55 protein-coding genes (2 of these 55 cut by a window edge) are annotated in these 55,993 nt (G+C 70.1%); 17 read left to right on the top strand and 38 right to left on the bottom strand.

Features of this window, described 5'->3' with window-relative positions:
* The 9 genes from ABD331_RS30010 to ABD331_RS30050 form a co-directional block, all read right to left on the bottom strand.
* Positions 1-511: the 5' end (the start) of a hypothetical protein gene (locus ABD331_RS30010; RefSeq protein ID WP_344481690.1), read on the bottom strand. The gene continues 797 nt to the left of window position 1, outside the view; 511 of the gene's 1,308 nt are visible here — the first part of the coding sequence; it begins with the start codon at positions 509-511; its stop codon lies off the left edge, out of view.
* A 17-nt stretch (positions 512-528) separates the two neighbouring features.
* Complete coding sequence (locus tag ABD331_RS30015; RefSeq protein WP_344481693.1) at positions 529-993, bottom strand: hypothetical protein; 465 nt, start codon at positions 991-993, stop codon at positions 529-531.
* A 10-nt stretch (positions 994-1,003) separates the two neighbouring features.
* The gene (locus ABD331_RS30020) at positions 1,004-2,425 is read right to left on the bottom strand and encodes a hypothetical protein (RefSeq protein WP_344481695.1); all 1,422 of its coding nucleotides are present in this window, start codon (positions 2,423-2,425) and stop codon (positions 1,004-1,006) included.
* 12 nt (positions 2,426-2,437) lie between these two features.
* Positions 2,438-2,848, bottom strand: coding sequence for a hypothetical protein (locus tag ABD331_RS30025; protein ID WP_344481697.1), 411 nt, complete (start codon positions 2,846-2,848; stop codon positions 2,438-2,440).
* 68 nt (positions 2,849-2,916) lie between these two features.
* Positions 2,917-3,231 carry a WXG100 family type VII secretion target gene (locus tag ABD331_RS30030; RefSeq protein WP_344481700.1) on the bottom strand — a complete coding sequence of 105 codons (315 nt, stop codon included), beginning with the start codon at positions 3,229-3,231 and terminating at the stop codon, positions 2,917-2,919.
* A 12-nt stretch (positions 3,232-3,243) separates the two neighbouring features.
* Positions 3,244-3,567, bottom strand: a complete 324-nt coding sequence (locus tag ABD331_RS30035; RefSeq protein WP_344481702.1) for a WXG100 family type VII secretion target — start codon at positions 3,565-3,567, stop codon at positions 3,244-3,246.
* A 127-nt stretch (positions 3,568-3,694) separates the two neighbouring features.
* Positions 3,695-4,138 carry a YbaB/EbfC family nucleoid-associated protein gene (locus ABD331_RS30040; protein WP_344481705.1) on the bottom strand — a complete coding sequence of 148 codons (444 nt, stop codon included), beginning with the start codon at positions 4,136-4,138 and terminating at the stop codon, positions 3,695-3,697.
* A gap of 28 nt (positions 4,139-4,166) precedes the next feature.
* Entirely contained in the window at positions 4,167-5,015 is an 849-nt protein-coding gene (locus ABD331_RS30045) for a WXG100 family type VII secretion target (protein ID WP_344481707.1), read from the bottom strand.
* Positions 5,012-5,326, bottom strand: coding sequence for a hypothetical protein (locus ABD331_RS30050; RefSeq protein ID WP_148438562.1), 315 nt, complete (start codon positions 5,324-5,326; stop codon positions 5,012-5,014). Before ABD331_RS30050 ends, ABD331_RS30045 begins: the two co-directional genes overlap by 4 nt.
* A 124-nt stretch (positions 5,327-5,450) precedes the next feature.
* Between ABD331_RS30050 and ABD331_RS30055 the strand changes: the two genes are divergently transcribed.
* On the top strand, positions 5,451-5,882 hold the full coding sequence (locus ABD331_RS30055; protein WP_344481712.1) for a YbaB/EbfC family nucleoid-associated protein: 432 nt from the start codon (positions 5,451-5,453) through the stop codon (positions 5,880-5,882).
* A 5-nt stretch (positions 5,883-5,887) separates the two neighbouring features.
* On the opposite strand, the gene eccD is transcribed toward ABD331_RS30055, so the two are convergent.
* A complete protein-coding gene (gene eccD, locus ABD331_RS30060; protein WP_344481714.1) occupies positions 5,888-7,321 on the bottom strand; it encodes a type VII secretion integral membrane protein EccD in 1,434 nt (477 codons plus the stop codon).
* 102 nt (positions 7,322-7,423) lie between these two features.
* Between eccD and eccCa the strand changes: the two genes are divergently transcribed.
* Genes eccCa through ABD331_RS30075 form a run of 3 tightly spaced genes read left to right on the top strand, consistent with a single transcriptional unit; the run spans position 7,424 to position 12,775 of the window.
* Positions 7,424-11,407 carry a type VII secretion protein EccCa gene (gene eccCa / locus ABD331_RS30065; RefSeq protein ID WP_344481717.1) on the top strand — a complete coding sequence of 1,328 codons (3,984 nt, stop codon included), beginning with the start codon at positions 7,424-7,426 and terminating at the stop codon, positions 11,405-11,407.
* 7 nt (positions 11,408-11,414) lie between these two features.
* Positions 11,415-11,696, top strand: coding sequence for a hypothetical protein (locus ABD331_RS30070; RefSeq protein WP_344481720.1), 282 nt, complete (start codon positions 11,415-11,417; stop codon positions 11,694-11,696).
* Positions 11,693-12,775: a WXG100 family type VII secretion target gene (locus tag ABD331_RS30075; RefSeq protein ID WP_344481722.1), complete on the top strand. Its 1,083-nt coding sequence runs from the start codon at positions 11,693-11,695 to the stop codon at positions 12,773-12,775. Before ABD331_RS30070 ends, ABD331_RS30075 begins: the two co-directional genes overlap by 4 nt.
* Positions 12,776-12,829: 54 nt before the next feature.
* On the opposite strand, the gene ABD331_RS30080 is transcribed toward ABD331_RS30075, so the two are convergent.
* The 3 genes from ABD331_RS30080 to ABD331_RS30090 form a co-directional block, all read right to left on the bottom strand.
* Complete coding sequence (locus ABD331_RS30080) at positions 12,830-15,196, bottom strand: serine/threonine protein kinase (RefSeq protein WP_344481724.1); 2,367 nt, start codon at positions 15,194-15,196, stop codon at positions 12,830-12,832.
* Positions 15,197-15,294: 98 nt separating this feature from the next.
* Positions 15,295-16,461 carry a S8 family serine peptidase gene (locus ABD331_RS30085; protein WP_344481727.1) on the bottom strand — a complete coding sequence of 389 codons (1,167 nt, stop codon included), beginning with the start codon at positions 16,459-16,461 and terminating at the stop codon, positions 15,295-15,297.
* Between the two features lie 95 nt (positions 16,462-16,556).
* Positions 16,557-16,829 (bottom strand): WXG100 family type VII secretion target, encoded by a 273-nt coding sequence (locus ABD331_RS30090; protein ID WP_187414691.1) that lies wholly within the window; start codon positions 16,827-16,829, stop codon positions 16,557-16,559.
* A 120-nt stretch (positions 16,830-16,949) separates the two neighbouring features.
* Between ABD331_RS30090 and ABD331_RS30095 the strand changes: the two genes are divergently transcribed.
* The 3 genes from ABD331_RS30095 (at position 16,950) to ABD331_RS30105 (ending at position 20,978) form a co-directional block, all read left to right on the top strand.
* Positions 16,950-17,669 (top strand): SDR family NAD(P)-dependent oxidoreductase, encoded by a 720-nt coding sequence (locus ABD331_RS30095; RefSeq protein WP_344481731.1) that lies wholly within the window; start codon positions 16,950-16,952, stop codon positions 17,667-17,669.
* A gap of 20 nt (positions 17,670-17,689) precedes the next feature.
* A complete protein-coding gene (locus tag ABD331_RS30100) occupies positions 17,690-19,438 on the top strand; it encodes an acetyl/propionyl/methylcrotonyl-CoA carboxylase subunit alpha (RefSeq protein ID WP_344481734.1) in 1,749 nt (582 codons plus the stop codon).
* A gap of 157 nt (positions 19,439-19,595) precedes the next feature.
* Positions 19,596-20,978: a hypothetical protein gene (locus ABD331_RS30105; RefSeq protein WP_344481737.1), complete on the top strand. Its 1,383-nt coding sequence runs from the start codon at positions 19,596-19,598 to the stop codon at positions 20,976-20,978.
* Positions 20,979-21,195: 217 nt separating this feature from the next.
* On the opposite strand, the gene ABD331_RS30110 is transcribed toward ABD331_RS30105, so the two are convergent.
* Entirely contained in the window at positions 21,196-22,026 is an 831-nt protein-coding gene (locus ABD331_RS30110; protein ID WP_344481739.1) for a DNA-processing protein DprA, read from the bottom strand.
* A 114-nt stretch (positions 22,027-22,140) separates the two neighbouring features.
* Positions 22,141-23,145 (bottom strand): XRE family transcriptional regulator, encoded by a 1,005-nt coding sequence (locus ABD331_RS30115; protein WP_344481741.1) that lies wholly within the window; start codon positions 23,143-23,145, stop codon positions 22,141-22,143.
* A gap of 560 nt (positions 23,146-23,705) precedes the next feature.
* On the opposite strand from ABD331_RS30115, the gene ABD331_RS30120 reads away from it, so the two are divergent.
* The 3 genes from ABD331_RS30120 (at position 23,706) to ABD331_RS30130 (ending at position 25,045) form a co-directional block, all read left to right on the top strand.
* Positions 23,706-23,993, top strand: coding sequence for a hypothetical protein (locus ABD331_RS30120; protein ID WP_344481743.1), 288 nt, complete (start codon positions 23,706-23,708; stop codon positions 23,991-23,993).
* A gap of 262 nt (positions 23,994-24,255) precedes the next feature.
* Positions 24,256-24,564, top strand: coding sequence for a hypothetical protein (locus tag ABD331_RS30125; RefSeq protein ID WP_344481746.1), 309 nt, complete (start codon positions 24,256-24,258; stop codon positions 24,562-24,564).
* A 94-nt stretch (positions 24,565-24,658) separates the two neighbouring features.
* Positions 24,659-25,045, top strand: a complete 387-nt coding sequence (locus tag ABD331_RS30130; protein ID WP_344481748.1) for a DoxX family protein — start codon at positions 24,659-24,661, stop codon at positions 25,043-25,045.
* Here the strand turns inward: ABD331_RS30130 and ABD331_RS30135 are convergent.
* Positions 25,033-25,542: a P-loop nucleotide/nucleoside kinase family protein gene (locus tag ABD331_RS30135; RefSeq protein ID WP_344481750.1), complete on the bottom strand. Its 510-nt coding sequence runs from the start codon at positions 25,540-25,542 to the stop codon at positions 25,033-25,035. The two genes, ABD331_RS30130 and ABD331_RS30135, sit on opposite strands and share 13 nt — an antisense overlap.
* Before the next feature lie 210 nt (positions 25,543-25,752).
* On the opposite strand from ABD331_RS30135, the gene ABD331_RS30140 reads away from it, so the two are divergent.
* Both ABD331_RS30140 and ABD331_RS30145 read left to right on the top strand, forming a co-directional pair.
* Positions 25,753-26,322: a GNAT family N-acetyltransferase gene (locus ABD331_RS30140; RefSeq protein ID WP_344481753.1), complete on the top strand. Its 570-nt coding sequence runs from the start codon at positions 25,753-25,755 to the stop codon at positions 26,320-26,322.
* Positions 26,319-26,822 carry an NUDIX hydrolase gene (locus ABD331_RS30145; RefSeq protein WP_344481756.1) on the top strand — a complete coding sequence of 168 codons (504 nt, stop codon included), beginning with the start codon at positions 26,319-26,321 and terminating at the stop codon, positions 26,820-26,822. The genes ABD331_RS30140 and ABD331_RS30145 overlap by 4 nt, the downstream gene beginning before the upstream one ends.
* Before the next feature lie 61 nt (positions 26,823-26,883).
* On the opposite strand, the gene ABD331_RS30150 is transcribed toward ABD331_RS30145, so the two are convergent.
* Together ABD331_RS30150 and ABD331_RS30155 are read right to left on the bottom strand one after the other, a co-directional pair.
* Positions 26,884-28,053, bottom strand: coding sequence for a CU044_5270 family protein (locus ABD331_RS30150; RefSeq protein WP_344481759.1), 1,170 nt, complete (start codon positions 28,051-28,053; stop codon positions 26,884-26,886).
* Positions 28,043-28,639: an RNA polymerase sigma factor gene (locus tag ABD331_RS30155; protein WP_344481762.1), complete on the bottom strand. Its 597-nt coding sequence runs from the start codon at positions 28,637-28,639 to the stop codon at positions 28,043-28,045. The genes ABD331_RS30150 and ABD331_RS30155 overlap by 11 nt, the downstream gene beginning before the upstream one ends.
* Positions 28,640-28,733: 94 nt before the next feature.
* On the opposite strand from ABD331_RS30155, the gene ABD331_RS30160 reads away from it, so the two are divergent.
* A complete protein-coding gene (locus ABD331_RS30160; RefSeq protein ID WP_344481764.1) occupies positions 28,734-29,291 on the top strand; it encodes a putative glycolipid-binding domain-containing protein in 558 nt (185 codons plus the stop codon).
* Between the two features lie 33 nt (positions 29,292-29,324).
* On the opposite strand, the gene ABD331_RS30165 is transcribed toward ABD331_RS30160, so the two are convergent.
* From ABD331_RS30165 to ABD331_RS30215, 11 genes are all read right to left on the bottom strand, one after another.
* The gene (locus ABD331_RS30165; protein ID WP_344481767.1) at positions 29,325-29,636 is read right to left on the bottom strand and encodes a gas vesicle protein K; all 312 of its coding nucleotides are present in this window, start codon (positions 29,634-29,636) and stop codon (positions 29,325-29,327) included.
* Complete coding sequence (locus ABD331_RS30170; RefSeq protein WP_222871570.1) at positions 29,637-29,831, bottom strand: gas vesicle protein; 195 nt, start codon at positions 29,829-29,831, stop codon at positions 29,637-29,639.
* Entirely contained in the window at positions 29,828-30,832 is a 1,005-nt protein-coding gene (locus ABD331_RS30175) for a GvpL/GvpF family gas vesicle protein (RefSeq protein ID WP_344481771.1), read from the bottom strand. Before ABD331_RS30175 ends, ABD331_RS30170 begins: the two co-directional genes overlap by 4 nt.
* Entirely contained in the window at positions 30,825-31,169 is a 345-nt protein-coding gene (locus ABD331_RS30180; protein WP_425566075.1) for a gas vesicle protein, read from the bottom strand. The genes ABD331_RS30175 and ABD331_RS30180 overlap by 8 nt, the downstream gene beginning before the upstream one ends.
* A gap of 1 nt (position 31,170) precedes the next feature.
* A complete protein-coding gene (gene gvpO, locus ABD331_RS30185) occupies positions 31,171-31,587 on the bottom strand; it encodes a gas vesicle protein GvpO (protein ID WP_344481773.1) in 417 nt (138 codons plus the stop codon).
* A 2-nt stretch (positions 31,588-31,589) separates the two neighbouring features.
* The gene (locus tag ABD331_RS30190) at positions 31,590-31,814 is read right to left on the bottom strand and encodes a gas vesicle protein GvpG (RefSeq protein WP_148438584.1); all 225 of its coding nucleotides are present in this window, start codon (positions 31,812-31,814) and stop codon (positions 31,590-31,592) included.
* A gap of 14 nt (positions 31,815-31,828) precedes the next feature.
* Positions 31,829-32,632 (bottom strand): GvpL/GvpF family gas vesicle protein, encoded by an 804-nt coding sequence (locus ABD331_RS30195; protein WP_344481776.1) that lies wholly within the window; start codon positions 32,630-32,632, stop codon positions 31,829-31,831.
* A gap of 4 nt (positions 32,633-32,636) precedes the next feature.
* Complete coding sequence (gene gvpJ / locus ABD331_RS61040) at positions 32,637-33,107, bottom strand: gas vesicle protein GvpJ (RefSeq protein ID WP_425566076.1); 471 nt, start codon at positions 33,105-33,107, stop codon at positions 32,637-32,639.
* Positions 33,108-33,313: 206 nt separating this feature from the next.
* A complete protein-coding gene (locus tag ABD331_RS30205) occupies positions 33,314-34,318 on the bottom strand; it encodes a LacI family DNA-binding transcriptional regulator (RefSeq protein ID WP_148438587.1) in 1,005 nt (334 codons plus the stop codon).
* A complete protein-coding gene (locus ABD331_RS30210) occupies positions 34,315-37,086 on the bottom strand; it encodes a glycoside hydrolase family 3 C-terminal domain-containing protein (RefSeq protein WP_344481780.1) in 2,772 nt (923 codons plus the stop codon). The genes ABD331_RS30205 and ABD331_RS30210 overlap by 4 nt, the downstream gene beginning before the upstream one ends.
* Before the next feature lie 98 nt (positions 37,087-37,184).
* Complete coding sequence (locus ABD331_RS30215) at positions 37,185-38,396, bottom strand: ROK family protein (protein ID WP_344481783.1); 1,212 nt, start codon at positions 38,394-38,396, stop codon at positions 37,185-37,187.
* A 181-nt stretch (positions 38,397-38,577) separates the two neighbouring features.
* On the opposite strand from ABD331_RS30215, the gene ABD331_RS30220 reads away from it, so the two are divergent.
* The 3 genes from ABD331_RS30220 to ABD331_RS30230 all read left to right on the top strand — a co-directional run bounded on the left by ABD331_RS30220 (position 38,578) and on the right by ABD331_RS30230 (position 42,149).
* The gene (locus ABD331_RS30220) at positions 38,578-40,212 is read left to right on the top strand and encodes an extracellular solute-binding protein (protein ID WP_344481785.1); all 1,635 of its coding nucleotides are present in this window, start codon (positions 38,578-38,580) and stop codon (positions 40,210-40,212) included.
* 33 nt (positions 40,213-40,245) lie between these two features.
* Positions 40,246-41,232 carry an ABC transporter permease gene (locus tag ABD331_RS30225; RefSeq protein ID WP_425566077.1) on the top strand — a complete coding sequence of 329 codons (987 nt, stop codon included), beginning with the start codon at positions 40,246-40,248 and terminating at the stop codon, positions 41,230-41,232.
* A 116-nt stretch (positions 41,233-41,348) separates the two neighbouring features.
* Positions 41,349-42,149, top strand: a complete 801-nt coding sequence (locus ABD331_RS30230; protein ID WP_344481790.1) for a carbohydrate ABC transporter permease — start codon at positions 41,349-41,351, stop codon at positions 42,147-42,149.
* A gap of 200 nt (positions 42,150-42,349) precedes the next feature.
* Here ABD331_RS30230 and ABD331_RS30235 read toward each other — a convergent pair whose 3' ends face one another.
* From ABD331_RS30235 to ABD331_RS30260, 6 genes are all read right to left on the bottom strand, one after another.
* Complete coding sequence (locus tag ABD331_RS30235) at positions 42,350-43,192, bottom strand: hypothetical protein (protein WP_344481792.1); 843 nt, start codon at positions 43,190-43,192, stop codon at positions 42,350-42,352.
* Complete coding sequence (locus tag ABD331_RS30240) at positions 43,170-44,249, bottom strand: hypothetical protein (protein WP_344482132.1); 1,080 nt, start codon at positions 44,247-44,249, stop codon at positions 43,170-43,172. The genes ABD331_RS30235 and ABD331_RS30240 overlap by 23 nt, the downstream gene beginning before the upstream one ends.
* 114 nt (positions 44,250-44,363) lie before the next feature.
* The gene (locus ABD331_RS30245) at positions 44,364-45,473 is read right to left on the bottom strand and encodes an acetamidase/formamidase family protein (protein ID WP_344481794.1); all 1,110 of its coding nucleotides are present in this window, start codon (positions 45,471-45,473) and stop codon (positions 44,364-44,366) included.
* Between the two features lie 58 nt (positions 45,474-45,531).
* Positions 45,532-45,981, bottom strand: coding sequence for a hypothetical protein (locus tag ABD331_RS30250; RefSeq protein WP_344481797.1), 450 nt, complete (start codon positions 45,979-45,981; stop codon positions 45,532-45,534).
* A 256-nt stretch (positions 45,982-46,237) separates the two neighbouring features.
* Positions 46,238-48,070, bottom strand: a complete 1,833-nt coding sequence (locus ABD331_RS30255) for an ATP-binding protein (RefSeq protein ID WP_344481800.1) — start codon at positions 48,068-48,070, stop codon at positions 46,238-46,240.
* 196 nt (positions 48,071-48,266) lie between these two features.
* Positions 48,267-50,927, bottom strand: a complete 2,661-nt coding sequence (locus tag ABD331_RS30260; protein ID WP_344481803.1) for a cellulose binding domain-containing protein — start codon at positions 50,925-50,927, stop codon at positions 48,267-48,269.
* A 185-nt stretch (positions 50,928-51,112) separates the two neighbouring features.
* Between ABD331_RS30260 and ABD331_RS30265 the strand changes: the two genes are divergently transcribed.
* Positions 51,113-51,883 (top strand): SDR family NAD(P)-dependent oxidoreductase, encoded by a 771-nt coding sequence (locus tag ABD331_RS30265; RefSeq protein WP_344481805.1) that lies wholly within the window; start codon positions 51,113-51,115, stop codon positions 51,881-51,883.
* 21 nt (positions 51,884-51,904) lie between these two features.
* Here ABD331_RS30265 and ABD331_RS30270 read toward each other — a convergent pair whose 3' ends face one another.
* From ABD331_RS30270 to ABD331_RS30280, 3 genes are all read right to left on the bottom strand, one after another.
* Positions 51,905-52,468, bottom strand: a complete 564-nt coding sequence (locus tag ABD331_RS30270) for a DoxX family protein (RefSeq protein WP_344481807.1) — start codon at positions 52,466-52,468, stop codon at positions 51,905-51,907.
* Positions 52,469-52,529: 61 nt separating this feature from the next.
* Positions 52,530-53,249 (bottom strand): hypothetical protein, encoded by a 720-nt coding sequence (locus ABD331_RS30275; protein WP_344481808.1) that lies wholly within the window; start codon positions 53,247-53,249, stop codon positions 52,530-52,532.
* A gap of 49 nt (positions 53,250-53,298) precedes the next feature.
* Positions 53,299-55,993, bottom strand: the 3' portion of a protein-coding gene (locus ABD331_RS30280) for a glycoside hydrolase family 3 protein (protein ID WP_344481809.1). 161 nt of this gene lie beyond the right edge of the window; only the last 2,695 of its 2,856 coding nucleotides appear in the window; the start codon falls outside the window, past its right edge; the stop codon is at positions 53,299-53,301.

Consider the following 55,993-nt stretch of genomic DNA (forward strand, 5'->3'; position numbering starts at 1 on the left):
TGACCTCCCGCAGGTGCTGGGTGGCCCGGTCGCTGCTGCGCTTGATGCCGTAGAACGGGATCTGGTCGGCCCAGTCGATGTCGTTGTCGGAGCGGGAGTCGCGGCCCCTGCTCTCCACCACGTTGGCCTGCGCCCACTGCAGCGTGTCGCCGTACGGCTTGAGCGACCTGCCCATCCGGCCGAGCTTGGCGGCCAGCTCGACCACGCTGGCGTGCAGGCTGCGCAACTGGAGCTGCGTCTGGTACGCCGCCGGCCCCTTGTAGTGCTCGGCCAGCTCGGCGGCCTTCGTCTTCAGGTCCGCGGCGAAGTCGTTCAGCAGCGGCTCGGCGGCCTGGTAGTACAGCCCCGCGAGCTGGACCGCGGCCGGGTCGGTCGCGTCGATCATGTCCCGGATCTCACCGATCGTGTCCCGGAACATGCTCTCCATGAACCCGGCTTCCTGCACCGACGTGTCGATCGGCTGGTTGCCGTAGCGGAGAGTGTAGGTCTGTGTCTCGGGCTGGTCAGCCATGGCGCTCTTCTTTCCTCTCAGGCCTGACGCGAGGTGGCTTCCTCGGTCGCCTGCTCGGCGGTCTGGGACGTCCGCGCGATCTCCAGCACGGCGTCGAACGACTCCTCCGCCTGCTTGTTCAGGCCGGCGTAGAGGCCGCCGGTGCTGCCGGGCTCGCCGATCAGCATGCCGTAGGCGCTGAAGGCGGCCGTGCCGTACTGCATGGCGGCCGGCCACTGGCCCATCTGCTCCTGGTTGAGCGCGCAGTACTGCTGGAGGTCCGGCAGCGAGCCGGCGCCCGCCGGGAGCTGGGGCCCCGGCACCGGGTCGCCCTGCGGGACGGCGAACTCCGTCACCGGGATGCCGGAGGAGGTGGTGAGCTTCTTGAGCAGCTCGTGCAACTCGCCCGCGATGCGCCGCACCTCGGTGCGGTCGGTGTACGGGTCCTCGCTCTCGTCCTTGTCCGACGCCCCCGGCCAGTTCTGGTCGAGCTGGATGGCCATGCCGCCTCCCTCAGTTGATCACCGGCGAGATGGTGCTCTCCGTCGCCGAGTGCCAGTCGTCGCGTTCGCCCTTCAGGTTCGTCTGGTGTTCCTGACTCTCCTGCTCGCCGGCGGGCGCGCCGCCGCCCATCGGCATGAAGGGGTAGCCCATGCCGCCCGCGCCCGCCCTGGCCGCCGCGGCGGCGCCGGGGACGCCCGGCTGGGAGTACGAGCCCGATCCGCCGATCACGGCGGGGGCCGCGTTGCCCGTGGGCGTGAGGTAGCTGGTCTGCGGCGTCGTGGCCGGGGTGTACGTCGTCGTCGAGGGCATGGTCGTGGTGGGCGTGGGCTGGGTGCCCGCCGTCTCCGTGGCCCTGGGGTCGTAGGTCTCGGCACCGGTCTGCGTGGTGCGCTCGGGGTCGGTGGTGTTGCTGTCGATCACGGACGGCGTGGTGCCGTCGGTGCCGTCCCCCTGGCCGGCGGGCGTGGTGGAGGAGCCCGAGCCGTCGGAGGAGGAGCCCCCGGAGCCATCGGAGGAGCCCGAACCGTCGGAAGAGCCCGAGCCGTCGGAAGAGCCCGAGCCGTCCGAGGAGCCCGGACCGCCCGAGGAGCCCGGCTGGTCTCCCGAGCCCGAGCCTGAGCCGCCGGAGGAACCGCCCGGCCCGCCGGAGCCGTTCGAGCCGCTCGAACCCGTCGAGCCGCTGGAGTTGCCGACGCTGTCCCAGCCGGACGAGCCGCCGGAGGACCCGCCGCCGCCTCCTGAGTTCCCGAAGGTGTAGGGCGTGTCCTGGTCCATCGACGGCAGATCCCGGCCGCCGGGGTCGGTGGCAGGCGTGACCGTCGGCAGGTCGATGGTCACGCTGTCGGGGATCTGAAAGTCGTACAGGTCGACGATGTGCTGGTTGAGCGTCTCCATCGCCCGCCTGGCGGCCTGGTCGTCCAGCTCGGACGCCTGCGGGGTGGGCCCTGGCGTGGGCTGGTCCCGGCCGATCGTCGGGGACGTGGTGGGCTCGGCACTGGCCGAGACGGTCGGCGACGGGCCGGGCGAGGGCTGGGGCTCGGCGTCGGACCGCTGGTTCTGGTTGGCCGCGGCCCGCACGTCCTCGATGGCCGTCGGCAGGTAGTCACGCCCGTACAGGGTGAGTGCCTCGGACATCTTGGTCATCGCGGCGGCCAGCTCGGTGCCGCTGGCGTGCAGCATCTGCAGCGCGCGCTGCGTCTTCGCGGCGGCCTCCGACCGCCAGGCGTCGTTGAGCGCGACGCCGATGTCGGGCAGCGAGTCGGCCACCGCCTTGACGGCGTCGGCCACCCGGCCGTACGTCATGCCGCGGTCGTGCACCTCCATCGGGGAGGTGCCGTCCAGCCACTGCTGGATCTGCTCGCGGGAGGCGGTGACCGCACCGGCGCTCGGGCGCCTGGAGGGGTCGCGGATGTCAACGGTCCGCTCAGCCACTGGCTCTCACTTTCAGCTATCGCCCCTGACGGGGTTGGTGCGCTCATAGACCGCGGCGCTGTCCCTGATGGCCTGCACGACCTTCTGGCAGCACTCGACGTACTCCTGGTAGAGGGCCGCCAGGCGCTGCCCGCGGCCCTCCAGGGACACCTGACCGCCGGGGTCGGCCCCGGTGGAGCCGACGCTGTGCGCGAACGCGGCGGCGGCGGGCCAGCTCCCGATGTGCTGCTGGCCCAGGTCGAAGTACCTGGTGAGGGCCTCCACCGCGCCCGTGCCGCCGTCCTTGGTGCCGCCCGGGCCCTGCGTGGGCACCAGGGCGATCTCCAGGTCGTCGGCGACGGCACGCATCTTGCCGACGTTGTAGAACAGGTCGGCGTCGGTGTCGTCCAGCCCGCGCCACGGCTCGGGTTCGAGCTCCCCCATGATCCTCTCCTCACGCGTTCGGCCACCGCGGGCGGTGGCCGAAGAAAGAACGACGGCGGAGTGAAGGCTCAGCCTTCGTACCACATCGCCTTGTTGCGGGCCTCCGCGGCCTGGTAGTTCTGGTTCGCGATCTGGACGGCGCCGCGCAGCTCGACGAGGTTCGCGCTCATGGTGTTGGCGGCGTTGTCCCACTTGGTCTTGTACCGCATGAACTCGGCCTTGGCGCCTTCGACGTCGCCGTCCCAGTTCTCCTGGAGCTGCTGCAGCAGCTTGGTCACCAGGTCGTCGAGAGCCGTGTCGAAGGCCTTGACGATGTCCTCGTAGTCCTTGGCGGCCAAGTCCATGTTCTTGAAGTTGACCTTGGTGAAATCCATCTCAGGCATGACGGTCCCCCTCTACTTGACGTCCGCGTTGATGAGCGCCTCGACCTTGCCGACACCGGCCATGACGTCCTCGTCGTTCATGCTGTACGTGATGGCGTTCGCGCCCATCTTCTCGGCGATGCCCTCGAGGTCCTGCCGGACGGCCCGCATCTGCGCGTCCCAGCTCTCCATGATGGTGCGGAACCGGTTGGCGGCCGGGCCGAGCCAGTCGGCCTGGAGCAGACCGTTGGAGGTGGTCTCCACGGCGACCCGCAGACCCTCGATGAACTGGGCCGTGTCAGTGACGTTTCCCGCCGCCAGGTTGATCTGGGAGCTCGACGCCCCAAAATAGCTCACTTGCTACCTCCGTGGTGTGCAATTTCGGTCGCTTATCCATATAAGCACCATTTGCCTCTTGAGTAACAGGCGTCCCTATGGCGAAGATGTAACAGGATCTCGACAAGGGAGCAAACCCGCTGGTAAATCAGAGGTCGAGGTCGCGACGGATGCGGTCCAGCTCGCCCATGACGTTCTCGAACGCCCTGTCGTAGTTGGCGTCCGCCTGCTGGATCGGCTTGAGCAGCGCCTCCGGGTCGTTCATGAGGCGCGTCGGCGTGGCCGCCGCGCCCAACACCTCGGCCATGAGCTCCTCGGCCGCGCGCTGGAGATCCGCCGTCGCGGCGGTCACGGCTTCCTTGATCTTCTCCGACAGCTCCACGGCCGCCAGGCGCATGGCCTTGGGGTGGATGTCCAGGGTGCGGATGCCTTCCTGGGCGTACTCGACGACGACCATGCCGTCGGCGTCCTCACCCCTGCCGGCCAGCAGCGGCATGCGCCTCTGCAGCTCGTCGGACTTGGCGAGCTGCTCGTCGACGCCGCGCAACAGACGTTCCACGTCGATGTTGGCGAAGTCCCCGAAATCCGTCACGAGTCACATCTTGCACCAAGAGCCACGTTCACGGCGTGGTTGTGCTCACATCCGGCGCGATCCAGTCAAAGTTCTGCGAGCCGGACGGAAGGCTTCCGGGAGCGGGCGGCTCGTTGAAGGAGGGGTAGTGGCTCAGGTCGAGCTTGGCCCGCTGGAAGTCGATGGCGGCGATGCCCGTCGGCGCCACGTAGCCGAACTGGCGCTCCTTCTTGGCCATGGTCGTCAGCGTGTCACCGCCCTTGGACAGCAGCGCCCCCATCACGCCGGTGCCGATCGTCACGGCCGTGAGCACCTTGGCGCCCGTGAGCTGCTCCAGGAGCATCCCCAGCGCCCGCGTCTGCGGGGCCGGGAACAGCTTCAGCCACACGGCCCTGACCAGCGCCGCGAAGGCCGCCGCGCCCAGCACCGAGATGGCCACCCAGTACGCGCGGAAGGCGGCGGCGATCTCGTCGAGCACCTTGCCGATGTCGTCGAACATCTTGCGCAGGGCGCCGATCTCGCCGTGGAAGCGGGCGTGGACGCGCGCGTACTCCTGCTGGTCGGCCGCGATCCAGCCGGTCTCGGAGGTCTTCAGGATCTGCGGCATGAGGTTCTTGATCCCGTCGTCGAGCCGGGCGCTCATGCCGACGCTCCAGATCGTGCCGGCCCGCGCGATCTCGCCCTCGTCCGCGTTGACGGTGGCGGCGACCATGATGGCGGGGACGACCCAGGAGGAGACGCGGCCCGCGGCCCGCAGCGTGGCCAGCCCCCTGGAGGCGGAGCTCTCCGCGCCGGCGGCCGACATGGAGCCGAGCTTCCCGCTGTCCGGGTTGAGCGGGATCAGCGGCGACGACCCGCGGGACACCGGGGAGAGCGCGTTCAGGTACGGGTCGCTCATGCGCGGTACCCGACCATGTTCGCGTTCTCGGCGGCGGTCCAGTTGCGCTCGCAGTGGGTCATGGCCGTCACCCAGCTCTCCAGGGTCGCCATGGCCTCACCCATGATGTCGTCACACCGGGCCTGGACGTCCTTGTAGGTGCCGCCGATGATCTGGTCGCCGAACGTCCCGAAGCCGTTGCCCTGGACGTCGGCGGCCGGGATCATGCCGCGGACGAAGCCCACCATGTCGTCCTTCAGCTCACGGTCGATGCGTCCGCGCGTCTTGCGGATGGTGCTCGAGGTGATGTGGATCTCGCGTGTGGTTCCCACGGCACTCGATTCTTGCGGTGGTTTGCACCCGTTTCATCACTCATAGCTGGATTTTTCTGATCACTTCAGCAGCTGGTCATGTGGCCATCCCCAATTGTTAACCCGGACCGGGTGGCGTGCTCGCATGAGCTCCCGCGACTTCAACCCCGACGACCTCGACGGCCTCCTGCGCGACAGCGAGCGCTCGCTGCGCGAGCTGACGAGCATGATCGGCGAGCTGCAGAGCATCTCCGGCGCGGGAGAGAGCCGCAGCGGCGCGGTCAGCGCCACCGTCGACGCCAACGGGCGGCTCGACCGGCTCAAGCTGGCGCCCAGGGCGAGCCGCATGGAGCTGGACGAGCTGACCGAGGAGATCGTCCAGGCCGTCCGCGCCGCCCAGGACGACCAGGCGCGCAGGACCATGGCGCTCATCCCCGTCTCCCCCCAGCTCGGGAGCGTCTCCCTGGAGGAGATCCAGCGCCAGTTCGACGAGATCCAGGACTCCTTCACCCGGGACATGCACGAGCGGATGGCCGACCTGGAGGCCATCCGCCGCCGCTCGCTCGAAGACGACTGAACGCTTCAGCCGCTGAGGCCGCGCACCCAGGCGTACACGTCCAGGACGCCCAGCGCGAGCGGCACCAGCGCCGCGATCAGCAGCCACTCCACGATGTCGGCGGCCCGCCCCCAGAACGGCGAGAGCCGCCCGTCGGGCAGCCAGACCCCCATGCCGACGACGATCATCGCCGTCCACAGCAGCCCCAGCAGCACCGCGACGGCGGCCAGCCCGCCCACCACGACGCCGATCTCCACCCCGACGGCGGCCAGCCCGCCGAACCCGACGAGCATCAGCCACATCCGCTGGCCCACGCCCTGGAACACCCGCGCCCGCATGAGCTGCGCCAGCGCGAGCACCACGGACATGACGGCGGCGATCCAGGTGCCCTCGGCCAGCAGCAGAGCGTGCGCCCCGAGCCCGACCAGGCAGATCGCGACGATCATGCCGGTCGCGTAGCGCTGGGCCGCGCCGGTGCGCTGGAGCACGGAGGCGCTGTCGAGGTTCTGGTTGTCGCCGCGCAGCTCCTCCGCGTTGGTGGGCATGGTCGGCAGCGGCACCCTGGCCAGGCGGAACGACAGCACGGGCACCAGCGGCCCGAACGCCATCACGACGGCCGCCGCGACGGCCACCACCCCTCCGGCGGACGCCCCCGTCACCATCACCACGGCCGCGCACACCGCGCCCACCATGGAGGCGATGGCCGAGCCGAGGAAGCCGGGCACGCCGTCGGCGATCGCGGTGCCGCCGACGGTGGCCACCAGCGCGGTGCAGGCCAGCGCGCCGAGCAGTTGCGGCGAGCCCATCGCCGCCAGGCCGCCGCCCGCCGCCGGAGCCAGCAGCCCGGCCAGGAACGCGTACGGCAGCGCGGCGTACCCGATCAGCGCGCCCGCGCCCGAGTGGCCGACCGCCCTGGACAGCGCCACGCCGACCCCGATGAGCACCAGCGCCAGCGCGCCCGCCACGATCGCGGTGACCAGCGGCGTCAGCCCGCCGAGCGCCAGCGCCACGACGCCGGCCATCAGCAGCCCGCAGGCGGCCCCGCCGCCCATCGCGCGGGTGTGCCTGGCCTCCCAGCTCCCCCTGCCCTCCCGCACGCCGGTGGCGACCACGTCGGCCACGTCGTCGAACCTGGCGGGCGGCAGCGCCACCTGGCGCGGCCGGAGGTAGAGGATCTCGCCGTCGAGCACGCCGAGCTGGGCCAGGCTCTGCCCGAGGTCGAACGGCGGCCCGCCGATGCGCTGCAGCGTCCAGCCGGGCGCGGCGGAGGTCTCGCCGCCCAGCTCTCCCATGGCTCTCAGCAGGCCGGGCAGCACGTGCGGCAGCGGGATGTCGGCGGGCAGCGCCAGGTCGGCCTTCCTGCGCGGCCCCACCACCGTGACATGGCAGAGCGGCGGGAGCGGCGCGGGCATCTGGTGCAGTCCGTGCGGCGAAGGCGGGATCTCGGCCAGCGAAGTCACAGGGCCAACATAGCGAGGAGAAGTTAACTCATACCCCAACTCGGACGTAAGGCACATCTGGTAAGAAGGTTCTTCCGAGCGTCAGAAGGGGCCTTTCCAAGGGTGAGCATCGTCGTCGTACGGCGTCCCGAGCGCCGTCCCAGCCCGAAGCCGCCGCGTGGCGAGATCCTCCTGGAGTCGCCGCCGGAGATCCCCGAGATCCAGTCACAGGGCATGATGGCGGCACTCACGTACCTGCCGATGGTGGCCGGAGCGGCGGCCATGGGCCTGATGTTCACCGCCAACGGCACCAACGCCAACCCCATCATGTACGTCGCCAGCGGCCTGTTCGCCTTCTCCATGGTCGGCATGACGCTCGGCCAGCTCGGCCGACAGGCGGGCGAGCGCAAGCAGCGGCTCAACGGCGCCCGCCGCGACTACTTCCGCTACCTGGCGCAGATCCGCAAACGCGTCCGCAAGGCCGCCATCCAGCAGCGCGAGGCGCTGGAGTGGAGCGGCCCCGCCCCCGACACGCTGTGGTGGACCGCGATGGGCCCGCGCCTGTGGGAGCGCCGCCCCCGCGACGAGGACTTCAGCACCGTACGCCTGGGCACCGGCACCCAGAAGCTGGCCATCCAGCTCATCCCGCCGGACTCCAAGCCCGTCGAGGACCTCGACGCCCTGACCGCGGGCGCGCTGCGCAGGTTCATCCGCACCCACTCCACGGTCTCCCAGCTCCCGGTGGCCGTCGCGCTGCACTCCTTCGCCCGGATCAAGCTGGACGGCGACCCGGCCATGGTCCGCGACCTGGTGCGGGCGATGGTGGCGCAGATGGTGACGTTCCACTCGCCGGACGACATGCGGATCATGGTGTGCGCGGGCCGCGAGTGGATGGGCCACTGGGAGTGGGTCAAGTGGCTGCCCCACGCCCTGCACCCCGAGGAGAACGACGGCGCCGGCCAGGTCAGGCTGATGGCCGAGAACCTCGCCCAGCTCGACCGGCTGGTGGGCGGCGAGCTGAAGGAGCGGGCCAGGTTCAAGCCGGGCGCCTCGCCGGACGCGCTGCCGTACCACGTGCTCATCCTCGACCACGGGCACGTGCCGCAGGACTCGCAGCTCGGCGCGGACGCCATCGACGGCGTCACCGTCATCGACCTGTCCGGCTCGTCCGGCACGGTCGAGGAGCGCAGCACGCTGCGGCTGCGCATCAACCAGACCGGCTTCCACATGGTCAAGATCGACCACGCGGGCAAGGAGAGCACGAACCGGCTCGGCGATCCCGACTCGCTCGACTACATCAGGGCCGAGGGGCTGGCCCGCCAGCTCGCGCCGCTGCGCGCGTCCACGGCCAAGGGCGGCGAGTCGCAGGACGTGCTGGCCACCAACACCACGCTGACCGACCTGCTCGGCGTCGGCGACCCCACCAGGCTGGACGTCGCCCAGACCTGGCGGCCCCGCGCGGGCCGCAACCGGCTGCGCGTGCCGATCGGCCTCGGCGGCGACGGGCGGCTGGTCGAGCTGGACATCAAGGAGTCCGCGCAGGGCGGCATGGGCCCGCACGGCCTGGTCATCGGGGCCACCGGCTCCGGCAAGTCGGAGCTGCTGCGCACGCTCGTGCTCGGCCTGGCCGTCACGCACTCCTCCGAGATACTCAACTTCGTGCTCGTCGACTTCAAGGGCGGCGCCACGTTCCTCGGCCTGGACGCCCTCTCGCACGTCTCCGCGGTCATCACCAACCTGGAGGACGAGCTGCCGCTGGTCGACCGCATGCACGACGCGCTGCACGGCGAGATGGTGCGCAGGCAGGAGCTGCTGCGCGCGGCCGGCAACTACGCCTCGCTGCGCGACTACGAGCGGGCCCGCGAGCAGGGCGCCGCACTCCAGCCGATGCCGACGCTGTTCGTGGTCCTGGACGAGTTCAGCGAGCTGCTGTCGGCCAAGCCGGAGTTCATCGACCTGTTCGTGATGATCGGGCGGCTCGGCCGGTCGCTCGGCGTGCACCTGCTGCTGGCCTCGCAGCGGCTGGAGGAGGGACGGCTGCGCGGGCTCGACACGCACCTGTCGTACCGGATCGGCCTGCGCACCTTCTCGGCCATGGAGAGCCGGGTCGTGCTGGGCGTGGCCGACGCGTACGAGCTGCCGTCCGCGCCGGGCAACGGCTACCTGAAGTTCGACACGACCGGGATGACCCGGTTCAAGGCCGCGTACGTGTCGGGCCCGTACACGCCCGTCTCCGGGCACGTGGCCACCCCCGACGGGACGGCGCCGATCAGGGAGGTCGTCCCGTACGGCCCCGACTTCGTGCCCGTGCCGCTCGTCGAGGAGCCGGCGGAGGCCGCTCCCCAGGAGGAGAGCAGGTCGCAGCAGAGCCTGCTCGACGTCGTGGTGGCCCGGCTGGTCGACAAGGGGCCGCCCGCGCACCGCATCTGGCTGCCGCCGCTGGCCGAGCCGCCGACGCTGGCGCACCTGCTGCCGCCGCTGTCGATCACGCCCGAGCTGGGGCTGACGACGCCGGGCTGGCCGGGGCGCGGGCGGCTGGGGGCCGTCGTGGGCATCATCGACCGGCCGTTCGAGCAGCGGCGGGACCCGTACTGGCTGGATCTGTCGGGCGCGGCCGGGCACGTCGGCGTGGCGGGCGGGCCGCAGAGCGGCAAGAGCACCGTGCTGCGCACGCTGATCGCCAGCATGGCGCTCACGCACACGCCGGCCGAGGTGCAGTTCTACTGCCTGGACTTCGGCGGCGGCGCCCTGTCGGGGCTGGAGGGCCTGCCGCACGTCGGCGGCGTGGCCAGCAGGCTGGACGCCGACCGGGTCCGCCGCACGGTCGCCGAGATCGCCGGGGTGCTCCAGCAGCGCGAGCGGATGTTCACCGAGCAGGGCGTGGACTCCGTGGCGACCTACCGCAGGCGGATCGCCGACGGGTCGCTCAAGGGCGACGGCTGGGGCGACATCTTCCTCGTGGTGGACGGCTGGCTCACGGTCAGGCAGGAGTTCGACGCGCTGGAGCCGGTCATCACCGACCTGGCCGCGCGCGGCCTCGGCTACGGCATCCACGTGGTGGCGGCCACCAACAAGTGGTCGGAGTTCCGGCCCGGCATCCGCGACCTGTTCGGCACCAGGATCGAGCTGAAGCTCGGTGACGCCTACGAGTCGGAGGTCAACAGGAAGAAGTCGCTGGCCGTGCCGGAAGGCGTGCCGGGGCGCGGCCTGACCAGGGACGGGCTGCACTTCCTCAGCGCGCTGCCGCGCATCGACGGCGTGCAGGACGCCGAGGACCTGACGACCGGCGTGCAGGGCCTCGTCACGGCCGTGCGGGACTCCTGGCAGGGCCCGCCCGCCAAGAGCGTGCGGCTGCTGCCCTCGGTGCTGCCGGCCGCGTCGCTGCCCGGCCCCGAGCAGAGCGGCAGCAGGGGCAGGATCGCGATCGGCGTGGACGAGGCCACGCTGTCGCCGGTGTTCCTCGACCTCGACACCGACCCGCACTTCGTGGTGCTGGGCGACAACGAGAGCGGCAAGTCCAACCTGCTCAAGGTGATCACGGAGAACGTCGCGGCCAGGTACGAGCCGCGCGAGGCGATGATGATCTTCATCGACTACCGGCGCTCCCTGCTCGACACCGCCGTGGGCGACAACCGCATCGGCTACGCCGCCTCCGCCAAGGCCGCGCTCGACCTCGTGTCGGACGCCCGCAACGCGCTGCTCAAGCGGCTCCCGCCCGCCGACCTCACCCCCGAGCAGCTCCGCGCCCGCGACTGGTGGAAGGGCTCCGACCTGTACATCGTGGTCGACGACTACGACCTGGTCTCCGGCTCGAACAACCCGCTGATGCCGCTGGCCGACCTGCTGCCCCAGGCCCGCGACATCGGCCTGCACCTGATCCTGTCGCGGGCGATGGGCGGCTCGGGACGGGCCATGTTCGAGCCGCTGATCCAGCGGCTCAAGGACATGGCCACCCCTGCCGTCATCCTGTCCGGCACCAAGGACGAGGGTTTCCTGTTCGGCAACGTCCGCGCCCAGCCGCTGCCACCCGGCCGCGGCTTCCTCGTGGACAGGAAGTACGGCTCGCGGCTGGCGCAGACGGCGCTGTGGCCGCCGACGGAGGACTGACGAGAGCATGGGTCTGGACATTCACTTCGACGCGCTCGACGACTGCCGCACCGCGACCAGGACGCTGAGCGGCCAGTTCGGCGACCTCGCCGACGGCTACCCCGCCGAGCGCCCCGACTCGACCATCTTCGGACGGCTGGGCGGCTCCTCCGGCCTGGCCGACGCCGTGCGCACGGTGGAGACCACCTGCGACAGCGAGTTCGGCAAGGCCAGGAGCCTGCTGAAGAGCGTCGAGCGGGCACTCGACGTGGTCCAGGACAACGTACGGAGGGCCAACGACCCCGCATGAGCGCTCACGAGGGCATCCGCGCCCTACCCAACGGCAACGCCCTCGCCGACCTGGCCGACAGCGTCACCGGCAACCCGGGCGCCATCCGCGACATCGCCGCCCGCTGGCGCACCGCCGCGAGCAGCGTGAACACCAGCACCGGCACGCTCGGCGGGGCCGTCTCCACCGTGGACATGGCCTGGGAGGGCGAGTCTGCCAACGCCTTCGTCACCTACATGTCCGGCTACGGCAAGGCGGGCCAGGACCTGCACGACGCGCTGACCGCCTGCGCCAAGGCCCTCGACAAGGCGGCCACCGCCCTGGAGACGTCCCAGGGGCTGGTGGACGGCATCTGCGACCGGCTGCTGACGCGGGTGAGCACGTACAAGCAGAACAACCAGGACGCCGAGCAGGAGGACCTGGACCGCGAGATCGGCCGCATGGTCAACGACGAGATCGCCAACGCGCGCCCGGCCGTGCAGGACGCCATCGACGGCGTCAACGACGCCGCCAACTCCCTCGGCACCCTGATGAGCGAGCGCAAGACCAAGTTCGCACAGATCAAGGCGGCCGGGGAGCAGCGCTTCACGCCGGGGCCAGGGCACCGCTTCGACTGGCAGCGCACGCAGAGCTACACCGCGCAGACCGCCGCGTCGGGCGGCGCCGGCGGCAGCCCCATGATCGGCGGCGGGCCCGGCGGGTACGGCTCCAGCGGCCTGCCGCCCGCCGGCGGCGGCCCCGCCCCGACCGGGCGGCTCAAGGAGTGGATCGACGAGGCCATCGGCATCCTGAAGGACGCCGGTTACCCGGTCGAGAAGATGAACCCCAACGACATCTACATGATCATCCAGCACGAGTCCGGGGGGAACCCGAACGCGATCAACCTCTGGGACTCCAACGCCAGTGCCGGGCATCCGTCCAAGGGGCTGATGCAGACGATCGACCCGACGTTCGACGCCTACTCCCTCGGGGGGAGCATCTACGACCCGGTGTCCAACATCGTGGCGGGCGTGCGCTACGCCATCGAACGGTACGGCAGCGTGTCGGCCGTGCCCGGGGTGGTCGGCATGAAGACGGGCGCCGGCTACAGCGGCTACTGACCGGCCTTCAAGGCAGGTCTCGGGCCCCGCTGTCCAGCGGGGCCCGAGCAAGCTCTAACCGCAGTTGGCCCACCCGGCGCTCGTGCTGCCCGACCCGGCGCTGCCCGAGTACCGCACGCACTTGCCCTTGGCGGGCAGCTTCACCGGACCCGCGTAGTACTCGTAGCTGCCCGAGTCGGTCTGGCTGCCGCCGCCCTGCACCTCCAGCGTGGCGCTGACCGGCGTCGACTTGCCGACGTTCGCGCCCGACTTGAGGGTGACCACGCAGTTCTGCCCCGTGCTGTTGTTCCAGAGCTGGTACGTCGTGCCACCGCTGAAGGAACTCGACCGCTGCACGCTGAACCCGCTGCCGCACACCTGGGTCGCGCTGTACGGGTTGGTCTTCGGCGGCGACGTGGTCTTGGTCGGGGTGGGCTTGGCGGTGGTCTTGGTCGGGGTGGGCTTGGCGGTGGTCTTGGTCGGGGTCGGCTTGGCCGTCGTCTTCGTCGGGGTCGGGGTCGGGCTCGGCGCCCGCGTCGGCTCCTTGGTCGTCTTCGTCGGGGTCGGCGTGGCCTTCTTGCTGGGCGGGACCGTCTTCGTGACCGTGGCCGTCGGCTTGGCCTTGGCCGTCTTGGACGGCTTCGCCGTGGGCGCCTTGGTCTGCGTGGGCTGCGCGGTGACGGTGGGGACCGGCACCGGCTGCTGGGTGACGGCCGGCGGCGGGGTCGGCACCGTCGTGAGGACGGGCACGTCAGCCGAGCCGGTGGGGCCCTCGGTCGGCAGCACCATGGGGCCGACGCCGTTGTCGTCAGGGCTGGGCGTGGTCGCCGCCCACGGCGCGGTCACCTCGGTCTGCGGCTGCGTCGCCGGGGCGGTGCCCTGCCCCTGGGCGGCGGCGTTGCCCGGGCTGGGGCTGCCGGAGGCGGCGGCGACCGGCTCGAACGTGACCCGGTCCGAGTACTGGCTCGCGCCCCACAGGCCGAGGCCCGACAGCAGCACCACGGCCGTCACCCCGGCCACCAGGCCGATGGGGAAGGGCTTGCGCGGCTGGTTGTCGCCCTGCCTGTGGAGGAGGTGCGGCGGGTGCTGGGGCTGGTGCTGCTGGTCGGCCATGGGCGGCGGGCCCCACATCGGGGGCTCGTGGTGGCCGGGGCCCATCGGGGACGGCACGATGGCGCCCTGGTGCGGCGGCATGCCGTCATGGCCCATCGGGCCGGGGACCGGCGTGCCCGGGCCCATCGGGACCGGCGGCATGCCGTGCGGCACCACGCCATCGCCCATCGGCGGCATCCCGTGCGGCGCCGGCCCTTCTCCCATCGGCGGCATGCCGTACGGCGCTGGACCCTCGCTCATGGGCGGCATGCCGTGCGGCACGGCACCGTCGCCCATCGGCGGCGGCCCCCACATCGGTCCTGGAGGCATCGGCGCCCCGCCCATGGGCGGCTGCGGGCCGGGCGGAGGCATCGGGCCGGGACCGTGCGAAGGCATCGGGCCGTCCGGCATCTGCGGGACCTGGGCCCCCTCGATGGCGAGCTGGATCGGCAGGATCAGCGGCGGCTGCCCGCCGGGCGGCGGCACGGGGCCCGCGCCGGGCGGCCCGGCCTGCGGCGGCACGGGCACGCCGTCGAGCAACGTCACCCCCGCGTCACCGGGCGGCGGCACGGGCACGCCCTGGACGGGCTGCGCCGGGATGGGCGCGTTCGCGTCGCCGAGGAGCCGCAGCAGCGCCACGTACGCCGTGGGCCGCCCCGTCACGTCCTTGGCCAGCGCGGCCACGACCACCTGCCGCAGCGGCTCGGGCAGCTCCCCGATCCTGGGCTCCCCGTGCAGCACGCTGTGCTCGTCGTGCTCGAACGGCGCGGCGCCGGTGGCGGCGAACACCACGGTGGCGGCCCAGGAGAAGACGTCGGCGTAGGGGCCGTACTGCAGCCCGTTGAGCTGCTCGGGCGCCCGGTAGCCGAGCTCGCCCGCGGGCTCGCCCAGCTCCATGTCGGTGATGCGCGGGCCGTCGGCGGTGAGGATCACGTTGGACGGCGTGAGCCCCCGGTGCGCGAACCCGGCCACGTGCACGGCGGTCAGCGCCGTCAGCATGCCCACGGCGACCCGGTCCAGCGCGTCGCCGCTCAGCGGCCCGTCTGCCGCGACGGCCTCGGCCAGGGAGCGGCCCTCGACGTGCTCCCTGATCACGTACGGGCGGCCGTTCTCGACGCCGGCGGCGATCGTGCGCGCCACGTACGAGCTGGACACGCGCGTCACGTCGCGCAGCCGCTCGGCGAAGCGGGGGTCGGCGGCCGGGTCGATGGTCAGCGTCTTGACGACGACCTGCGGGGCGTCCGCGGATTCCCGTCCCAGATGGACGACGCCGCGCGGGCCCTCGCCCAGGCGCCCGATGAGCTCGTGGCCGCCGATCCGCTCTGGCTGCGGGAGGTCCTTCTCCGCCATGACCGTCCTTCCGGCATTACGTCATGATCGGAGGACATTTAATCAAATATGCCCCATACGCATCAGGGGTTTCGGTTAGGCGCTCTGACTGTTAACCGTCAATTGACGCCGGAGCCGCCGGACGAGCCCGCCCGCCACCCGCGCCGCCGCCCCATCGGCACGAAGATCCAGGCCACGATCGCCACCCCGGCCAGCGACAGCCCGCCCGCCGCGACCGCCGTCGCCACCTCGATGGAGCGCTGGTCGGGCGGCACCACCTTGTCCACCACGGAGGCGGGCAGCGGCTCCGGCATCGGCGGCGCCACCGCGACCTGCTCCGACGGCAGCACCGTGGTGACCGCCAGCAGCGGGTTCACCATGCCCGCGCCCGTGCCCCTGCCGGAGGCGCCGTCCGCGGTCAGCGTGATGCGGCGGCGTACGCGGAGCTGGTCGAGCTGGGGGTGGCGGGAGCGGACGAGCGCGGCTACGCCCGCCACGTACGGCGCCGCGTAGCTCGTGCCCTCCAGGTTGCTCCGGTAGCCCTTGCCCGTCCACGTGGAGCTGAGGCCCTCGCCGGGGCCGAGCACCGCGACGGCGTTGGGGTTGGAGAACGTCGAACGGCCGCCGTTCGGCGTGGCCGAGCCCACCGACAGCACACCGTCGTAGGCCGCCGGGTAGGCCGGGCCGGTGGAGCCGTCGTCCTTCTCCACGTTGCCCGCCGCGGCCACGATCACGATGTCGTTGCCCAGGGCGTACTCGACGGCGGACTTGAGCTCGGGCTGGTCGTGCGCCTGGATGGAGACGTTGATCACGTCGGCGTTCTCGTCGGCGGCCGTCCTGATGGCCTTGGCCAGCAGCGAGACGTCGCCCAGCGAGGTGGTCGTCTGCTTGATCGACAGCAGCTTGACGGCCGGGGCGACGCCGTAGAAGGGCAGGTCGGAGCGGGGCTGTCCGGCGATGATGCCGGCCACCGCGGTGCCGTGGCCGACGCAGTCGCGGAAGCTGGTGTTGGTCAGGTCGGCCTTGCCCGCCAGGCGGATCTGGGGGTGCGTCTCGTCCACGCCGCTGTCGATGACGGCGACCGTCACGCCCTCGCCCATCGTCAGTGGCCAGACGCGCTTGACGTCCAGCCGCTTCTGGGCCCAGCTCTCCGCCACGGACGGGCTGGCCTTCTCGGGCTCGCACCGCTCGGGGGCGGCGTGGGCGGGTACGGCGGCGGGCACGGCGGCGGGCACGGTGGCGAACTGCAGGGCGAACACGCCGGCCAGGAGAACGCGACCAATCATGACGAAAGAGCGTATCCCGGTCGCACATGGGCGCGGACGGGCCCCTCAACGGGAAGAAGCCCCAGCAGCGTGTTCGCCAGGGCCTCCTCCGTTGCTCATTTCGTGGCGGACTCGATGTTCTGCCGGTAGGTCCCGATGACCCGCGACGCCTCGGACAGCTCCTCGACCATCCGCTGGAAGGCCGTGCGGTAGTTCTGCCACGACTGCTGGAAACGCTGCGCACCCGGGCCCGTCCACGCCGTGCCGACCTTGGCGGCCTCGCGGTCGAGTGCGGTCATCGTCGAGCGGACCGCCTCCGACTGCTGCGTGAACTGCACCGACATCTGCTGCATTTCCGCTAGGTCGCCGCCGAACATGCTCTGGCTCATGCATACCTCCTGAGACCTGTGAAAGCGCCATCACCCTAAGGAAGCACGCAGGGACATCGCCGCCGTTATGCCGAGCGGCTATGGTCTACCCGAGGATTGTTCGGATCGCGTGGGGGGCTCATGCGCGAGGTCGTGGTCACCGGGGGCGGCACGGGCATCGGCTACGCCGTCGCCGCGGCGTTCGCCTCACTCGGCGACCAGGTCACCATCACCGGCCGCCGCGAGCACGTGCTCGGCAAGGCCGCCGCCGGCATCGGCGCGCGGTACCTGCCGTTCGACGCCTCCAGCCCTGAAGAGGTGCGGGCCGCGCTTCCCGACCTGCCCGAGCGCGTGGACGTGCTGGTCAACAACGCCGGCGGCAACACCAACCTCGACCGCAGGCAGCCCCGCGAGCCGATCGACGTGGCCAAGGCCTGGTGGGCCAACCTCAACGCCAACCTCATGTCCGCCGTCCTCGTCACCACCGCGCTCGTGCCGCGCATGAACGACGGCGGCAGGGTGATCTCCATCGGCTCCATCGCCGCCAGGGGCACCGGCTCCGGCTCCTACGGCGCCGCCAAGGCCGCCCTGGAGTCGTGGACCGCCGACCTGGCCGCCGAGCTCGGCCCCCGGGGCATCACCGCGAACGTCGTCTCCCCCGGCCTCGTCCTCGACACCGAGTTCTTCAAGGGCCGGCTGACCGACGACGGCATCAGGGCGCGGGTGGAGAACACCCGCAACGGCCGCCCTGGCAGCCCCGCCGACGTGGCCGATACCGTGCTCTTCTTGGCCTCCGCGGGTGCCAGGCACCTCACGGGGCAGGTGCTTCACGTGAACGGCGGCGCGTACCTGGGCCGCTGACTCAGGAAAGGACAACGCGGGTGCGGAAGGTTCTGATCGCCAACCGCGGCGAGATCGCCGTACGTGTGGCCCGGGCGTGTGCGGACTCCGGGATCGGCAGCGTGGCGGTCTACGCCGACCAGGACCTCGACGCCCTGCACGTCAAGGTCGCCGACGAGGCGTACGCGCTGGGCGGCCAGTCCCCGGCCGAGACCTACCTCGACATCGGCAAGCTGCTCGGCGTCGCCCGCCGCTCCGGCGCCGACGCCGTGCACCCCGGCTACGGCTTCCTCGCCGAGAACGCCGCCTTCGCCCAGGCCGTCATCGACGCCGGCCTGACCTGGATCGGCCCGCCGCCCGCCGCCATCGCCGCGCTCGGCGACAAGGTGCAGGCCAGGCACATCGCCCAGAAGGTCGGCGCGCCGCTCGTCGCGGGCACCAAGGACCCGGTCGCGGACGCGTCCGAGGTGGTGGCGTTCGCAGAGGAGCACGGGCTGCCCATCGCGATCAAGGCCGCGTACGGCGGCGGCGGGCGCGGCATCAAGGTCGCCCGCCGCATCGAGGAGGTCGCCGAGCTGTACGAGTCCGCCGTCCGCGAGGCGGTCGCCTCGTTCGGGCGCGGCGAGTGCTTCGTCGAGCGCTACCTCGACCGGCCGCGCCACGTCGAGACCCAGTGCCTGGCCGACGCGCACGGCGGCGTCGTGGTCGTCTCCACCCGCGACTGCTCCCTCCAGCGCCGTCACCAGAAGCTGGTGGAGGAGGCGCCCGCCCCGTTCCTGACGGCTGAGCAGGAGGCGTTGCTGCGCGAGTCGTCCAAGGCCATCCTGCGCGAGGCCGGCTACGTCGGCGCCGGGACGTGCGAGTTCCTCGTCGGGCAGGACGGCACCGTCTCGTTCCTGGAGGTCAACACCCGGCTGCAGGTCGAGCACCCCGTCACCGAGGAGGTGTCGGGCATCGACCTCGTCCGCGAGATGTTCAGGATCGCCGACGGCGAGCCGCTCGGCTACGACGACCCCGCCCTGCGCGGGCACTCCATCGAGTTCCGCGTCAACGCCGAGGACGCCGGGCGCGGCTTCCTGCCCGCCCCCGGCACGCTGACCACCATGCGCGCGCCCTCCGGCCCCGGGGTGCGCCTCGACGCCGGGTACGAGGCCGGCATGACCGTGCCGGGCACGTTCGACTCGCTGATCGCCAAGCTGATCGTGACCGGGCGGACCCGCCAGGAGGCGCTGGAGCGGGCGCGGCGCGCGCTGGCGGAGTTCGAGATCACCGGCATGCCGACCGTGCTGCCGTTCCACCAGGCCGTCGTCACCGATCCGGCGTTCACGTCCGCGCCGTTCTCCGTCCACACGCGGTGGATCGAGACGGAGTGGGACAACACCGTGGCCCCGTACTCGGGCGCCACCGCCTCCTCCGCAGGCGCCGCCCCTCGCGAGACGGTCACGGTCGAGGTCGGCGGCAAGCGACTGGAGGTCGTCCTGCCCGCCGGGCTCGGCGCCTCCGGCGCCCCCGCCGCCGCCGCGGCTCCGCGGCGTACCGATCGCAAGGTCAGGAAGGCGTCGTCGGCGGGCGGCGACGCGCTGGTCAGCCCCATGCAGGGGACGATCGCCAAGGTCGTGGCCGGCGACGGCGACGTGGTCAACGAGGGCGACACGGTCGTCGTCCTGGAGGCCATGAAGATGGAGCAGCCGCTCGCCGCCCACAAGTCCGGCACCGTCACAGGCCTGACGGCGGCCATCGGCCAGACCGTCACGGCGGGCGCCACCATCTGCGAGATCAAGAACACCTGAGCCGCGCTTGACCCTGAATCTCCCTGACCCGCGCACAACCGGTGCACGGCACTTCGGCCGCGATGTGCGCCCGCGCGTCCCAGGACAGGTAGCGTGCCCACTAAGGAACTTTGCCGATCGCCCATTCGTCCATAAGGGCGAAGGAGGCTTGCTGCCAATGACCCATTCGCTGCGCCGAGCAGGGGCCGCGATCGCGGCTCTGATCGCCGGTCTAATCGTCGTTCTTGCGCTGTCCCCTGCCGCCCACGCGGCGGCCCCACCGGATGCCAACACCGTGGTGTCCAACTGGAAGAAAGACCCGCTGTACGCGGTGTCCGGATCCTCCTTGTCGTCGGACCAGCAGAGCGAGATCAATGACGCGCTCAAGGGTGCCGACAGCAAGATCTACGCCGTGGCGCTGCCTGACGGCACGGTCGATGAGTCCAGCGTTGGGCCCTACCTGAGCCAGCTCAACACCGCGCTGACCGCCGCGGGCCGTCCCAGCGCGACGATCGTCGTGCTCGACGGCCAGACGATGCTCACCGCCTCGAGCGCTCTGAAGCAGCCAGGTCTTGCCGCCCGGCTGTCCGACCTCTCGGTCAACGCCAACTCGGGCGACGTCGTGGCCGGCATGAAGGACTTCGCCAACCGCGTGGACATGGCCGTCAAGGGCGACCGTTCGGCCCTCGACACCGGCAGCCAGGCCAACCCGGGCGCAGGCGGCACCGCCGCCCTCCTCGCGCTCGGCGCGCTCGTCGTGGTCGGCGGCGGCGGCTACTTCCTCTACTCCAGCAACAAGAAGAAGAAGCGCGCCATCCAGGAGGCCAAGGACCTCGCCGCCGTCAAGCAGACCGTCGAGGAGGACGTCACCAAGCTCGGCGAGGAGATCACCGCCCTCGACACCGACGTCACCCTGACCGGCCAGGGCGGCAAGCACATCGACGAATGGCAGACGGCGCTCGACTCCTACGAGAAGGCCAAGACGCAGCTCAACACCGTCCAGCGCGCCGACCAGGTGCGCGAGGTCACCCAGACCCTCGAGGACGGCCGCTACGCGCTCGCCGTCGTCAAGGCCAGGGTCAACAACGAGCCGGTGCCCGAGCGGCGCGCCCCCTGCTTCTTCAACCCGCAGCACGGCCCGTCCGTCCGCGACGTCCGCTGGGCCCCGCCCGGCGGCGCCGTCCGCGACGTACCCGCCTGCCGCATGGACGCCGAGGCCGTCGAGCGCGGCTTCGACCCGCAGATGCGCGAAGTCATGGTGGACGGCCAGCGCAGGCCCTACTACGACGCCGGCCCGGCCTACCAGCCGTACGCTTACGGCTACTACGGCGGCTTCGGCGACATCATGACCGGCATGTTCATCGGCACCATGATGGGCAGCATGCTCGGCGGCGGCTTCGGCTACGGCGGCTACGGCGCCGGTTACGCCGAGGGCTACGCCGACGGCGGCGGTGGCGACATGGGCGGCGACTTCGGTGGCGGAGACGGCGGCGGCTGGGGCGACTTCGGTGGCGGCGGCGGCGACTTCGGCGGTGGAGACTTCGGCGGCGGCGACTGGTAAAGAGCCCCCAGGCTCAACTTCGGGCTGTGCGGGGTAACTGCTCGGGCCTACGCAGGGAGGCGCTTCGCGCCACTCGGCTCCGGGCTGTGACTGTGGGGGAGCTTCCCCCACACCCCCCAACCGGTGGCCTCCCGGCCCCCGGACCCCCGAGTGTTGACCGGCTTCCGCAGCGGCGATCCAAGAGCCTCAGATCCATCTCAGGATCTGGGGCTCTTCGCTATTTCCAGGCATTGCTCGGCAGGTCAGCGCCCCACTCGATACCCACCACCGAGTCAGGGCCTGCGTTGAGATCGGCGATCTGGTCGTCCACGACCGCAAGCAGCTCATGAAGCCCGGCCACGACAAAGACCCCGGCCTTCTCGGCGTGTTCCCGAGCCCACTCGTGCTCCAGCAACTCCTCGAACATCACCACCGCGCGACCGTGCTCCAACGCGAGTTGCGCCTGAGTCCTGGCCGCGCTCTGTGGGGGCGCTTCCACCACCACGGTGGCCGCCGCGTAACCGCTCATCACGGCACTGCGCATCGGGAAGTTCCGCCGTTCGGGTGGGGTGCCGGGCCAGAACTGGCTGATCACGAGACCGTCGCGGCTGATCCGCTCCTGGAGGCCGCGATTCTCCTCCGGGTGGAACCTGTCGATCCCCGTCCCGATGACCGCCACCGTCCGGCCGCCCGCATCGAGCGCGGCCTGATGCGCCGCCGTGTCGGTCCCGCTCGCCAGCCCGCTGACCACGGTCACACCGTTCAACGCCAGCTCCCTGGCGATCGCCGTAGCGGCACGGAGACCCCGCTCGCCGGCGTGCCGGGTGCCCACGACGGCGATCGCCCGCTGATCGGCTGCCTGCTGCCCCCGGGTGAAGAGGATCGGCGGCATCTGATGGATGCTGCGGAGCTGGCTCGGATAGCGCTCGTCCAGACAGGTGCGCACGGTGATGCCGTCCGCTTCCCACCGCGCCAGAGCCGTTGCGGCCTGCGCGATCGCCGTACCCACTGGATCGACCTCCGAGTGCGGCGCCGCCTCCATCCGCAGCTCAGCCCTGAGCAGGGCCATCGCGCTTCCTCCCTCCAAGGCTGACAAGCCCAGGGCCGCCCAGTCCGCTCCCGGACGCTGGAGCAGCGCCACGAACGCAGCCCGATCGCGTTGCTCCGACGGCGTGACAGCCACCTAACCGGCACCCGCCAGCGCGCGCAGTTCCTTGGCTGTGTCCATGCCGTGCGCCTGCTCGGGCAGGGCGTTGAGAAGCTGCTTGACGAAGTGCCGCTGGGCCGAGCTGACGTGACCGGTCTGGATGGCGGAGAGGGCGTGTCCGACCCCCTCAAGGACGTCACGCTCTCGTACGAGCCGCACGGCGTGCATGAGCTGCAGCAGGACGCGCGGCCCTGGGATCTCGGCGGGGTAGGCGGCGAGCGCGCTGTCCACCGTCCGCTCGGCAGCGCCGTCGCCTATCGTGGTGCGGATGTCCGCTTGATGCCAGTTCAGGAAGCCTCCTCCCAGACCGGACCGCACCAAGCCGAACGCCGCATCCGCCGACCTCGTCCCCTGTGGCAGGTTCTCCAGCGTCCAGGTGAAGTCATGAAGGGCAGATCGGGCCGTGGCGTGATCGCCTTGCTGAGCGGCCAGCCGCGCCCGTACGGTGTGCGCCCTGAACAGCCCATAGCTGGGAGCGCCCTGCGCCATGGCGATCGCCTCGTCAGCGAGGCCGGCGATGACCGGAACTGGCCTGCCGCCCCAGACGCCGTCCGAGGCCTCCTTGGCGCGCACCCACACGGCCACATCACGATCGCCCGAGGCGTCCGCCGCCCGGCGGGCAGTCCTCCAAGCGACGCGGGAGGCCCGCAGGTCGCCGAAGTCGCTCAGTTCGGTGCCGAGCAGGCCGGACAACCCGGCGCTGACCCGGAGCAGCCCGGCCTGCGCGGACGGCGGGCAGCCGCGGTCGAGCAGGCGGCCCACAGCGATGACGTCCGAGGTCAGGTCTCTGATCAGGTCGCCGACCGGCCGCCTGACGTGCAGGTGGGCGTACTCGTCGACCGCGCTCTCCCACTCGTCCAGATTCACCCGCACGTCCAGGGAACGTTCCACCCCGGACAGTACGTCTTCCAGGACGCCCGGCGGGATGGCGGCCCCTGCTCCGAGCGCGGCGAAGAGCTGCATGGCGGCACGTCGATGCATGTCACCGTCCTTGCCACCCGATGGGCTCGACGGTTCGAGCGTACCCCGGCGAAACTGACAAAGCTCGGACGCGAAGGTATATAGCGCTAAAAGGCGACCCTTAGCGCTATATAGATCGTCCAATCGCTGAATCAGGTCCGGCTGAACGCGCGCCAGACCTCGTTCCCATTTCGACAGATCACCGTCGTCGCAGAAGACCTTCGCCGCAGCCTCCCGCAGGCTCATCCCGTGCACCTCGTCTCGCCAGAAGCGCAGCTCAGAGCCTAGAAGATGCCAGGGAGAAACACTCGGATCGACGGTGTCTGAGCGGCGCGGCATCGGCTCTCCGGATTGCTGGAATTGATGGAAGGCCGGACTCCAGCTTCCACACTCTTCGATATCTCCCCCGAACACATACACCATGGCAGTGAAATTCGTTCGGTCACCAGGAGGAATCCATGCAAGCAACTCGTCCGTGGGGACTGTCGCGAATGGCCCCTTTCCCCGATCACGGAGGCGGCGGCCCGGCAACGCGCCGTATGACCGCCTGGTCGCCACGTGCTCCGTGCGTTACATCCCGCTTGCGTGGCTCCTCCAGGTACGGGCCGGCGGCACTGGCCGACGACGTGGCGTTCATGTTCGCCCGTCCGCACGCGCGTCCGCCTCGGTCGTCGTACCTGATCGGGCTGGGCGAGGAGCGGGCCGGCGTGATCGACCCGAACCTGCTCGACGACTGGACCGGCCTGTTCGTCGCGCAGCTCGGCGCGCCGTCGGCCGAGAAGATGGGGGCCGGTGACGAGGTCGTCCTGCTGGACGTGGCCACCGGTTCGCAGGCCACCACGCGCCGCACCCCGGACGGCGGCGGCTGATCGGTGCGCCAGCACGGGCCGATGCGGCTGTGGGACGGCGTGGAGGAGGCGATCCGGACGTGGCAGGAGGCGGGCAGCCCGCATCAGTCGGAATTCGGGCTCACCGTCGATCGGGACGGGCAGCGGGTGTGGCTCGGTGATCGCGCTGGGCCGTCTTGGCGGCTTCCGGCGTGAGACTACCGGTGTCTTCCGCATACCGACGCCATACCGCCGACTGATCCAATCTCTCCCCGTAGCAATCACCCTCGGAAACGGAGCACCCATGCGACGGCTCGTGACCGCGTTCACCCTGGCGGTGGCCGGAACGTTCTTCCTCGTCACCCCCAGCGCCGCGAGCGCGCTGCCGGTCTGTACGGCGAAGGTCGACCGCAGCGCGTCCCTCGACCACGGCCAGGCCACCTGCCGCTCCGGCAAGGACTTCCGGGTCGTGGTCACCTGCAAGCCGAGCGCCACCTCGAAGTACGGCAGCGTGTACCAAGGGCGCTGGACGGGCGCGGGGCAGCGGTCGACGAAGTACTGCCCCACCCACATGCCCTACGCGGCCCGCGCGTCCTGGGAGCGCAGGAGCTGAGCCGCTGTTGGAGGGGTTTCGCGTCACACAATCCGCCTCTCCACGCTCTCAGGTGGCGTCTGTGGCCCGTCCACCTGTGAGCTGGAGAGATCTCATGTCCACCGCGTACGTCGTCATCGCCCTGTTGACCATCGCCGCCAACACGTTCTCGGCCTTCGCCGCGATGACCAGGCTCAAGCCGATCATGCGCACGCTCGGACCCGCGCTGGCCCGTGCGGGGGTGCCGGAGTCGTGGCTGGTCTTTCCGATCGGCCTGCTCAAGGGGCTGGGGGCGCTGGGGCTGGGGCTGGGGTTGCTCGGCGTGCCGCTGGTCGGGACGGCTGCCGCGGCCGGGCTGATCCTGTACTTCGTCTGCGCGCTTTACACCCATCTGCGGGTGTACGACTTCTCGTCGCAGTTCGCGCTGGCCGTGGTGTTCCTCGGGCTGGCGACCGCGACGCTGGCGCTGGACCCTGCGCTGGTCCTGACCTACTCCAGGTGAGGCTTCAGGTGGGCGATGAGGGTCTCGAACGAGGCCTGCGGGGTCCGGCCCGCCGTGTCGACGGTGATGTGGTCGCGGTCCCACGGCTCGTACTCGCGCTCCACCACCTCCCGCCACTCCGGCAGCCGCAGGCCGGGGATGTCGACGGAGCGGGTGGTGACGCGGTCGCGGTGCTCGTCCTGGTCGGAGCACGTCACCTCCACCTCCGCGACCGGCACGCCCGCCCGCACGCCCACCTCGCGCCACGCGTCGCGGGTGACCGCCAGCGGGTTCACCGACTCGGCGATCACGGTGAGCCCTTGGCGGAGGTGGTCCTCGGCGAGGGCGTAGCCGACGACGTAGCCGGCCGGGCCGATTGGCTGGCGGGCCAGGCCCGAGCGGACGATCGCCTGCTCGATGGTGTCGATGCGGACGTGTACCGCGCCGAGGCGCCGGGCCACCAGGCGGGACAGCGTCGTCTTGCCCGCCCCTGGGAGACCTCCGATGACGATGAGCATGCCTCTCATGGTGCCCGGAAACAGGCGGGAAACGGCCACCGGCCTACTCATGGTGCGGGCGGCGCTCGACGTACTGGCCAGTAGCCTCCTCGCCCGGCGGACGGTTGCAGCTCGCCGTGTCCGCCACGCCGGCCGTCTCCAACACCGACGCCCCCGCTGGACGAGGCCGTCTTCTGCCCGGCTGGGTGATCTGCGAAGAGAATGGCCCGTGTGATCTATCTTGCCGAAGGGCCGCGAGTGGCCCTCCGCTACATCAGCATGCGGGACTTCGAGGAGCTCGCCGCCCTGAACGAGGAGAGCGCGACGATGCTCGCCCGGTGGATGCCCGGCGGCCCCATCGTCACGTACGAGGCCTTCGCCCGGTACATGACCCGGTTCGACGGGCCTGCGAACGAAGGGTTCCTGATCTGCCTGCGTGACAGCGGCGCGATCGTGGGCCGGGTGAACATCAACAACATCATCCGCGGTGGGCATCAGAGCGCGATGATCGGCTACTCGGCGTACGCGTCCACCACCGGCCGCGGGTACATGACGGAGGGGCTCGGGTTGCTGGTCGGGCATGCGTTCGGCGACATGGGGCTGCATCGGCTGGAGGCCAACATCCAGCCTGACAACGCCTCATCGTTGAGTTTGATCAAACGTGTGGGGTTCCAGCGGGAGGGGTACTCGCCGAACTTCCAGTTCATTGACGGGGCTTGGCGGGATCACGAGCGCTGGGCGCTCACCGTCGAGATGACCGGTCACGTGAGCGGCCTGAACTCACAAGTGACGGCCACGTGAGTGGGGTGATCTCGCTGGCGACGGCCCGGGTGCTGATGGTCGATCCCGCCGGTCGCGTCCTGCTCTACCGGGGGCGGCTGCTGCAGGTCAGGGATCAGCCGTACGCGTGGTTCACGCCCGGAGGAGGCATCGACCCGGGCGAGAGCGCCCGGCAGGCCGCCGCCCGTGAGCTGCGCGAGGAGCTCGGGCACGCCGTGGCCGCCGAAACGCTCGGGCGGGTCGTGGCGACGAGCGAGGGCGGCTGGAGCCTGGACGGGCGGCGGTTCCACTCCTGCGACTCCTACTTCATGCTGCGGGTGGGCGCGGGGCTGGAGGTGGACACGTCCGGGATGGACGCGGAGGAGCGGGAGACGACCGACCGGTTCCAGTGGTGGGCGCCGCCGGAGCTGGCGGCCTGTGCGGAGCCGGTCGTGCCGCGCGGGCTCGGCACGCTGGTGGCGCGGCTCGTGGCCGGTGACGCCCCGGCCGCGCCGGTCGTGCTGCCCTGGCACCTGCCTTGACCCGTCCGGCACTGGGCCCATAGGGCTGCCCCGGCATCTTCCTGATCGTCCGGCAAATGGGTCATGGGACCAGGCCTGGCTGGTCCACTACGCCCGCGGCCAGCTCGGCCGTGGCGTAGTAGGTGCCCTTCCTGGCGAGCAGCTCGCCGTCGAGGACGTCGTCCTGCAGGTTCTCCACGCGTCTGCCGAGGAACTCGTACGTGGTCGGGTCGAGCACCAGGTACGAGCGCGACACGAGCTGCCCTTCCGCGTCGTGCTGGGCGCCGAGGTCGTAGGCGATGCCGATGCCCTGCCTGCCCACCGCGTCGGGCACGCCGTGGTCCACCCGGATGCCGGGGATGCCGGCCAGGGCGCGGAAGATCGCCGCCTCCTGCTCGGGCGGCATGGTCACCTCCTCTTCGAGATAGACGGACAGCACGCGGAACACGCGCGCGTCGGGATGCTCCCCAGGCTTCTCGCCCTCCGGCTTCGCGGACCAGTGCCTGTCCGCCCGCACGTGGGCCAGCAGCCTGGCCGGATCGGTGGGCAGGGCGGCCAGCTTGGCGGCGTACTCCTTGGGAGTGAGGTCGTCGTCGTCCGGGTCGGGCTCGATGCGGTGCCGCTGCATCGCGCCCCCGTTCTGGCGGACGACCTGCTCCGTGCCGTCGTAGCGGGTCCAGTACTCCTGCGTGGTGCGCTCGGTGTCGCCGGGCTGCCGTGTCGCGACCCTCCGGTACAGCCACTGGTCGTCCCGTGGCGGGCCGCTCGCCTGGCGTCGTTCGGCCATCAGGGCGGCCTGAAGCAGCATGGCGCGCGGGGAGTCGATGGGGGTGGTCCGCACGGCGGTGACGGGTTGCGGCACGCGGTGGGCGGCGCCGTTCAGGATCACGAAGAGCGCGGCGACGGCGGTCACGACCGCCAGCACGGACGGCGCCAGCCACAGCCCCCGCCACCTGACCGCCCGCACCCTGACCGCCCGCACCCTGACCGCCCGCACCCTGACCGCCCGCACCCTGACCGCCCGCAGCCTGGGCGACCACCTCCCGTCCGGCCGGATGCCGCGACCGCCCGAAACGCGACCGCCCGGGACGCGGGTGTCCAGGACGCGGGTGTCCAGGACGCGGGTGTCCAGGACGCGGGTGTCCAGGACGCGGGTGTCCAGGACGCGGGTGCGCAGGGCGTTCAGGCGTTCGGCGTCGGGCTCGGGGGCGTCGGCGCGCAGCTCCCTCAGCAGCGTCAGGTCATCGTCCACGCCCATCCCCTCCCTCGTCGGCCACCGCGGTCGGATCGACGCCGCCCAGCGCCGCCCGGGTCTTCCTCCTGGCCCGGTGCAGCCGCGACCGCACCGTTCCCACCGGGATGCCCAGCGCCGTCGCCACCTCCTCGTACGAGAGGTCGGCCCAGGCGATCATCAGCAACACCTCGCGATCCTCCGCCGACAGCCGCGCCAGCGCCTCGGCCAGTTCCCGTTGCGCGGCCCCGGCCGACACCCGGGCTTCGACCCGGTCGGCGTAACCCTCGGCCACCTCGTCCACCCCGCTCCTGGCCAGCGCCCGGTACGCCCGGACCTCCGCGCGGCGGTGCTTGCCGATGAGGTTGGCGGCGATGCCGTACAGCCAGGGTCTGGCGTCGCGGTGCGCGGTGTCGTAGTGGCCGAGCCGCCGGAACGCGGCCAGGAATGTCTCCGCGACGACGTCGTCGGCCAGCTCGTCGCCCAGCCGCCGCACCACGTACCGGTGGAGGGCGGCGGCGTGCCGGTCGAACAGCGCCGAGAAGGCCCCAGGGTCGCTCCGGGCACGCCTGATCACCTCCGCGTCGTCAGCCTCTGTATCCGGCATCAAGGTGGGGCTCCGTTTCTTCCGTCCTGTCACCCTCTTTCACCCGGACGGGGATTTGGAGTTCTCGTCGTACCTGAATGGCAGGATCGCCTCCGTGAGCTTCGCACCCCTGCCGCAGACGGCTGCCTGGCGCCACCACACCGCCCGCGCGGGCTTCGAGGTCGCCTACTTTCGCCCGCCGCGCGTCGAGGGGTGCACTACGGCGGTCGAGGACGGCCGCACGTGGGTTGTGGACTACGTGATCGACCTCGACGCGGGCTGGGTCACGCGTCGTGCCAGGGTTACGAGCCGGTCGGTGGCGGGCGCCCGTTGCACGCTGCTGGAGTCGGACGGGGCGAGGTCTTGGGTGGTGGACGGTACGCCTGCGGCGCATCTGGACGGGTGCTTCGATGTGGATCTGGAGGCGTCGGCGATGACCAACACGTTTCCTGTGCACCGTCTCGGGTTAGCCGCGGGCGCCGGGTCGGCTGCCCCTGCGGCCTACGTGCGCGCTCTTGATCTGGCCGTCGAGCGGCTGGATCAGCCTTACGCCCGGGTCACCGAGGGAGGGTACGACTACGTGGCGCCGGTCTTCGGGGTGGCGTGCAGGCTGGCGTATGACGAGCACGGGCTGCTGCTCGACTACCCCGGCCTGGCCACGCGGAAAGCCTGACGGCGGGCGCGAGACGGCGGGCGCGGGGTGCGGTTACTGCGTGGGCAGGAGGGTTCCGAGGGGGCCGAGGTCGAGGTTGAGGTCTTCGGGGGTGAGGTTGAAGCGGTCGCGCAGGTCGGCCATGGCGTCCTCCAGGCGCATCAGGGTGACGCCGAGTACCTCGACCTGCTCGTCCGTCAGGTTGCCCTGCTCCATCCGGCGGACGCACTGGCGCTCCACGAGCTGCCGGATCAGCTCGACGAGGGTGAGCACGAGGCGGGACAGGTCGCGTTCGACCGTGTCGGGGTCGGCCTCGATGCGCCAGCGCGGGCTGTCCACCCGCAGGCCTTCTTCCTGATCGTCCACCTACAGGATCCCTCCGTATTCGTCCACCGACGCGAGCACGGTGCGCAGTGAGATGTGCACGAGGTCGATGTCGGCGATCGAGAGCACCAGGTCGCCGGTGATCACGACGCCGCCGGCGAGGAGGCGGTCTAGGAGGTCCACGAGGGCGACGCGTTCGGGTGGGAGGTCCTCGTAGACCGCCGGGTCGCGCATCATGGCCGGTCCATGACCGTGAACGAGTACGGCGCCCAGGGGCCGGTCAGTCTGATCTCCACGCCGTCGCCGCCGAGCCGGGCGGCCAGGGTGGTGAACTCCTCGGCTCTCGATTCGTCCACCAGGTAGGCGCCGTTCAGCAGCATCAGGTCGGTGCGGCCGGACAGGCGCGGGTCCTGGGGGCGGTGGCGGCGGCCTGCGGCGGCGAGTGCGGTCAGGGCTCGGTGGATGTGGTCGGCGCGTTGGAGCGCCTGTCTGCGTGCCTGTTCGCGGCCGCGGAGGGTGGCGCGGCGGCGTTGGAGGTATGCGGTGCCGGGGCGGGAGGTCTGGTTGTCGCCGCCGCGCACCCGCCCGTTGTCACCACTGCACACCCGCCCGCTGTCGCCGCCGCGCACTCGGTTGCTGTCGCCGCCGCGCACCCGCTCGCCGCTACCGCTCTTCTCCCCCGAAACCGAGGCCGGGGCCGGGGCCGAAGCCGGGGCCGAAGCCGGGGCCGTAGGTGGGGTCGGGGTCGAAGGTGGAGGGGCGCCGTGGTGCTCCTGGTGCGCCTCTGCCGGACGGTCGGTTGGAACGGTCTCGGAGGCAGCAGTGTCCGGGTTCGGGCGTTCTGAGGTGGTCGGCGGGCTGGTGTAGGCCTTGACGCCCCACTCCCGCCGCCCCGTGACCTGCGTCAGCACGTCGGCGAAGGATTCGGCGCGCCGCTCCAGCAGCTCCGCCACCTGGGCGTCGTCCGCGTACACGGTGACGAGCCGGACCGGCGCGGTCGTGGTGGCCGCCGCGACGGCGTCCACCACGCGGTGGTGCGCGCGGGCCGTCTCGGCGAGCCAGTCCAGGTCCTCAAGGGAGCGCCGCAGCGGCTCCTCGCCGAACCGCTCGACAGGCACCGTGCTCACGTACGCGACCAGCCCGGCCCCGGTGATGGTGCGGACCGGGGCTCCGGCCACCCCGGCGGGGCAGGGCAGGGGCTCGCGCGCGACCGCGTACAGGTAGGTCAGATCAGTCATCGACCTCCTCACCCCCCTCGACGGCGGCCAGGCGGCGGCGCAGGCGGCGGTTCTCGGCCATCAGCTCCCTGTCGCGGTCGCGGCCGGACAGGTACGGGTCGTGCTCCCACCAGTCGATGCCCAGCTCCCTGGCCGTGTCGACGGAGGCGATGAGCAGCCGCAGCTTGATGGTGAGCAGCTCTATGTCGAGCAGGTTGACCCGGATGTCCCCGGCGATCACGACGCCCCGGTCGAGGACGCGTTCCAGGATGTCGCCGAGGTTGGCCGGCTCGCGGTTGGCGGGCCCCGCGCCGTACGTGGGGCGCATGGCGGGGCCTGAGGGCGAGATTCTGTCCATGTCAGAACGCCTCGCCCGAGTCAGCGTTCGACCGCCGATATCGTCGTACTCTCCGGTATGACAGCAACCTGCCCTCCTGGTCGATCTGGGCCTGATAAACGGCGAGGATGTCGCCAGAGGAGGGAATCCGGCGATCCTCGATGACTTCGACGTTGACCAGCCAGCCGTCGTCGGCTGGTTCGACCGAGGTGATGCCCTCGGCCTCCTTCGTGGTCAGCCCGGCGATGTGCCGCATGCCGGCCCCGCCGGCCGTGACGGCGTCCAGCTTCTCCGCGACGGCGCCGCCCGAGCCCGTCTTCTCGGCGACGGCGCCGTCCTTAACAGACTTCCCGGCGACGGCGCCGTCCTTACCGGGCGTCCCGGCGACGGCGCCGTCCTTACCGGGCTTCTGGGCGACGGCGCCGTCCTTGTCGGCCACGCTCATCTCCCGGTCGCCAGTCGCAGGACGCGCTCGACCGCCTGGCGCTCCTCCTCCTCGGTGATCTGACCGGCCGCTCTCGCCGCCTCGATCTCCTCCAGCCGCCTGCGTACCGCGGCGGGATTGCGCAGCTCCCTGTCGGCTTGGTCCTGGATCATCTCGGCGAGCCGTACGAGCCCTTTTACCGGCAACATCGGCCAGGTGAAAATGCCGCTTACCAGGCCCACGGGCGTCCACCTCCCTAGCCCTGGGCGATGACGAAGTCGTAGGGCGCCATCGGCCCGAGCAGCCGCAGGTCCACGCGGCCGGCCCAGCGTTCGCCGAACTCCTGCATCGCCTTCTCCAGACTCTTCTGGCTGTCGCTCTTGGCGAGCAGGGCCACGTGAACCGCGTCCCACTCGTGGGTGGGGTCGCGCAGGGACGCCTGCATGTAGTGGCCGGACAGCCCGTCGATGACCATCTGGGTGTCCATGGCGCGCTTGGCCTCGACGGACGCGGTGATGATCTCGCCGAGCCGGATCCGCTCGTTGCGGGTGGCGTCCTCCGGCTTGCCCTTGATGGCCTCGCGCAGGGCCTGCGCCTCGGGGCTCTCGGCGAGGATCTCGGCCAGTACGGCCCGCTCGTCGTAGCGGCCCTTGACGACGAACTCGCTGTGGCCCTTGATCTGGTCGAGCGCGGAGGCGAAGTCGTCGTGGTGCGGCGCGAGCAGCTCTTCCACGACGGCGTCGTCGCTGGCCAGCACGCCGCCGAAGCGGAACGGCAGCACCGGCCCCTTGGCGGCGACGGCGTCGAGCAGGCCCTCGTGTGCCAGGAAGTCCCCCGGCCGGCCCAGGGGCTGGTCCACGTTGACGTCGCTGACGAGGGCCGCGATCCCGTCGTGCTCGATGGTCTTGACCTTGCCTGCCGGGTCGCCCAGCCCTTGCACGTCCGCGGGCACCTTGGTGCCGGAGGGCACGATGCCGTAGACGTAGCAGCCCAGGTTCTGGCTCTGACGAGTGGCCTGTTTGGGCACGGAGGCGCCGGATACCTTCGTTGAGCGTCCCATCTGCTTAGTCTTCCTCTCGCTTCGGCCGGATCTTTCTGCGCGGCGGGGCGGCGGGCTCCCGTTCGACGGAGACCTCCGGTTCGTCGTCCATGGAGGCCTCGGCGGCGGGGTCGCTCTGCTTGCCGGTGAGCTCCTGCAGCGTGTCGCCCGCCGCTTCCACCACGCCCTGGATGACTTCCTTGGTCTTGTCCCCGCTCGGCACGCCCTTGGCCTCACTGATGACCTCGGGCAGGCCCTTCTCGCTCTTGGCCATGTCCAGCCGGTTGGCGGCCTCCGCGAAACGCAGGTAGGTGTCGACGCTGGCGATGACGACGCGCGTGTCGATGGTCAGGATCTCGATCCCGACGAGTGACACCCGGACGTAGGCGTCGATCACCAGGCCCCTGTCGAGGATGGTGTCGATGACGTCGGCCAAGCCCGTGGGGCCGTGACCGCCCATTTGTCCGGCTGACGCCGGTTGCACAGACGTAGTCATGTGGTTTCCCCCTTGCTCCCCGCGAGCCTGCCCGCGAAAAAGGGACGAGGAACCACATACGACGTAAAAACCGGCAGATTTGACACACCATGCGCTTATGGTCGATTACTCGCCGCAAACTTGGCGCCGCCGGGGGTTTGCCTCAGGGGCCGACGCGGGCCGCCACCAAGGGCCTCAGAGGCCGGAGCGGGCCGCTCACAAAGGCGTCAGGTGCTGGCGCGGACCGCCAGCAGGGGCGTCAGGAGGGTGGAGTCGGGCACCGTACGCCCCTCCAGTTTCTCCATCACCAGCCGCACCGCCTCCCTCCCCACCTCCTCCGCCGGAATCAGCACGGACGTCAGCGGCGGCCCCGCCCGCTCGGCCACGTCGTCCGGGCAGATCGCCACCACGGCCACGTCATGCGGCACCCGGCGCCCGAGCTGCCGCAACGCCGCCAGGACGTGGCTCACCGCCGCCTCGTTGTGCACCACCAGTCCGGACAGGCCGGGCCGGTCGAGGAACAGGTCGCGGACCGTCTCGTACACCTCGTCGAACGTCTCCTCGCACGGCAGCGCGACGCCCTTCAGCCCGTGGTCGTCCAGCGCCTCCACGAACCCCTCCCTGGTACGGGTGGCGAAGCCGGTGCCCCGGTCGTACACCACGGAAGGCGCCCCGAGCAGCGCGATCTCCTCGTGCCCCCGTTCGGCCAGATGCTCCACGCACCGCGCGCCGGCGGCGGCGAAGTCGAGGTCCACGCAGGTCAGCCCGGCGGGCTCGGCGGGGAAGCCGATGAGCACGCTCGGCTCGGGCAGCTCGCGCAGCAGCGGCACCCTGCGGTCGTCCAGCTCCACGTCCATCAGCACCAGCGCGTCCACCAGCGCGCTCGCGGCCACCCGGCGGATGCCCTGGGTGCCCTCGTCGGCGGTCAGCAGCAGGACGTCGTGGTCGAAGCGGCGGGCGGCCGTGACCACCGCGCTGGCGAAGCGCATCAGGACGGGCACGTGCATGCCGGCGCGCAGCGGCAGCACCAGCGCGATCACGTTCGAGCGCTTGCTGGCCAGGGCGCGGGCGCCGGCGTTGGGGTGGTAGCCGAGCGCGCTGATGCTGTCGAGCACGCGCCGCCTGGTGTCGGCCGAGATCGTCCGCTTGCCGCTGAGCACGTAGGAGACCGTACTCACGGCCACGCCCGCGTGCTTGGCGACCTGGGCGATCGTGACCGTGCGCCCGCTCAAGCCCCGGCCCCGAATGCGGCGCTTGTCAGGGTCACGCCCTCGTTCTCGAACACCACATAGAGATCGTGCACCCCGTCCACGCCCGGGAGCGAGGCCGTGACGGCGTGATAGTCGTACCGCTCGGTGCGCGGCACCGGGAGCGCGGCCACCGGCCGGCCGTAGAGCGGGTCGCCGAGCCGGATGGTGATCATGCCGCCCTCGGTGCTGCCCGCCGTGGCCACGCAGGTCGTCGCGCCGGTCAGGTCCACCTGGCGGAACAGGATCCAGGCGCCCTCCGCCTCGGAGCGCACCGCGTCGCCGTCCTGCCTGGTCTCGTCCACGAACGTGATCGCGTCGTACTCGTCGTGGTCCGCCGCGCGCAGCAGCCCCGACTGGGGCGGGATGACCTCGCCGTCGATCTCGAAGCGGGCGCTCAACCGCAGGTCGGTGGCGCTGCGGCCGACCATGAGCTGGTGCGGCGCGCGTTCCACGACGAACCTGCCCCTGGTGACGTCCCAGAACGCCAGGTCCTCGACGGGCAGGCGGAGCGCGACCGTGCGGCTCTCGCCCGGCTCCAGGCGCACCTTCTCGAACCCGCGCAGGCGGCGCAGCGGCTGCTTGACCCGCGAGCGCTGCTGGTGGGTGTAGAACTGGACGACCTCGACGCCGGGCCTGGCGCCCGTGTTCGTGACCGTGACCTCGGCCTCCAGCACGTCGCCTGCCGTACGGACGCGCAGGTCCGCGTAGCCGAACGTGGTGTAGCTGAGGCCGTGGCCGAAGGGGTGCTGGGGGACGCCGCGGAAGTACTGGTAGGTGGCGTCGGAGGCGATGATGTCGTAGTCGAGCAGGTCGGGCAGCTCCTGCTCTGAGCGGTACCAGGTCTGGGTGAGGCGGCCCTCCGGGTCGGCGTCGCCGAAGAGCACCTCGGCCAGGGCGTGGCCGTACTCCTGGCCGCCGTGCGCCGACCAGAGCACCGCGGGCAGCTCGCCCTCGGTCCAGGTGAGCGGGTAGCCGCTGGTGATGACCATGACGGTACGCGGGTTCGCCTTGCGCACGGCGCGGACCACGGCGTCCTGGGCGGAGGCCAGGGCGAGTGTCATGCGGTCCTCGGTCTCGCGGCCGTTGACGAGGGGGTGGTCGCCGACCACGACGACCGCCACGTCGGCCTCGGCGGCCAGGCGGGCGGCCTCGTCGGTGCCGCTCCTGACCACGTCCATGGCCAGCCAGGCGGCCTGGTCGGCGTCGTCCACCAGGCGCAGCACGCCGTCGTCCGCCACGCCGACGTAGCAGCCGGTCGAGATGTGGCGCAGGGCGAGCGTGCCGCGCGGGCGCTCCTCCGTGCGGAACGTCTGGCGCACCTCCCACCCGTTCGGCCCCGGCTGGTCGTTGACCAGGGTCGTGCCGTCCACGGACACGAACCGGCCCGTGGTCACGGCGCGCAGCGCGTACGCGCCGCCGCCCCAGTCGAACAGGTCGAACAGCCCCGGCTCCGCGGCCCCCGCGCGCAGCGGCCCGCCGGCGGGGTCGGCGGTGACGGGCCCGGCGTCGGCGGTCAGCGTCACCCGGTCCACGGCCTCGCAGAACGTCGTCTCGCAGCGCTCGGACAGGCCCGCGCGGGCGGTCACCGCGTACGGCAGGGTGCCGCTGTACCAGTCCTCCATCAGCGTGTCGCCGAGCTGCCCGATCACGGCCAGTTTGGTCACCTCGCGCAGCGGCAGCAGCCCGTCGTTCTCCAGCAGCACGAACGAGCGCCGCGCCGCCTCCCTGGCCAGCGCCTGGTGCTCGGGGCAGTTGACCACGTTGTCGGTGATGTCGTCGTACGGCGTCGCCGGGTCGAACTCGCCGAGCCGGAACCGGATCGACAACGCGTGCCGTACGGCGGCGTCCACGTCCGTCTCGGCGAGCAGCCCGCGCGCGAGCGCGTCGCGCAGGTGGCCGAGGGTGGCCTCGGCGCGGTCGTCGTCCTGGGTGAAGCTGTCGAGCCCCGCCTTGACGGCGTGCGCGTACGCCTCGGGCAGCGTGTCGTGGTAGCCCTGGAGGGCGGTGAGGTTGCCCGGCGCGTACGCGTCGCTGACGACCAGCAGGTCGCCGGGCGCCCAGGCGCGCAGCACCTGCCCGATCAGCGGGCTCAGGTGTGCGGGACGGCCGTTGACCAGGTTGTACGACGGCATCACGGCCACCGCCGCGCCCGACTCGATGGGGCCGCGGAAGGCGGGCAGCTCGTACTCGTGCAGCACCCGTGGCGGCAGGTTGCTGGAGGTCGTGCAGCGGTCGGTCTCGTTGTTGTAGGCCAGGAAGTGCTTGAGCGTCGGGGCGGTCTTCAGGATTTCGGGAGCGCTCCCACGAAGCCCGGACGCATAGGCGGTGGCCATGACCGAGGTCAGCCACGGGTCCTCGGAGTACCCCTCCTCGTTGCGCCCCCACCGGGGGTCGCGCAGCGGGTTGACCACGGGCGCCCACACGTTGAGCCCCGCCCCGGCGGGATCCTTGTGGTGGAAGGCCAGGACCTCGTCACCGGTCGCCGCGCCGACGCGGCGCACGAGGTCGCGGTCCCAGGTCGAGGCCAGCCCGATGGCCTGGGGGAAGACGGTGGCCGGGCCGAGCCAGGCCAGGCCGTGCAGCGCTTCGGTGCCCGTGCGGAACGCGCCGAGCCCCAGCCGCTCGACCGGCGCCTGGTACTGGTGCAGCAGGCCTGTCTTCTCCTCGAGCGTGAGCCTGCTCATCAGGTCGTCGATCCGGTCTCGAAGCGGGGCCGCTGGATCACGGAAGGGGGGTTGTTGCATGATCATCCCTCTGAGAGTGTCGAAGCGCTTCGACGACCGGCCTGGGGAAGTTACGCGGGCATTTCGGTGGGTTGACTGAAGGGTGCACGTCCGCGTGACCAAGGTCAAGGGATTCGCGACAATCCTCCGGGCAATCTTCCCGAATCAACGGAGTCGAGCACCCTCGCCGCGCCCCCCAGCGCGGCCGCGTCGTACCCCAGCGTGGAGGCCACGACCTGGCAACCTCCGGCTTCCGAGGCGATCACGCGGGAGCCCACCTCCTCGTGGACGGCGGGCAGCAGCCACGGCGCCAGCGGCACGTAGTAGCCGCCGAGGATCACCACCTCGGGGTTGAGCAGGTTCGCCAGGATCGACACCCCCTGCCCCAGGCTCCGGCCCACTTCGCCGAGGGTGGCGAGGGTCCCGGCGTCGCCGGCGCGCGCCAGGCGGACGACCTCCTCGATCTCCACCTGGATCTCCGCCGGTGACGGGTCCCTGCGCAGCACGGCGCCGATGCCCGCCATCGCCTCCAGGCAGCCGCGCCGCCCGCAGTGGCAGGCGGGGCCCTCGGGGTCGAGCTGCACGTGACCGATCTCGCCGCTGTAGCCGCGCCCGCCGCGCCGCAGCCGGCCGTCGAGGATGACGCCCGCGCCCACGCCCAGCTCGCCGGTCAGATAGACCAGGTCGGACGCGCCCGCGTGCGCCCCGAAACGCTGCTCGGCCAGGGCCGCGAGGTTGGCGTCGTTGTCGACCTGGATGGGGAAGCCGGGGTCGCGCAGCGCCTTGGCCAGGTCGCCGCCGATGTCGGCGTCGTGCCAGCCGAGGTTCGGCGCGATGCGCACGGTGCCCTGCACGTCGATCAGCCCCGGCACGGCCACGGCCAGGCCGAGCACCTGGCGCTCCTCCTTGGCCATCCGGCTGACCACGCGCCTGACGATCGCGCCGACGCCCGCCACGCCCTGGTTGACCGACTCGCCGCCCGAGAACGAGCGCCGCCACGTCAGCAGCCGCTCCCCCGCCAGGTCGGTGGCCACGGCCGACACGGTGTCGACGTTGATCTCGACGCCGATGGCGGCGTACGGGGAGCCGTCGAGCACCAGCATCGTGGCCGGCCTGCCGACGCGGTTCTCCGTGAGCCCGGTCTCGCGTACCAGCCGGCGGTCGATGAGGTCGGCGACCAGGCTGGAGACCGTCGCCTTGTTCAGCCCGGTGGAGGCCGCGATGTCGGCGCGCGAGCACGGCGCGTGCTCGCGGACGAACCGCAGCACGACCGCGAGGTTGGTGGCCCGTACGTCGGCGAAGTCGGCCGGCTGAGGGCCGGTCGTAGAAGTGATCAATATCAGCCCCGTTCCCGCCAAGAGATGACCCCAGCATGCCGCATCGCTGGCTCCCTTCACCAACCTGTGACCACCGCGCTCACTTGTGGGTGCCGTCACAGTCTACTAATTTGTTTGGCCGGAATACCAACTAATTTTCAGACGCCCATCCCCCACTCGGAGAAGGGAGCGAGCCATGCCCATGTCCACGTCTCGCCGCGGATTCCTCGGCCTGGTAGGCGCGAGCGTTCTGGTGGCGGGCTGCGCCGAGAAGAGACAGGTGTCCCAGGGCACAGCCGTGGCCGCCGACAAGCTCAAGAGCCTGGTGCCCACCAGGATCCCGTTCGACATCCCCGGCCTCAAGCCCGACCTGCCCGGCAGCGAGTTCGTCCAGCCCGGCTTCCTGACACGCCCCGCGCAGATGGTGCAGGCCGTCACCACCCCGCCGCTCACCAGCGGCAAGGAGGTGACCGCGATGACGCCGCTGTGGGGCACCGTGCCGCCCGGCCTCGGCAGCAACTCCTACTACGAAGAGGTCAACAAGCGCCTCGGGGGCACCGTCCGCTTCAACATCTCCGACGGCAACACCTACGGGCAGAAGCTCAGCACCGTCCTGGCCAGCGGCGACGTGCCCGAGATCGTCATGGTCCCGAACTGGGAGCTCATCAAGATCGGCCACTTCACGGAGGCGGCCAACAAGCTCTTCGCCGACCTGTCGCCCTACCTCGCCGGCGACAAGGCCAAGGAGTTCCCGCTGCTGGCCAACTACGACACCGCCGCCTGGCAGTACGGCGTCTTCGGCGGCATCCTCCAGGGCATCCCGTGGCAGAACGACCCGTACCCGTTCGCCACGTTCGTCCGCCAGGACATCATGCAGCAGCTCGGCCTCGAACACCCCAGGAGCGCCGACGACCTCGTCGCGCTCGGCAAGGCGATCACCGACCCCAAGAAGAAGCGCTGGGCGTTCGGCGGCGGCATGGAGCAGGAGCTCCAGCGCGCGTTCGGCGCGCCCCGCGAATGGCGCAACAAGGGCGACGGCACGCTCATCTACAAGTACGAGACTGAGGAGTGGGCCGCCCACATCGAGTTCCTCACCAAGCTCTTCGAGGCCGGCTACGTGCACCCCGACATCGTGGCCAACAAGGACGCCGACAACAAAGCCATCTTCGGCAGCGGCGAGATGGTCGTCTACCGCGACGGACTCGGCGCCTGGCACGAGGCCCTGGGCCGCTTCCAGGCCGACAACCCCGACTTCGACATGCAGATCGTCGACCCGTACCCCGCGCACGCCGGCGGCACGCCCATCATGTGGCGCAACGAGCCCGCCAGCATGTTCGTCTTCATCAAGAAGGGCCTCGGCGACGCCCGCACCCGCGAGCTGCTCTCCCTGTCGAACTGGGCCTCAGGGCCGTTCGGCACCCAGGAGTACGAGCTCTGCTACAACGGCGTCGAGGGCAAGCACTACACGGTCGAGGACGGCAAGGTCAAGCAGACCGCGCTCGGGCGCAAGGAGGTCGCGCCCACCTACCTGTTCCTGTCGGGCCGCCCCAACGCCAACTCGATGAGCCAGTACGAGGGCCTCGTCCAGGCGTCGTGGGACTGGCAGACCAAGGCGTCCAAACTCCTGGAGAACGACCCGTTCGTCGGCATCCGCGTGGAGACGCCGTCCAAGATGGCCGGGCTGACCACCCCCACCGAGGACAAGATGCAGGAGATCTTCCGCGGCAAGCGGCCCGTCTCCGAATGGCCCAAGATCGTCAAGGAGTGGCAGGAGCAGGGCGGCAACGAGGCGCGCGAGTTCTACCAGAAGGTCGCGCGTGAGAACGGCAGGCTTTGAGGAGCTTTTCATGAACGCGATGAGAGGCTTCCCGTGGGCGCCGTGACCACCCGGCGGCGCGCCCCCGGACGTACCACACCCCCACCGACCAGCACCAAGCCGCACGAGCTGACCTGGCGGGCCAAACTCCGCCGCGACTGGCCGCTGCTGGTGATGAACCTGCCGATGCTGCTGATCGTCGTCGCCTTCTGGTGGGTCCCGGCGCTCGGCAACGTGATCGCCTTCCAGGACTACAACCCCTACACCGACGGCATCCTCGGCAGCCCGATCATCGGCTTCACCAACTTCGCGCTGCTCTTCCAGGACCCGCAGTTCATCCGCGCCATCACCAACACCCTGTCCATCACCGCCTTCCAGCTCCTCTTCTACTTCCCCATCCCGATCCTGCTGGCGCTGCTGCTCAACAGCATCGTCTCCGCCCGGCTGCGGGCGTTCGTGCAGGGCGTCGTCTACATGCCGTTCTTCTTCTCCTGGGTGCTGGTCATCGCCATCTTCCAGCAGATGTTCGGCGGCGCCGGCCTGCTGGCCCAGACCCTGCGAGCGAACGGCTACGAGGGCGTCGACCTCATGACGAACTCCGACACGTTCATCCTGCTGCTCACGTCCCAGACCATCTGGAAGGACGCCGGCTGGGGCGCCATCATCTTCCTGGCCGCCCTCAGCACCATCGACCCCAACCTCTACGAGGCCGCCGCCGTGGACGGCGCCCGCCGATGGCGGCGCATGTGGCACATCACCCTGCCCGGCCTGCGCCCCGTCATCGTCCTGCTGCTCATCCTGCGCCTCGGCGACGCCCTGAACGTCGGCTTCGAACAGTTCATGCTGCAACGCAGCGCCGTCGGCAGCGAGGCGTCCGAAGTCTTCGACACGTTCGTGTACTGGTCCGGCATCCGCACCGGGGACCTCGGCTACGGGGCGGCGGCCGGCCTCTTCAAGGGCCTCGTCGGGCTGCTGCTCATCATCGCGGCCAACCGGGTGGCGCACGCGTTCGGCGAACGAGGGGTGTATTCGCGATCATGACCACACTGACGCGCAGACGGCCTGGAAAGCCCGCCAGGCTGGCCCCGTGGGAGGAACGCCCCTCACCGGCCGGGCAGCTCGGCAAGGGCGCCCTGATCACGCTCATCCTCGTCGCCGTGCTCGGCCCCCTCTACACCATCGTCCTGACCAGCCTCAGCTCCTCCGGCACCGTCACCCGGGCGGGCGGGCTCGTGCTGGTGCCCGACGGGATCACGTTCGAGGCCTACCGGCAGATCTCCTCCGACACCGTCGTCAGCCGGGCTGTGATCGTCAGCACCGGCGTCACCGTGGTGGGGACGCTCATCAGTGCCGGGGTTAGCATCCTGGGGGCGTACTCGCTGTCGCGCCCCGGGTCCTTCCTGCACCGGCCGCTGCTGTTCAGCGTTCTGCTGATGTTCGTGTTCTTTCCCGGAATCATTCCCGTATACCTGATGGTGAGCGGGCTCGGGTTGAAGGACAGCTACTGGGCGTTGATCCTGCCTACCGCTGTTTCGGCGTTCAACGTGGTGGTGCTGCGGTCGTTCTTCATGGGCATTCCGCAGGAGATCCTGGACAGTGCGCGGATCGATGGGGCCGGGGAGTTCCGGATCCTGGTCCAGATCGTTCTGCCGATGTCCAAGGCGGTCACGGCTGTGGTGGCCATGTTCTACGCGGTGGGATATTGGAATGCTTGGTTCAACGCGATGTTGTACATGGATGACACTCGGAAGTGGCCGTTGGCTTTGATCTTGCGGCAGTACGTGGTGGACTCCAACCCGCTGCCGGCGGCAACGGCCGGGGTCACGGGGGACGCGCCTCCCACCCTGGCTATCAAGATGGCCATCGTGGTGATCGCCGTCATTCCTGCGCTCATCATGTATCCCCTGGTGCAACGCCACTTCACCAAGGGTGTGATCGTGGGCGCCATCAAGGGCTGATCGCTCGGGCGTTCTTCCCGGGCCCGCCCCCAAAGGACCTCGCCTTACGGCTCGGGCTGTGTTCGTTCGGGGTTCGCGGCATTCGCCGCGAACCCCGGGGCGAGAGGGCTTCCCAGCCCTCTCGCGCTCTCCCCGGCATGAACCGTCCTAACGAGCCTTGGACACGTCCACCGAGACCGCAAGGACCACGTCGAGGACAATCAACCGCGCTGCAAGGCGCTCACGAGATCAGCAGCGAGCAGGGACGCGGCCAAGGCGACAGTCTCGGGCTCGCCGATCCCTTCTTCAGCGCGTCCGGCCATCATGGAGCCGAGCGCGTCGGGCCCGACCGCGAACAGTGCGGCCAGATGTTCGATGGCCTGGCCTGTGACCTCACTGCTGATGGGTTCGAGAGACAGAAGCGTAAAAGTGGCGGCCAGCTCTGCGGTGTCGGCGTCGATGAGGATGCGGTACGTGTCGTGCGCGTCCTTGTCGTTCAGCCGGTCAGGAGCAGAAAGTCGTTCCGCGATCTTATGGAGTTTGGCCACCAGCAGGGCCGCAGGCCCGGCGACCCTGACTTGGTAGACGCGAAGGTCGGCCGGGTCAAGGGCAGAGACGTTCATGCTCGAGTTGTCGATGACGGCGGCTTCCAGGCCTCGAGCGCGCCGAGTGGCACGGCGATCATGAGGTGGAATGCGGGCTCCCCGCGTGTTTCTCGTCCCTGGTCCTGCGAGGGCTTCGGGCACCATCAGATCGACGGGGATGCCCTCGGGGTTGAGCCACGCTCCGGGCTGTCCTCCGATGGGATCGCGATAGAAACCCGCACTCATCATGGACCGTTCCAAAAGCGGCTCGTCCTCCAGGATTCTCGGGTCGAGCGCGAGATCACTGTCTTTCGTCGTCTCGGCGAGTGCGACTGGACTTCCTGAGGTACGCAGGTAAATGGCCTGCGCACCGATGACGATCACAGCGTCGCGGTGGGCATCCAGCGCAGCCAACGCATCAAGCAGCGCGGATCGAGATCGTACGAGGATGTCGCCACTATCTACGCCAGGAGGATTCATGTCGCGTCATCCATTCGATGAGTTCTTCGGCTTCGGAGGGACTGCGTCCAGGACCCGTCATCAAGTCGACGGCGACCTGGGACGGCGCTGCGATCGTGAAACCGGAGGCGTCGGTGAGGGTACGGGTGAAGACGACGTCGGTTTCCGGCTCGGCCAGCATCACATTCGCTCCGGCATCCGCCGGGCGAAGGTCCCATAGTCGTGCAGTGTGTTGAGCATCCGCCGTGTAGATCATGGCAGCGCGGGCGGGAGCATAGGGGGCCCAGGTGGACGCGGCCAAGGTTCCGGTCACGGCGTACTGGACTGGATTCTCCGATGCCCGCCGCATGAGGTCCGGAAGGCCTCTTGGTGCTATCCAGCGTGTCACGCGACTGTTCCGCACGAACCCGTAGTCCTCGCTCCAACGTCTCAGCAGCGCGACCCAACTCGGAACCACAACCGCGCCCGAGCTGTTCCGCGTCACCAAGTCCTCGTTCTCGAGGAACTCGATCACCCGATAGGTGGACCCGGTAGAAGAATCGGCAGCTTTGACCAACTCGCGGATCGTCCAAGATCTGCCATAGTCCACCAGCGCGCGCACCACCTTCGCTGCCGGTGCGCCCTTCAACGTCCCACGCGGTCTCCCAGTGCCGCGCCACGGATCATGGTCAGCCCCGCGGTCTGCAAGGTACAGACCGGGCTTGGAGACGTTCAGGGCCATGTTGCCCGTCGCGTCTATGTAGGACAGGCCAGCCTCAGAGAGCCACTTGCGCACAGGTGGCGACAGGTAGCGGGCGACGACAAGCCCGTGGCTGCCTGGATGCTGCTTCGCCGCGGCATCCAGTTGTTGATGCAGCACAGTGAGGTCACGCCTTAGCACTACGCGCTTCGCTTCCACTAGCAGCACGACCGAGGTTCCGTCCGGTGCTGTCACCTGCCAAAGAGCGTCGAAGCGCGCATCCTGCGTTTCCCGGGCCAAGGGCCGGAGATCCCATCCAGTCGGCAACCGGTCATCGAGCGCAGCTCTTCCTACCTGCAGAAGTTCTGCTTCGCTCGGGGGCTGCGGGTCCGCCGCCATCACGGACTCTCCCGTCCTCGGTGTTCAGGAAACACCTTATCTCCGTTGGCCACGGAACAAGGGGGTTTCCTGAACACATGGCGTGTCGCTACGCAGCGCTACAGGCCTCCGGGACTAATCCGTGAAGATGTCCTCCGGCAGGAACGCCGACACCAGGAAGCTGGGCACGTCCACCAACTGGCTCACCTTGAGATCCACCGCCACGCTGCAGATCGCGTACGCCTGCTGCGCACTCCACCCCCGCTCCCCCAGATGCGAGATCATCTCCAGCAGCGCGTTCCGCGCCGCCAGCGTCGCGTCCTCGGCCACCACCTCACCGTCGCGGCTCACCGACATCCCGGTGGTCGCGTAGAAACGGCGCGGAGCCGCGTACGACGGCGCCACCCAGTAGTCCGAACGGGCGAAGCGCGGGCCCCTGATGCCCTTGGCCGCGGCCTCGCCCGGGTGGAGGGCGAAGCGGACGCGTAGGGTGGCGCGCATCTCGATGGCGGTGCCGCAGGCTTCGGAGTCGCCCTGGGCGAAGTGGGCGTCGCCGGCGGAGAAGAGGGCGCCCGGCGTGTCCACCGGGATGTACAGGCGGGTGCCGGCGCCGAGTTGCTTGATGTCCACGTTGCCCGCCTGTTCGCGGGGCGGGATGGTGCGCAGGCCGGTACGGCCGACGGTGGCGGGGACGGCGCCGTCCGGGGACGGTGGGAGGACGAAGCCGCCGCGCTCCAGGGCCGCCTGCTCGCGGGCGGTGATCCTGGACAGGGCGGCGTGGCCGGGTGAGAGGCCGATCGTGCCCATGAACGGGGCCGCCGGCACGCGTACGCCCGGCAGGTCGTCGGAGGTCGCCCAGCCGTCCGCGAGGTGCCAGCGCACGATGAACGGCTCGGGGAACACATCACGCAGGAAGCCGAAGCCGGGCACCTGCACGGTGTAGCCGTAGGTGTCAGGGGCGATCTCCAGGATCTCGATCTCCAGGAGGTCGCCCGGCTGCGCGCCGTCCACGTGGACCGGGCCGGTGAGCGGGTGGACGACGTCGAGGTCCGGGGCTTCGACGGTCTTCAGCGTGGCGTCCTGGCCCATCTGGCCGTCGAACGCGTCCCTGGTCTCCATGACGACCTCGTCGCCCGGCGCGCAGCGGACGACGGGCGGGATGTCGGGGTGCCAGCGGTTGTGGCCGGTTCCGGGCTCGTCGCGGAGCGGGAGGGCGGGGTCGATGCGGATCTCGTGCACGGGCATGGCGGGCCCCCTCGGGTGACGCGTGTGTGCGTCACGCTTCGCCCGCCCGTCTCTCCTGTCAAGAGAGCAGTTCGTACGCCACGTACGCGGTGATCCCGTACGCGAGATGCGGGATGACGTCCGACACCCAGGCCGAGGCCGGCCACTCGCGGGGGTCGGTGGTGCCGAGGGCGGTCAGCGGCGCGTTCGAGCCGGTCATGGCGAGCGCCGTCAGCGCGGACACCCCGACCGGCCAGGACGGGCGGCGGCCCGAGGAGAGCAGGCCGTAGCACAGAGCCGCGCCGGCGCCCGTGGCGTAGCCGAGGAGCGCGCCGAGGGCCTCCTTGCGGTTGTCGGCCTGCTCGCCGTCGCCGAGGCTGATGTCCGTCAGGTCGGTCAGCTTCTCGACGGCCTGGGACGGGGTGCTGCTGGCGGCGCGGGCCCGGATCGCCATGTCGAGATATGTGGCGATATTGAGCGCGCTGGTGCCTGCCGCGCCCGCGATCAGGCTCTTGACGAGTGTGTGCATGGCAGGCTGCTACCCGATGAGAGCCTCCGCAGGCTCGGGGGCGGGGTCAGGTGGTCGGCTGCAGTGACAGGCGGAGCAGGCGGGTGTTCTCCTCGCTGAGGATGTCGCTGACCGCCTGGATCAGGGTCTTCAGGCGTTCGTCAGTAAGGTACGGCCTCGCGCGGCGACGGTGACGAACTGGTGGATCAAGTCGAGCAGCGGATCGTCCTGCTTGATGGTGGCGGGGCGCACGCATGCGAGTGGCGATCGGCCCGGGTTACGCTTCAGGATTCGGATCGGTGGAATTATCTGCCGGTGCCGCCAGTTGCCACATGCTGTGCCTATCGCCTCGCCCTCCTACGAGTATCACATCCCCTTCCTCTTTCAACAGAGCCAGGGCATAGTGCACTTGACGCTCCGAGAGCCCGGTCATCTCGCGAATTCGGGGAGCCGAAACAGGGCCTGAAGCAAGCAGCCCTCGTATCTCATCGGCATTCGCTCTACGAGCGCCCTTCCGGCGCGACACCACTGGTTTGTTTGAGGGTGGCTCTTCTTCTTGTGCATGGCGAGACGAGGAAGGTGCCGACGTCACGCTCTCAAGGGGGAGACGCTGCTGGACCTGTGCGGGCCAGCGGTTCTCAAGTCCATGAGCGAGCCGGTATACGCGTCCGCCACGTTCTCCGATTGCTTCCGCTACCCCTGCATCGACCAGTCCCCCCAGAGTGTTCCGCGCCTCGAGCGAATCCATGGAGAAGGCTTCACGGAGAGTCTTGTTCGTCCATCGCAAACCGTGGCGCATCGCGACGAGTGCATGACGTTGTATGTCACTCAGCGGTGCCCGGGGATTCACTTCGGAGAGCCATTCCAGGTCGGCGGACGAGAGCAGGGCGTGATTCGGCACTCGTACCGTGAATCGGACACCCTGATCATGGAATCGAGGGGATACCATGCCGGCCTCACGAAGACTCCGCAGAACCGTCGGAATTCCGGAGGCAAGGGCTTCGACGACACGTTGATCGCGCCCGAGTCGCACATTCTGGCATATCCTGACGAGGTATCCGTTTCGCGAGGATGTAACACCTGTCTGCCCTAGCCTGCCCACCGACAGCCCCCACAGCCCTCCTGGGTTGCTGAGGATGAGCTGAGTGTTCTCGATGCGAAGGGTGATGGCTTCACCCAGCGCATAAGGTCCTAGGTCGCGATGAACGAGCGCGTTCGACAGCAGCTCCCTGACTGCCTCCATCGGATACTCGGGCTCGTCCCTACCGTGTCCGTCGCGGCCGAAGCGTACTCGAGTTCTTGTATTCCTTTGAACCCATCTGAGGGCTTGATCCAGCATCAACGGGATCGGCCCGTCGAATCTCTTCGCGTCAACAACTCTGGTGCCTTTGGGGTCTCCCGGACCAGGAGCCACGCTGGCCTGAATGACAAGGTTCGGGAAGAACTGTTGCGGATACACTCCCAGCGAGAGGAGGCCGGCCAGGGTGGGGCTCCTGTCAGGACCCGAGACTACGTCTGTTCTGAACAGAATCTCGGCATCCGACATGCGGGCCAGGGCAGCCGAGTTGGCACGGCAGGAGTCGACATAGGTCGCAACGAGATCCTCGTCCAGCTCCGCCGAGGTGGCACCATCCACCATCGCCTGATCGAAGCGAGGTGTGTCACGATTGGCGATGAAAGCCTGCTCTTCGAGCTGCGAAAGCTCGTAATCGCCATCATAGGATCGGAGATACGCCTTCCCTGTAGAACGAACCCGGCAGGGCTTCATCGAGCCCGACATCTCATCGATCTTCGCGACGACAACGGCCTGGCCCTCCACGACATAATCCCAGGTCTGCGGATTTATGGGTGGCTCAAGGCCGTTCCTTGACAGTGAGGCCAACGCGGATTTGCAGGCTACGACGTCGTAGACTCCCACCGCGCCGAAGCTGTCCGACTCATCCAAGCCGAAGATCGCTATCCCGCCTCCCGGAGTATTGGCGAACGCCGACAGTGTCGGCGCGAGCGAGGACGGGAAGCCTCCCGAAGCCTGCTTGACCTCAACCTCGGCGAAGTCGTTGCCCTCACTACGAAGATCAGCGATCAAGGCCGTCAGCTCAATCAAATCCACAAGGCGTGATCTACAAGACCGTGTTGTAGATCACGCCTAGATTTACAACACGTGTACTGACTTCGCCACCTGCCCGAACCGCGTGCTTCGATCGGGCGGTATGCGTCCTCGTCCTTCCAAGGTCTTCCATGGATACATGAGCCGTTGGGAGGCGTTGCGTGAGCGCGCGACGCAGCGCCTCCCACGGTTGTGGCGGTTAGGCCGGGGTGCAGGTGAGGGTGGTGGGTGGGGTGTTGGTGCCGGAGTAGCTGCCGTTGAAGCCGAACGACGTGGAAGCGCCGGCGGCCAGGTTGCCGTTGTAGCCGACGTTCACGGCCGTGACGTTCGTCCCCGACTGCGTCTGGGTGGCGCTCCAGATGGTGGTGATCTTCTGGTCACCGGCCCAGGTCCAGGTCACCCGCCAGCCGGTGATGGCGGAGGTGCCGGTGTTCTGGACGGAGACCTCGGCCTGGAATCCGCCCGGCCACGAGTTGCCCGGCTTGTAGGTGGCCGTGCAACCAGTGCCAGTGGTCGGCGTCACGGTCGGAGTGACAGTCGGAGTAACCGTCGGGGTGACGGTGGGGGTGACGGTGACGGGAGGGCCGGTGCGGTCGCCGTAGATGATGCCGCGCCCGTTGGTGCCCAGGTAGACGCGCCCGTACACCCGCGGATCCCCCGTCAGCGCCTCCCCCATGTTCCCCCACTGGTGCTTGTCGTCGTTGATGCGCACCCAGGCCGCCCCGCCGTTGTCCGAGCGGTACAGGCCGGTGATGCCGTCAACGGTGGCGACGGCGTAGACCGCCTGGTACGTCGCCCCTGGCGCCGCCTTGCCGAAGCCGACGTTCACGGAGTTCGTCACCCCGGACACCTTGGTGAACGAGGCGCCGCTGTTCGTGGAGTGCCACAGGCCGCCCTCTCCGGCGAGCCACAGGTCGCCCTCGATCCCGGGCACGGCCTTGAACTTGGTGGCGGTGGCGGGCAGGCCGGTCGCGGCGGTGGCGGTGAAGGTGGCGCCGCCGTTGGTGCTGACGTAGAGGCGTCCGCCGCTGAGGCCGTAGAACTTCTGCGGGTTGACCCGGTCGGACTCCACGGTGGCGCCGGTGGGCAGGCCGGAGGCGGTCTGCCAGGAGTTGCCGTAGCCGACCGAGTAGACGGGGGTCACGCCCTTGGGCGCCCAGACGAAGCGGGAGCCGTCGGCCGCGGCGGCGACGGTGCCGCCCTCGTTGACGCCGCCGGGCTCGGTGCCCTGGAACCAGTTGGCGCCGCCGTCGGTGGAGAAGGCGACGTGGCTGTCGTTGGGGCGGTCGGCGTCGGTGAAGTTGCCCGCCCTGACCATGATGGAGGGCGACTTCTCGGCGTAGTCGAGGCTGGTGGTGGAGGTGAAGTTCGGCTGCGTGAACATCATGGACGGTACGGTGTCCAGGTTCGTGTGGCGGAAGCCGGCGATGTCGCCGAGGCCGCTGACCAGGGGCGCGCCGCTGGGCGGGCTGATCAGGTCGAGCACGGCCGTCTCTTCGAGGCCCTTGGCCATGGGCCTGATGGTGAACTGGCCGCCGGAGTCCCACAGGCCGAGGTCCTCGGTGCCGTAAATGGTGGCGCCGGTGCCGTACATCATCCGGTTGGAGTCGAACGGGTCGATCTCCAGGGATTCGGTCATCCAGCCGAGCTTGGGCGTGACCTCGGGGGGCTGCGGGTTGGTGCCGAAGGTCAGCCAGGGGTTCGCGGCGACGTCCATCTTGTAGCGGAAGGAGCGGTTGGGGTAGGAGGTCCAGTCCCATACGCGGGTCCACGTGGCGCCGGAGTCGGTGGAGCGGAAGAAGATGACGTCGGGCCACCAGGAGATCTGGGTGGCGACCATGATGGTGGCGGGGTCCTGCCGGTCGATGGTCAGGCCGCTGTAGCCGAAGTAGTCGTCGGCGCTGGAGGACGGGATGGGGCTGATCTGGGTCCAGGCGCCGGTGGCGGTGGCGTAGCGCCACACGTCGCCCTTGGCCCCGTCGTACGGCCCGCCGGTGTCGCTGGTGGCGAGGTAGAGGTAGCCGTTGACGGTGTCCAGCACGCCCTTGTGCGCGATGTAGCCGGTGGGCTGGCCGGCCAGGCGGGACCAGGTGGCGCCGCCGTCGGTGGTGCGGTAGACCGTGTTGTCCTTGTCGGCGACGCCGACGTAGATGGTCCTGGTGGCGGTGCCGGCGGTGGACGAGCGCTTGTCGTAGGTCACCCAGACGACGCCGGGCCGGTGGCTGAGGTAGCCGTTGGGGTCGCTGGGGTCCTGGGCGTAGTTGCCCGCGTTGGGGAAGCTGGTCACCTTGGCCCAGGTGGCGCCGTAGTCGGTGCTGCGCCACAGTCCGTTGCCGTTGGGCGCGCCGAAGTAGAGCACGCGGTTGTCGTTCGGGTCCACGGACAGGGCCTCGCCCATGCCGCGTCCCGGCATGTTGCCGCCCAGCTTGAACGGCAGCGCCGTGACCTGCCAGGTGTCGCCCTTGTCGGTGGAGCGCAGGATGGCGCCGTTGTTGGGGTCCCAGGTGTTGGTGTACATGCCGACGGCGGCGTACACGCGGTTGGTCTGTACGGGGTCGGTGGCCATGCTGATCACACCGTTGTAGCCCCATTTGTCCCAGCCGACCCAGTCGAGGAGCGGCGTCCAGGACTTGGTGGACTGGTTCCACCGGTACGCGCCGCCGATGTCGGTGCGGGCGTAGATGAGGTTGCGTTCCGTCGGGTTGAAGATGATCCCCGGCACGAAGCCGCCGCCGTCGATGCGCACGTTCTTGTACGCGTACGGGTCCGCGGCGACCGCCGAGACCGGCGACATCCGCACCACGGCCGCCACGAGCAGGACGGCGGCGGTCGTGAGCATGACGAATAATCTTCTTCGCATGCGCGGCTCTTCCTTTCCAGGCACGCCGGCAGGCGCACCAAAGGCGTCAGATGACCGCCATGCACGAGCAGAGTGCACCGACCCTGACCGTCGCCGCGCCTTCGCGCATGAGCTTCACACAGCAGGCTCACACACGCGCGCGACAGAGGTCAATAGTTTGGACAGGCAACCAATTAAGGGGTGTCATGACAGGCTTTCCCGAGTACCGGGTGGATGGCAAGATCGCGCTGGTCACGGGCGCGGCGCGAGGTCTCGGCCGGGCCATCTCACTGGCCCTGGCCAACGCCGGAGCGGACCTCGCGCTGGGTCTGCGGGACGCGACGGCGGACGGCGGGCTGTCAGCCGAGATCGAGCGGATGGGGCGCGCCGCGCTGCCGCTGCAGATGGACATGACCGTGCCAGGCCAGATACAGGCGGCCGTGCGGAGCACGCTGGAGCGGTTCGGCCGGATCGACATCCTGGTCAACAACGCGGGCATCGCTCCCGGCAACCCGGCCGAGGACGTCACGGAGGCGGACTTCGACCGGACCTTGCAGGTGAACCTGAAGGGCACCTTCCTGGCCAGCCAGGCGGCGGGACGGGCGATGATCGAGCAGGGTCACGGCACGATCGTGAACGTCGGCTCGCAGGCCGGCGAGGTGGCCCTGCCCGGCGAGTCCGTCTACTGCATGACCAAGGCGGCCATCGCGCACCTCACCCGCTGCCTGGCTGTCGAGTGGGGCCCGCACGGCGTCACCGTGAACAACGTCGCGCCGACCTTCATCCGCACCCCCGGCACCGCGCCCGCCCTGTCGGACCCGGCGTTCGAGGCCGACGTGATCGAGCGGATCGCGGCGCTGCACCGCATCGGGGAGCCGATGGACGTCGCGGGGGCCGTGCTCTTCCTCGCCTCACCGGCCGCGTCCCTGATCACCGGGCACACGCTGGTGATCGACGGCGGCTGGACGGTCCGCTGAGACCCCGGCAGGCCGCGCCACTCAGACGCGCTCCGGCAAGTCGCGCCGCTCAGACGCGCTGCTGCGAGACGCGCTGCTCGAGACACGCTGCTCAGAGACGCGCCCCGCCGAGACGCGGCCTGCCCCGAAGCGCGTGAAGAGCCCCGCGCCCCAGAGCGCGACCGCGATGTAGAGGACCTGCTCGGGAACCCGCTGCCACAGCGGCGACCCGACATCCTCCAGCCCGAGCTGGGCCGCGTTCACGTTCGCCGGCAGCAACGCCACGAACAGCAGCGCCAGGCAGATCCCGGCGGCCTTGCGGGTCGGCTCCAGCACCAGCCCCACGGCCCCGGCCAGCTCCAGCACCCCGCTCAGGTACACCATCAGGCCCGGGAACGGCACGAACGACGGCACCATGGCCACCATGTCGTCGTAGTTGGGCATGAACGTCACGTCGCCGGGGACGAAGTGGGCGCTCGCGGTCATGACGAGCATGACCGCGAGGCCGTGGGCGGCGCTCACGCGCCAGGTGCCGAAGCGGCGGACGCCCGCCAGGCCGAGCAGCCGGAACGCCACGGTGGCGACCAGCAGGACGATCACAGTCACGGGAACCTCCGTTGGATAGCAGAACTACCTAGTTATTAGATAACACTGCTATCCAGTGGAGTCAAGGCGCCGAGATCCTCACTTCCGAGCCCCACCCCGTGTAGGTGGTCTCGGTGCTGAACCGGCCGTCACCGACCTCGATCCCCGCTCCCACATGGCTTGCGGCCGGATGGGAGGTGACGAGCTTGCGCGGCAGGTGGTCGGGGCCGAGCGTGAGCTTGTACCGCACCACGACCCTGGCGCCCTGGAAGAACGTGGACGACGCCCGGAACCACGGCGACACCTTCCACAGCGTGGCCTGGGTGAGCCGCCCCGAGTAGGTGCGGCCCTTCTTCGCGCCCTTGAGCAGCACCTTCAGGGTGGCGGGCTCGGCCGGGTTCACCAGTTGGGAGTAGGCGCCGACGTGACCGCCGGTCAGGCCCAGGAAGTCCTCCTCGGATCGCCCACCGGGGGCGTAGGTCCAGCTTCTGCCGTTGACCCAGATCGTGCGCCCGCCCTTGAGCCCCCGCATGTAGTCGAACATCGCGCCGCCGTACTGCGTGTAGTCGGCGGTGATGTCGGAGGCGACGACGCCCTTCCCGCCGAGCCGCCACTTCCCGGTGCGCCACAGGAACGTGATCTTGTCGTTGTTCTGGAGCAGCGACGTGACGTCGCGGAACTTCACCCCCTTGCCCGCCTTCAGCTTGACCTGCAACGCCTTCACCGGGTCAGCGTGGGCGGGAGTGGCGGCCATGACCACGGCCATGGCCGCCACAGCGGCACCTGCGATCATCCGCTTCATCAGTCGCCTTTCGCGAACGGAGTGGATCGCAGATTCTGCCGAACCTTGATCACGACCTGGTGAACGCGAAGTCCTTGATCCGCAGGTCGCCCTTGAACACCAGGAACACGCTCCCGGTCCCCGCCTTCACCGTGCCGCTCACCGTCCCGTACTGGTAGATCCCGCCCGTGGCGGGCACCTGCACGGTCGCCAGCAGCGCGCCGGTCGGCGAGCCGCGCCGCACCTCGAACGAGCCGCCGCTCACGGAGGCGACCGAGGCGGTCAGCCGCGAGCCCCACGAAGCGCTGGTGAAGGAGACCCAGTCGCCCGCCGTGCCCTCGACGACCTCGCCGCGCACCTTGCTCTCGTCGGCGAAGGCGACGCCCGAGTAGTCGTCGAAGTCCATCGCCCGGGTCGTCCTGGTCAGGTCGCGCACGGGGACGGTCTCGCCGGACACGCGCAGCGTCGTGGACTGGCGGATCCGGTCGGAGGAGGAGCCGACGAGCACGTCGTGGGTGGCGTTCTCGACGGTCCACTTGCCGCGGGTGTGGTCCCAGACGGCCAGGTCCGACTTCTTCAGGGTGAAGGTGACCGTGCGGGTCTCGCCCGGGTTCAGCGTCACCCGCTGGAAGCCGCGCAACTGCTTGACGGGCTGCTCGAAGCGGGAGGACTGCTGGTGGGTGTAGAGCTGGACGACCTCGTCGCCCTTCGCCTTGCCGGTGTTGGTGACCTTGACGCTCACCCGCTCGCCCTGCGCCCGCAGGCCCTGGTAGGCGAAGGAGGTGTAGCTCAGGCCGTGCCCGAAGGCGTAGAGCGGCTTGTCCTGGCCGTACAGGTAGGTCATGCCGGTCTTGGTGAGGTCGTAGTCGAGGATGCTGGGCAGGTCGTCGGTGGCGGGCCAGGTCTGGGTGAGCCGGCCGCCCGGGTTGACGTCGCCGAAGAGCACGTCGGCGACGGCGTGGCCGGTCTCGGCGCCCGCGTGGGTGGTCCACAGCAGCGTCGGCGCGTCCACGATGACGGGGTAGCTGGTCTCCAGGACCACCACGGTGCGCGGGTTGGCCTTGCGCACGGCCTCGATCAGCCGCCGCTGCCCCTCGCCGAGCTGCAGGTTGTCGCGGTCGTGGAACTCGCGTCCGGCCACGAACGGGTGGCTGCCCACCACGACGACTGCGACCTCGGCCTTGGCGGCCTGCGCGGCGGCGGCTGCGACGCCGTCGGAGACGACCTCCTTGGCGAACTTCGCGGCCTGCGCCTTGGGCACCAGGCCGAGCGCGCCTTCGGCGGTGACGCCGACGTAGGCGTCGGGCAGGGCGAACCAGCCCTCGACGGTCTCGTAGCCGGCGTACCTGATCAGGTGGCTGCCGTCGGGCTGCTTCTCCAGCGCGAACTGCTGGGAGACGTACCAGCCGTCGGGCTCGGCGTCGTCGGTGTCGAGCGAGCGCCAGTCGCCGCCGAGCAGCTTGCCGTTGCCGGCGTTGCGCAGCGTGGACACGCCGCCGGTCCAGTCGGTGAGGTCCCACTGGGAGGCGGCGGTGGGCGCGGTGTCGCTCAGCGTCGCGTTGTCGTCGGGGCCGGTGCCGGTGGCGGTGATGTACTTGCCGGAGCCGAGGTGCTTGAGCGCGATGCGCTCCAGCCCCTCGCCGGTGGTGACGTCGGGGACGCGCTCCTTGACCCCGTCCAGCGGCGTCACCTGGTACGGGAGCTGCCCCGCGTACCAGTCACGGTAGAGCTTGGCCGACAGCGGCCCGACCACGGCCGCGGACCTGGGCTTGGCCAGCGGCAGCACGCCGGAGTTCTTCAGCAGCACGGCCGCCTTGCCGGCCGTCTCGCGGTTGAGCTGTTTGTGTGCGGCGCTGTTGATCACATCGGCGGTGATCTTCTTGTACGGGCCGCCGTCCGGGTCGAAGTGCCCGAGCCGCGTCCGGATGGACAGCACGCTGCGCACCGACTTGTCCACGTCCGCCTCGGTGATGAGGCCCTGGGCGAGCGCGGCCTTGAGGTTGGCGACCATGATGCTGATGTCGCTGCCGTCGATGGTGAAGCTGTCGAGCCCGGCCTTGAGCACGGCGGCGAACGCCTCGGGTTTGTCGTCGTAGTAGTGCTCCAGGTCGGTGAGCGCGTGCGGCCCCCACGCGTCGCTGGGGTTGTAGAGCGTCTTGTTCGTCCACGACCGCACGGCGTCGTTCAGGTCGGGGTTGACGTGGTTGGGCCGCCCGTTGACCAGGTTGTAGGAGGCCATCACGCCGGTGGCGGCGTCGGCCGAGATGGCCGCCTTGAACGCGGGCTCGTAGTACTCGTGCTTGAGCTTGGGCGTCAGGTTGGAGGAGGTGAGGCTGCGGTTGTTCTCGTTGTTGTAGGCCAGGTAGTGCTTCAGGACGGGCGCGGTCTTCAGGTACGTGGGGTCGTCGCCCTGCAGTCCCTTGCCGTACGCGGTCGAGATGGCGCCGGTCAGCAGCGGGTCCTCGGAGTAGCCCTCCTCGTTGCGGCCCGCCCGGGGGTCGCGCAGCAGGTCCACCACGGGCGCCCACACCTGGAGTCCCCACAGCACGGGGTCGGCGGCGTTGTAGCCGCGGGCCTCGTCTCCGACGGCCGAGCCGACCTTCTTGATCAGGGCGGTGTCCCAGGTGCTGGCCAGCCCGATGGCCTGCGGGAAGACGGTGCCGCTTGCGAACTTCTGGTTCCAGTTGTCGTTGAGGTGGTTGGACCAGGCGACGCCGTGCAGGGCCTCGGTGCCGTTCTTGTGGTAGGCGATGCCCAGGCGCGGG

This window comes from Nonomuraea monospora (assembly GCF_039531895.1).
Lineage (GTDB): Bacteria > Actinomycetota > Actinomycetes > Streptosporangiales > Streptosporangiaceae > Nonomuraea > Nonomuraea monospora.

What these genes read in the sequence shown, in the direction of transcription:
- ABD331_RS30015 (WP_344481693.1), bottom strand. Translation starts at nt 993, where the DNA reads ATGGCCATCCAGCTCGACCAGAACTGGCCGGGGGCGTCGGACAAGGAC.
- ABD331_RS30025 (WP_344481697.1), bottom strand. Translation starts at nt 2,848, where the DNA reads ATGGGGGAGCTCGAACCCGAGCCGTGGCGCGGGCTGGACGACACCGAC.
- ABD331_RS30030 (WP_344481700.1), bottom strand. Translation starts at nt 3,231, where the DNA reads ATGCCTGAGATGGATTTCACCAAGGTCAACTTCAAGAACATGGACTTG.
- ABD331_RS30045 (WP_344481707.1), bottom strand. Translation starts at nt 5,015, where the DNA reads ATGAGCGACCCGTACCTGAACGCGCTCTCCCCGGTGTCCCGCGGGTCG.
- ABD331_RS30055 (WP_344481712.1), top strand. Translation starts at nt 5,451, where the DNA reads ATGAGCTCCCGCGACTTCAACCCCGACGACCTCGACGGCCTCCTGCGC.
- ABD331_RS30070 (WP_344481720.1), top strand. Translation starts at nt 11,415, where the DNA reads ATGGGTCTGGACATTCACTTCGACGCGCTCGACGACTGCCGCACCGCG.
- ABD331_RS30075 (WP_344481722.1), top strand. Translation starts at nt 11,693, where the DNA reads ATGAGCGCTCACGAGGGCATCCGCGCCCTACCCAACGGCAACGCCCTC.
- ABD331_RS30080 (WP_344481724.1), bottom strand. Translation starts at nt 15,196, where the DNA reads ATGGCGGAGAAGGACCTCCCGCAGCCAGAGCGGATCGGCGGCCACGAG.
- ABD331_RS30085 (WP_344481727.1), bottom strand. Translation starts at nt 16,461, where the DNA reads ATGATTGGTCGCGTTCTCCTGGCCGGCGTGTTCGCCCTGCAGTTCGCC.
- ABD331_RS30090 (WP_187414691.1), bottom strand. Translation starts at nt 16,829, where the DNA reads ATGAGCCAGAGCATGTTCGGCGGCGACCTAGCGGAAATGCAGCAGATG.
- ABD331_RS30095 (WP_344481731.1), top strand. Translation starts at nt 16,950, where the DNA reads ATGCGCGAGGTCGTGGTCACCGGGGGCGGCACGGGCATCGGCTACGCC.
- ABD331_RS30105 (WP_344481737.1), top strand. Translation starts at nt 19,596, where the DNA reads ATGACCCATTCGCTGCGCCGAGCAGGGGCCGCGATCGCGGCTCTGATC.
- ABD331_RS30110 (WP_344481739.1), bottom strand. Translation starts at nt 22,026, where the DNA reads ATGGCCCTGCTCAGGGCTGAGCTGCGGATGGAGGCGGCGCCGCACTCG.
- ABD331_RS30115 (WP_344481741.1), bottom strand. Translation starts at nt 23,145, where the DNA reads ATGCATCGACGTGCCGCCATGCAGCTCTTCGCCGCGCTCGGAGCAGGG.
- ABD331_RS30125 (WP_344481746.1), top strand. Translation starts at nt 24,256, where the DNA reads ATGCGACGGCTCGTGACCGCGTTCACCCTGGCGGTGGCCGGAACGTTC.
- ABD331_RS30130 (WP_344481748.1), top strand. Translation starts at nt 24,659, where the DNA reads ATGTCCACCGCGTACGTCGTCATCGCCCTGTTGACCATCGCCGCCAAC.
- ABD331_RS30135 (WP_344481750.1), bottom strand. Translation starts at nt 25,542, where the DNA reads ATGCTCATCGTCATCGGAGGTCTCCCAGGGGCGGGCAAGACGACGCTG.
- ABD331_RS30155 (WP_344481762.1), bottom strand. Translation starts at nt 28,639, where the DNA reads ATGCCGGATACAGAGGCTGACGACGCGGAGGTGATCAGGCGTGCCCGG.
- ABD331_RS30170 (WP_222871570.1), bottom strand. Translation starts at nt 29,831, where the DNA reads ATGATGCGCGACCCGGCGGTCTACGAGGACCTCCCACCCGAACGCGTC.
- ABD331_RS30175 (WP_344481771.1), bottom strand. Translation starts at nt 30,832, where the DNA reads ATGACTGATCTGACCTACCTGTACGCGGTCGCGCGCGAGCCCCTGCCC.
- ABD331_RS30180 (WP_425566075.1), bottom strand. Translation starts at nt 31,169, where the DNA reads ATGGACAGAATCTCGCCCTCAGGCCCCGCCATGCGCCCCACGTACGGC.
- ABD331_RS30195 (WP_344481776.1), bottom strand. Translation starts at nt 32,632, where the DNA reads ATGGGACGCTCAACGAAGGTATCCGGCGCCTCCGTGCCCAAACAGGCC.
- gvpJ (WP_425566076.1), bottom strand. Translation starts at nt 33,107, where the DNA reads ATGACTACGTCTGTGCAACCGGCGTCAGCCGGACAAATGGGCGGTCAC.
- ABD331_RS30210 (WP_344481780.1), bottom strand. Translation starts at nt 37,086, where the DNA reads ATGATCATGCAACAACCCCCCTTCCGTGATCCAGCGGCCCCGCTTCGA.
- ABD331_RS30220 (WP_344481785.1), top strand. Translation starts at nt 38,578, where the DNA reads ATGTCCACGTCTCGCCGCGGATTCCTCGGCCTGGTAGGCGCGAGCGTT.
- ABD331_RS30235 (WP_344481792.1), bottom strand. Translation starts at nt 43,192, where the DNA reads ATGAATCCTCCTGGCGTAGATAGTGGCGACATCCTCGTACGATCTCGA.
- ABD331_RS30240 (WP_344482132.1), bottom strand. Translation starts at nt 44,249, where the DNA reads ATGGCGGCGGACCCGCAGCCCCCGAGCGAAGCAGAACTTCTGCAGGTA.
- ABD331_RS30245 (WP_344481794.1), bottom strand. Translation starts at nt 45,473, where the DNA reads ATGCCCGTGCACGAGATCCGCATCGACCCCGCCCTCCCGCTCCGCGAC.
- ABD331_RS30250 (WP_344481797.1), bottom strand. Translation starts at nt 45,981, where the DNA reads ATGCACACACTCGTCAAGAGCCTGATCGCGGGCGCGGCAGGCACCAGC.
- ABD331_RS30260 (WP_344481803.1), bottom strand. Translation starts at nt 50,927, where the DNA reads ATGCGAAGAAGATTATTCGTCATGCTCACGACCGCCGCCGTCCTGCTC.
- ABD331_RS30265 (WP_344481805.1), top strand. Translation starts at nt 51,113, where the DNA reads ATGACAGGCTTTCCCGAGTACCGGGTGGATGGCAAGATCGCGCTGGTC.
- ABD331_RS30275 (WP_344481808.1), bottom strand. Translation starts at nt 53,249, where the DNA reads ATGAAGCGGATGATCGCAGGTGCCGCTGTGGCGGCCATGGCCGTGGTC.